39 protein-coding genes and 1 riboswitch (1 of these 40 running past the window's edge) are annotated in these 42,727 nt (G+C 31.0%); of the genes, 23 read left to right on the top strand and 16 right to left on the bottom strand.

What is annotated here, in order from left to right; genetic code table 11:
- Nucleotides 1-112: 112 nt before the first annotated feature.
- Nucleotides 113-715: a flavin reductase family protein gene (locus KPL55_RS10410; RefSeq protein WP_216306645.1), complete on the bottom strand. Its 603-nt coding sequence runs from the start codon at nt 713-715 to the stop codon at nt 113-115.
- A 173-nt stretch (nt 716-888) separates the two neighbouring features.
- Between KPL55_RS10410 and KPL55_RS10405 the strand changes: the two genes are divergently transcribed.
- Nucleotides 889-1,251 carry a hypothetical protein gene (locus KPL55_RS10405; RefSeq protein WP_216306644.1) on the top strand — a complete coding sequence of 121 codons (363 nt, stop codon included), beginning with the start codon at nt 889-891 and terminating at the stop codon, nt 1,249-1,251.
- 266 nt (nt 1,252-1,517) lie between these two features.
- Nucleotides 1,518-2,450, top strand: coding sequence for an alpha/beta hydrolase (locus KPL55_RS10400; RefSeq protein WP_216306643.1), 933 nt, complete (start codon nt 1,518-1,520; stop codon nt 2,448-2,450).
- A 489-nt stretch (nt 2,451-2,939) separates the two neighbouring features.
- On the opposite strand, the gene KPL55_RS10395 is transcribed toward KPL55_RS10400, so the two are convergent.
- The 3 genes from KPL55_RS10395 to KPL55_RS10385 form a co-directional block, all read right to left on the bottom strand.
- A complete protein-coding gene (locus tag KPL55_RS10395; RefSeq protein WP_216306642.1) occupies nt 2,940-4,706 on the bottom strand; it encodes an NADH-dependent [FeFe] hydrogenase, group A6 in 1,767 nt (588 codons plus the stop codon).
- A 21-nt stretch (nt 4,707-4,727) separates the two neighbouring features.
- Nucleotides 4,728-6,623 carry an NADH-quinone oxidoreductase subunit NuoF gene (gene nuoF, locus KPL55_RS10390; protein WP_216306641.1) on the bottom strand — a complete coding sequence of 632 codons (1,896 nt, stop codon included), beginning with the start codon at nt 6,621-6,623 and terminating at the stop codon, nt 4,728-4,730.
- 67 nt (nt 6,624-6,690) lie between these two features.
- On the bottom strand, nt 6,691-7,170 hold the full coding sequence (locus KPL55_RS10385) for an NADH-quinone oxidoreductase subunit NuoE family protein (RefSeq protein WP_216306640.1): 480 nt from the start codon (nt 7,168-7,170) through the stop codon (nt 6,691-6,693).
- Between the two features lie 317 nt (nt 7,171-7,487).
- On the opposite strand from KPL55_RS10385, the gene pepF reads away from it, so the two are divergent.
- The 10 genes from pepF (at nt 7,488) to nagB (ending at nt 19,062) form a co-directional block, all read left to right on the top strand.
- Nucleotides 7,488-9,296: an oligoendopeptidase F gene (gene pepF / locus KPL55_RS10380; protein ID WP_216306639.1), complete on the top strand. Its 1,809-nt coding sequence runs from the start codon at nt 7,488-7,490 to the stop codon at nt 9,294-9,296.
- 252 nt (nt 9,297-9,548) lie between these two features.
- Nucleotides 9,549-9,761 carry a DNA-directed RNA polymerase subunit alpha C-terminal domain-containing protein gene (locus tag KPL55_RS10375; RefSeq protein WP_216306638.1) on the top strand — a complete coding sequence of 71 codons (213 nt, stop codon included), beginning with the start codon at nt 9,549-9,551 and terminating at the stop codon, nt 9,759-9,761.
- 507 nt (nt 9,762-10,268) lie between these two features.
- Nucleotides 10,269-10,655 (top strand): glycine cleavage system protein GcvH, encoded by a 387-nt coding sequence (gcvH, locus tag KPL55_RS10370; protein WP_216306637.1) that lies wholly within the window; start codon nt 10,269-10,271, stop codon nt 10,653-10,655.
- Between the two features lie 122 nt (nt 10,656-10,777).
- Nucleotides 10,778-11,539, top strand: coding sequence for a 5'/3'-nucleotidase SurE (gene surE / locus KPL55_RS10365; protein ID WP_216306636.1), 762 nt, complete (start codon nt 10,778-10,780; stop codon nt 11,537-11,539).
- Between the two features lie 24 nt (nt 11,540-11,563).
- Entirely contained in the window at nt 11,564-13,330 is a 1,767-nt protein-coding gene (locus KPL55_RS10360) for a bifunctional homocysteine S-methyltransferase/methylenetetrahydrofolate reductase (protein ID WP_216306635.1), read from the top strand.
- A gap of 236 nt (nt 13,331-13,566) precedes the next feature.
- Complete coding sequence (locus KPL55_RS10355) at nt 13,567-13,929, top strand: ArsR/SmtB family transcription factor (protein ID WP_216306634.1); 363 nt, start codon at nt 13,567-13,569, stop codon at nt 13,927-13,929.
- Nucleotides 13,930-13,996: 67 nt separating this feature from the next.
- The gene (locus tag KPL55_RS10350; protein ID WP_216306633.1) at nt 13,997-16,186 is read left to right on the top strand and encodes a heavy metal translocating P-type ATPase; all 2,190 of its coding nucleotides are present in this window, start codon (nt 13,997-13,999) and stop codon (nt 16,184-16,186) included.
- A gap of 187 nt (nt 16,187-16,373) precedes the next feature.
- Complete coding sequence (locus tag KPL55_RS10345) at nt 16,374-17,105, top strand: GntR family transcriptional regulator (RefSeq protein ID WP_216306632.1); 732 nt, start codon at nt 16,374-16,376, stop codon at nt 17,103-17,105.
- A 24-nt stretch (nt 17,106-17,129) separates the two neighbouring features.
- On the top strand, nt 17,130-18,305 hold the full coding sequence (gene nagA / locus KPL55_RS10340) for an N-acetylglucosamine-6-phosphate deacetylase (RefSeq protein ID WP_216306654.1): 1,176 nt from the start codon (nt 17,130-17,132) through the stop codon (nt 18,303-18,305).
- Between the two features lie 31 nt (nt 18,306-18,336).
- Nucleotides 18,337-19,062 (top strand): glucosamine-6-phosphate deaminase, encoded by a 726-nt coding sequence (gene nagB, locus KPL55_RS10335; RefSeq protein ID WP_216306631.1) that lies wholly within the window; start codon nt 18,337-18,339, stop codon nt 19,060-19,062.
- An 88-nt stretch (nt 19,063-19,150) separates the two neighbouring features.
- Here nagB and KPL55_RS10330 read toward each other — a convergent pair whose 3' ends face one another.
- Both KPL55_RS10330 and KPL55_RS10325 read right to left on the bottom strand, forming a co-directional pair.
- Nucleotides 19,151-19,579 carry a CBS domain-containing protein gene (locus KPL55_RS10330; RefSeq protein ID WP_216306630.1) on the bottom strand — a complete coding sequence of 143 codons (429 nt, stop codon included), beginning with the start codon at nt 19,577-19,579 and terminating at the stop codon, nt 19,151-19,153.
- 126 nt (nt 19,580-19,705) lie between these two features.
- Nucleotides 19,706-21,049: an MATE family efflux transporter gene (locus KPL55_RS10325; protein ID WP_216306629.1), complete on the bottom strand. Its 1,344-nt coding sequence runs from the start codon at nt 21,047-21,049 to the stop codon at nt 19,706-19,708.
- A gap of 167 nt (nt 21,050-21,216) precedes the next feature.
- On the opposite strand from KPL55_RS10325, the gene KPL55_RS10320 reads away from it, so the two are divergent.
- A complete protein-coding gene (locus KPL55_RS10320; RefSeq protein WP_216306628.1) occupies nt 21,217-23,133 on the top strand; it encodes a BMP family ABC transporter substrate-binding protein in 1,917 nt (638 codons plus the stop codon).
- 20 nt (nt 23,134-23,153) lie between these two features.
- Nucleotides 23,154-23,750, top strand: a complete 597-nt coding sequence (locus KPL55_RS10315) for a metallophosphoesterase family protein (RefSeq protein ID WP_216306627.1) — start codon at nt 23,154-23,156, stop codon at nt 23,748-23,750.
- A 68-nt stretch (nt 23,751-23,818) separates the two neighbouring features.
- Here KPL55_RS10315 and KPL55_RS10310 read toward each other — a convergent pair whose 3' ends face one another.
- Nucleotides 23,819-24,886 carry an HD-GYP domain-containing protein gene (locus KPL55_RS10310; protein ID WP_216306626.1) on the bottom strand — a complete coding sequence of 356 codons (1,068 nt, stop codon included), beginning with the start codon at nt 24,884-24,886 and terminating at the stop codon, nt 23,819-23,821.
- A 296-nt stretch (nt 24,887-25,182) separates the two neighbouring features.
- Here KPL55_RS10310 and KPL55_RS10305 point away from each other — a divergent pair, with 296 nt between their 5' ends.
- Together KPL55_RS10305 and thiI are read left to right on the top strand one after the other, a co-directional pair.
- The gene (locus KPL55_RS10305; protein ID WP_216306625.1) at nt 25,183-26,325 is read left to right on the top strand and encodes a cysteine desulfurase family protein; all 1,143 of its coding nucleotides are present in this window, start codon (nt 25,183-25,185) and stop codon (nt 26,323-26,325) included.
- A gap of 65 nt (nt 26,326-26,390) precedes the next feature.
- Complete coding sequence (gene thiI, locus KPL55_RS10300; RefSeq protein WP_216306624.1) at nt 26,391-27,533, top strand: tRNA uracil 4-sulfurtransferase ThiI; 1,143 nt, start codon at nt 26,391-26,393, stop codon at nt 27,531-27,533.
- Nucleotides 27,534-27,583: 50 nt separating this feature from the next.
- Here thiI and KPL55_RS10295 read toward each other — a convergent pair whose 3' ends face one another.
- The gene (locus KPL55_RS10295) at nt 27,584-28,162 is read right to left on the bottom strand and encodes a phosphatase PAP2 family protein (protein WP_216306623.1); all 579 of its coding nucleotides are present in this window, start codon (nt 28,160-28,162) and stop codon (nt 27,584-27,586) included.
- Between the two features lie 373 nt (nt 28,163-28,535).
- Here KPL55_RS10295 and KPL55_RS10290 point away from each other — a divergent pair, with 373 nt between their 5' ends.
- Together KPL55_RS10290 and KPL55_RS10285 are read left to right on the top strand one after the other, a co-directional pair.
- Nucleotides 28,536-30,071 (top strand): DUF4153 domain-containing protein, encoded by a 1,536-nt coding sequence (locus tag KPL55_RS10290; protein WP_216306622.1) that lies wholly within the window; start codon nt 28,536-28,538, stop codon nt 30,069-30,071.
- Between the two features lie 41 nt (nt 30,072-30,112).
- The gene (locus KPL55_RS10285; RefSeq protein WP_246599387.1) at nt 30,113-30,508 is read left to right on the top strand and encodes a hypothetical protein; all 396 of its coding nucleotides are present in this window, start codon (nt 30,113-30,115) and stop codon (nt 30,506-30,508) included.
- Nucleotides 30,509-30,582: 74 nt separating this feature from the next.
- On the opposite strand, the gene KPL55_RS10280 is transcribed toward KPL55_RS10285, so the two are convergent.
- The 4 genes from KPL55_RS10280 to KPL55_RS10265 all read right to left on the bottom strand — a co-directional run bounded on the left by KPL55_RS10280 (nt 30,583) and on the right by KPL55_RS10265 (nt 34,602).
- Nucleotides 30,583-31,782, bottom strand: coding sequence for a site-2 protease family protein (locus tag KPL55_RS10280; protein WP_216306621.1), 1,200 nt, complete (start codon nt 31,780-31,782; stop codon nt 30,583-30,585).
- 217 nt (nt 31,783-31,999) lie between these two features.
- Complete coding sequence (locus tag KPL55_RS10275) at nt 32,000-32,776, bottom strand: amino acid ABC transporter ATP-binding protein (protein WP_216306620.1); 777 nt, start codon at nt 32,774-32,776, stop codon at nt 32,000-32,002.
- 256 nt (nt 32,777-33,032) lie between these two features.
- A complete protein-coding gene (locus KPL55_RS10270; RefSeq protein ID WP_216306619.1) occupies nt 33,033-33,674 on the bottom strand; it encodes an amino acid ABC transporter permease in 642 nt (213 codons plus the stop codon).
- A gap of 124 nt (nt 33,675-33,798) precedes the next feature.
- Nucleotides 33,799-34,602 carry an amino acid ABC transporter substrate-binding protein gene (locus KPL55_RS10265; protein WP_216306618.1) on the bottom strand — a complete coding sequence of 268 codons (804 nt, stop codon included), beginning with the start codon at nt 34,600-34,602 and terminating at the stop codon, nt 33,799-33,801.
- Between the two features lie 175 nt (nt 34,603-34,777).
- A riboswitch (FMN riboswitch) is annotated at nt 34,778-34,891 on the top strand.
- 255 nt (nt 34,892-35,146) lie between these two features.
- Here KPL55_RS10265 and ribD point away from each other — a divergent pair.
- From ribD to KPL55_RS10240, 5 genes are all read left to right on the top strand, one after another.
- Complete coding sequence (ribD, locus tag KPL55_RS10260) at nt 35,147-36,244, top strand: bifunctional diaminohydroxyphosphoribosylaminopyrimidine deaminase/5-amino-6-(5-phosphoribosylamino)uracil reductase RibD (RefSeq protein ID WP_216306617.1); 1,098 nt, start codon at nt 35,147-35,149, stop codon at nt 36,242-36,244.
- A gap of 43 nt (nt 36,245-36,287) precedes the next feature.
- The gene (ribE, locus tag KPL55_RS10255; protein ID WP_216306616.1) at nt 36,288-36,935 is read left to right on the top strand and encodes a riboflavin synthase; all 648 of its coding nucleotides are present in this window, start codon (nt 36,288-36,290) and stop codon (nt 36,933-36,935) included.
- Nucleotides 36,936-37,043: 108 nt separating this feature from the next.
- Entirely contained in the window at nt 37,044-38,246 is a 1,203-nt protein-coding gene (locus tag KPL55_RS10250; protein ID WP_216306615.1) for a bifunctional 3,4-dihydroxy-2-butanone-4-phosphate synthase/GTP cyclohydrolase II, read from the top strand.
- A gap of 54 nt (nt 38,247-38,300) precedes the next feature.
- Nucleotides 38,301-38,762: a 6,7-dimethyl-8-ribityllumazine synthase gene (gene ribH, locus KPL55_RS10245; protein WP_216306614.1), complete on the top strand. Its 462-nt coding sequence runs from the start codon at nt 38,301-38,303 to the stop codon at nt 38,760-38,762.
- A gap of 390 nt (nt 38,763-39,152) precedes the next feature.
- Nucleotides 39,153-39,458 (top strand): hypothetical protein, encoded by a 306-nt coding sequence (locus tag KPL55_RS10240; protein WP_216306613.1) that lies wholly within the window; start codon nt 39,153-39,155, stop codon nt 39,456-39,458.
- Between the two features lie 46 nt (nt 39,459-39,504).
- Here the strand turns inward: KPL55_RS10240 and KPL55_RS10235 are convergent, their stop codons facing one another.
- From KPL55_RS10235 to KPL55_RS10220, 4 genes are all read right to left on the bottom strand, one after another.
- A complete protein-coding gene (locus KPL55_RS10235) occupies nt 39,505-40,233 on the bottom strand; it encodes an HAD-IB family hydrolase (protein ID WP_216306612.1) in 729 nt (242 codons plus the stop codon).
- Between the two features lie 95 nt (nt 40,234-40,328).
- A complete protein-coding gene (locus KPL55_RS10230) occupies nt 40,329-40,910 on the bottom strand; it encodes a 5-formyltetrahydrofolate cyclo-ligase (protein ID WP_216306611.1) in 582 nt (193 codons plus the stop codon).
- Nucleotides 40,911-41,115: 205 nt separating this feature from the next.
- Nucleotides 41,116-42,093, bottom strand: a complete 978-nt coding sequence (locus KPL55_RS10225) for an ABC transporter ATP-binding protein (RefSeq protein ID WP_216306610.1) — start codon at nt 42,091-42,093, stop codon at nt 41,116-41,118.
- Nucleotide 42,094: 1 nt separating this feature from the next.
- Nucleotides 42,095-42,727: the 3' portion of an ABC transporter ATP-binding protein gene (locus tag KPL55_RS10220; RefSeq protein ID WP_216306609.1), read on the bottom strand. 420 nt of this gene lie beyond the right edge of the window; the window shows 633 of its 1,053 coding nt (coding positions 421-1,053); the start codon falls outside the window, past its right edge — the gene reads right to left on this strand; it ends in the stop codon at nt 42,095-42,097.

Raw genomic sequence — 42,727 nt, 5'->3', positions numbered from 1 at the left:
TATAGATACCAGTGGAACCTGAAAAAGATGACTCCTGTGCAATACAGAAATCACCTTTTAGCATCTTAGTACTCTTTTTTATATTGTCCTTGACATAGGTACCAGTTTAAAATCAGGTTTTCTTTTTATTTTTTGATTTTAATTTATTATTTTTCTTCTGAACTGAATAACCAAATTTACCGAGAGCACTTGAATTTACACTAAAATACTCGCCATGAGAGTAGGTAATAAGATCTGCTTTTTCAAAGTGAATTTTCCCAGCATCATCTATTAGATTATTATTTACATGGGTGTTTACTATTTCAGCTAAAAATAAATCATGTGTACCTAGAGGTGTAATGCTTATAACTTTGCATTCTAAAGCTACGGGGCATTCAGAAATTATAGGTGCCGTAACATCTTTGCTACTTTCAACAGTGAAATTCATTTCTTTAATTTTATCTATTTGTTTACCAGAGCGTACTCCGCAATAATCAACTTCGCGAACTAGTTTAGAATTAGGTAAATTGACTACAAAGTCACCACTTTCTTTTATGTATTCATAAGATAGCCTTTCTGGCCTTATGGCTACTGTTATCATTGGTGGTTTAGTACAAGCCATGCCTATCCAACCCACAGTGAAAACATTTATTTTACCTTCTTTATTTTTTGAAGTAATTAATACTACAGGAACGGGATTTAGCATTGCACTGCCTTTAAATATAGTCTTTGTCATATATGTTCACTCCTATATCTTTAACATTATGTATATGGTATGTCTTATTTACTCTATAACATTCTCCATTATACAATATCTTAAAAGAATTATACAAGTGAAGATTTAATACGTAATAATTTTTCAATAATATGGTATAATAAGTTTATATTAATATGGGTATGGTGATAATTATGACGATAGTAGGAAAAATAATATATGGTGCTGGAAAAGTAGTTGGAAATACCGCTGGGTATGGTATCGAGTTAACTGGAAACGTTATATCTTCTATAGCTAAAATTTCAGGTAAAGATAAATTTGCACTAAACACTAGAAAATATAGTAAGGCAGTTTCTAGTTTGACTTTAAAAACTACAAAAATAACAGCAGCGGTAGCTGCGGTTATAGCAGATACAACTATTGAGGCGACTATAAAAACTGCAAAATATATTGCTGAAAATGCTGTAGAAACAAATGTACGAATATATGGTGAATCAGAGAAGTTTTATGATAAAGACAAATATATAGACGTTGAATATAAAGTAATGGAGAAATAGGACAATAAAAGTAAAAAAATGTTAAAATATATACTTTAATGTAATAATATTTTTTAAATTACTATATATTACTATCCAAATATATATTTTAGTGATATAATTTAAACAAGAGTAAATATGAAATATGAAATATTGTTAAAGAAATGAGATCCACACTAGCAGGTCTATTTAAAGATAGACTTATTCAGTGTGGTTTTTTTATTTTAGTAATTTAAATTTAAAACTACATTAAATAAGATTAGAAAATATAAATAGGGGATGGGATTATGATTTCAGAAAGTTTTACTTTTAGAGGTAAAGGTGATTTAGGGATATTTGTATATAAATGGTTGCCTGATAAAGGCAAAGAAGTAAAAGGAATAGTACAGATAGCTCATGGTATGGCAGAAACAGCAGCTAGGTATGAGAACTTTGCAGGTGAATTAACAAAGGATGGATTTATTGTTTATGCTAATGATCATAGAGGTCACGGAAAAACAGCAGGAGAAATTGAAAAACTAGGAGAACTAGGTGAAGATGGCTTTAATTCAATGGTTGAAGATATGCATAGTCTAAATGACATAATTAATGAAGAATATTGTAACTTACCTGTATTTTTATTTGGACATAGTATGGGGTCTTTTTTAACACAAAGATATATTTGCTTATATGGGAGGCAGTTAAAGGGCGTTATTATCACAGGAACATGTGGAGCTCAGGGCGTTATTATAGAAATAGGTAGGGTAATAGCAAAAATGGAGATTAAGAAGATTGGAAGAAGAGGAAAAAGTGATAAATTATATAAATTAATTTTTGGAAGTTATAATAATTCTTTTAAGCCAATTAGAACAGCTTTTGATTGGTTAAGTAGGGATAATAAAGAGGTAGATAAATATATAGCCGACCCATTCTGTGGGAATGCCATGACGGCAGGATTTTTCAACGATTTTTTAGCCGGTCTTAAAAATATAGAAAATAAAGCTCAAATTAAAAATGTGCCAATTGATTTACCAATTTATATTCTCGCAGGAGATAAAGATCCCGTTGGAAAGAATGGTAAGGGTGCTTTAAAATTGGTTAAGGCTTACAAAAAAAATGGAATCAAGGATCTAACTTATAAGTTTTATGTTGGTGGACGTCACGAGATGCTTAATGAAATTAATAAAGAAGAAGTAATTGGGGATGTAGTAAAATGGCTTAATAGACATTTAACCTCATAATATAATCTAAGTACTTTTTCATAGATTATGCTATAACGAAAAGTATATATTGTTAGGAATACTTTCACTTCACCAACCAATTCTAAAATTTATTTTATTTACATATGCTAAAAATCACAAACTCGCTTTCGCTCAAACATGTGATTTTCTTTACGCATCTGAAATCAAAACAAATTAAGAATTGCTAAGGTTTGTTCAAACGTATTCTACACAAGATATACTTTTGGTAGCATAATATATGAAAAAAGGTCTTAGTTCAAAATAATGTGGATAACTTTCTTTATTCGTCATACGTCTTAGTGTATGCATAATAATATGAACTTTCTCCGGAAGTGACTTCCAATAAGAAGAGTAGAAACAATTGAAATTTTATATTCGAAAAGACTAGATTTTCTTAATTTATTTCACGTTTTAATTTCTTATTGCAAGTCACGCAGGAGAAAGTTCATAAGGAATACATCTGATATGGATGCATCCCTTATGTTTTTATTATCTAGGTTCATATTTGTTCATCTTTTGATATTTTCGATCCTTATAATGAGTATGAAGTAGTTCATGAGCTTTTTCACTATAAGGTGCGCCTAAAAATTCACTATATAGTTTTTGAATAGAAGGGTTCTCATGAGATTTTCGTATTACTTTATTATCATCTTCTTTGTAGATGGCCTCTATTCTCTTTTTAAGTATATCGATATTACCATAGATATAGGGTTGACCACCACCTCCGATACAACCACCTGGGCATGCCATGATTTCTATTATATGGTAGGTAGATTCACCGCTTTTTATAGATTCGAGTAGTTTCCTTGCGTTTCCTAGACCGCTGGTTACTGCTACATTTACATCCATATCGTTTATTTTTACAGTTGCTTTTTTAGAGCCCTCAAGTCCACGAATGGAGTGAAATTCTAATGCTGGACCAGTTTCACCAGTAATCCACTCATAGGCAGTACGGACTGCGGCTTCTAGAACTCCACCGGAAGCTCCAAATATAACGCCAGCTCCAGACGATTCTCCCATTGGATCATCGAAATCATCGTCGTCTAAAGAAGCGAAATCAATACCAGCTTCCTTAATCATTTTTGCAAGTTCCCGAGTGGTTATTACAATATCTACATCTCTTAAATCATCATGTTTTAGTTCATCTCTTGCAGCTTCATATTTCTTGGCAAGACAAGGCATAATAGATACTACTACCATTTTTTTAGGATCTATATTCATTTTCTCTGCAAAATATGTTTTAGCTATAACACCAAACATTTGATGTGGTGATTTACAAGTAGATGGAATATCTAACATATCGGGATAATCGTGCTCTAACATGTTTATCCAAGCAGGGCAACAGCTTGTGAGTATAGGTAATTTACCACCATGTTCTAATCTATGTACAAATTCACTAGCTTCCTCCATTATAGTTAAGTCAGCTGCAAAGTCTGTATCAAAAACATAATCAAATCCGAGGGCACGTAGAGCGGATACCATTTTTCCAGTTACTACAGTGCCAGGCTTTAGGCCGAATTCTTCTCCAAGAGCAGCTCTTATGGCGGGTGCAGTTTGTACTACCACTATTTTGTCATTTGTATTTATAGCATCCCATACGTTTGTGGTGAAATTTACTTCGGTTAAAGCTGCAGTTGGGCACACGGCAACACACTGACCGCAGAAAGTACAGTTTGTTTCTGCTAGAGGTGCATTAAAAGCAGGAGCTACATTGGTTGAAAACCCTCTGTTTATTCCAGACAAGACCCTACAGGTTTGAACCTCGTTACACATAGTTTCACACCTTCTACACAAAATACATTTATCTAGGTTTCTTATAATGGAATAACTTGAATTGTCTGTTGGGTAATGAGACATTTTGCCTTCATACCTAATTTCTCGAATATCCAGTTCTGCAGCTAAAGATTGAAGCTCACACTTACGGTTTTTCTCACATAACAAACATTCTTTAGGATGATTAGAAAGCAAAAGCTCCACTACTGTTCTACGTGCTTTTATTGCCCTAATAGAATTTGTTTTTATAATCATGCCATCGCTTACATTAGTTGAACAGGCAGGGGCTAAATTTCTACGTCCATCTACTTCTACTACACATACTCTGCAAGAACCTGGATCATTTATAGTACTGCCATCATGAAGCTTAAAGTAACATAAAGTTGGTATATGAATATTAAGGCTTTTGGCAGCGTTTAGAATAGAAGTACCTTCATTTACTTCTATTTTTCTATTATTTATTGTTAAAGTTACTGAATTCAAATTAATCACCTCTCTTAAATATTACTTTCGTATTATGGCATCCACTGGGCATGCCTCAAAACATGAACCACATTTAATACATCTATTCTGGTCAATAACGTGTAGCTCTTTAACTTTTCCTTTTATACAGGTGACGGGACAAATTTTAGCACAACGAGTGCATCCTATACATTTATCTGTAATTTCATACATTAATAAGTCTTTACATACTCCAGCAGGACAGTGTTTATCTTTTATATGAGCATTGAATTCGTCTTCAAAATACCTTAAATTACTTAGAATAGGATTTGGAGATGTTTGTCCTAGACCACAAAGAGAAGTATCTTTAATAATTTGACCTAGTTCTTTTAAATTAACTATATCTTGCTCTGTGGCCTTACCTTTTGTTATCTTATCTACTATCTCATACAACCGAGTATTTCCTATTCTACACGGAGTACATTTACCACAAGATTCTTCTAAAGTGAATTGAAGGTAGAATTTTGCAATATCAACCATGCAGTTATCCTCATCCATTACAATCATTCCACCAGAGCCCATCATTGATCCTATTGAATTTAAAGATTCATAGTCTATTGGGGTATCCAAAAGAGAAGCAGGAATGCATCCTCCAGAAGGGCCACCGGTTTGAACTGCTTTGAATTCACGCCCATCTTTAATTCCACCACCGATATCAAAAATTATTTCTCTTAAAGTAGTCCCCATTGGAACTTCGACTAAACCAACATTATTGATTTTGCCTGCGAGAGCAAAAACTTTAGTTCCTTTAGAGGTTTTTGTTCCTATAGAACTGAACCACAAGGCACCTTTATTTATAATGGCAGGGATTAAAGCGAAGGTTTCTACATTATTAACACTAGTAGGTTTATCCCAAAGACCACTTTGGGCAGGGAATGGGGGCTTATTTACAGGTTCACCACGATAACCCTCAATGGAGTTTATAAGAGCGGTTTCTTCTCCACAAACAAAGGCACCAGCACCATACTTTAGGTGTACATCAAAACTAAAGTTAGTTCCTAAAATATCCTTACCCAAAAGACCACACTCGCGGGCCTGATTAATAGCTATTTTAAGTCTATCAATGGCTAGTGGATATTCAGCTCTTATATATATAAAACCTGTGGACGCACCAATAGCATAACCAGCAATAGCCATAGCCTCAAGAACACTATGAGGATCCCCTTCTAATATGGAACGATCCATAAAAGCACCAGGATCTCCTTCGTCTGCATTACATATAATATATTTTTGGTCAGCCTGATATTTCTTAGCAAAAGACCATTTTGTACCTGTAGGGAAACCACCGCCACCACGGCCTCGAAGCCCGGAGTCGGAAATAAGTTTAATAATATCTTCTTGGGACATTGTAGTAATAACTTTTCCGAGAGCCATGTAACCTTCCTCAGCTATTGATTCCCTTATATCCTCAGGATTTATAAGGCCACAGTTTCTAAGTGCAATTCTGTACTGCTTTTTATAAAAAGACATCTCATCTTGTCTTTTAACCTTTTGTTTCAAAGTTGGTTCTTCATATAACAAGCGTTCAATTACATTACCTTTAAGCAAATGTTCTTGTACTATTTCCTCGACATCTTCTGGTTTTACTTGGACATAAAAGACATTATCAGGATCTATTTTTACTATAGGCCCTTTTTCACAAAAACCAAAACAACCTGTTATATGTGCTTTTACTTCATTAGATAGGCCGGCCTCATTTATATTTGAGTTTAGCTTATCAATAATTAATGCACTATCAGCAGAGTGGCAACCGGTTCCACTACAAACTAATATTTCACGGTTGCACCTAGTATGTTCTACACCTAACTCTTGCTCATGAGAGAATTTCCTAAGCTTTAGTAATTGAGCAAAATCCTCGTGAGATTTTGTAAGGTCATTAAAAGAATTTATTTTATTCAAGGTTAAATCCTCCTCGCTATTTCTTGAGTAGATAACATTAATTAATTGATTAATTAATATCTATCTACTATTCTGAGTATTCTTCTAAAATTTTAATTACATCATTGGTTTTGAAATGACCATAAACTTTACCGTTAACAGTAACAACTGGGGCAAGTCCGCAGGCACCTATACATCTAAGGGATTCGATAGTATATTTTTTATCGGGTGTCGTTTCTCCAATAGATATGTTGAGTCTTCTTTCAAATTCACCTAAAATATCTGAAGATCCTCTCACAAAGCAAGCAGTTCCAGTACATATATTTATTACATATTTACCTCTAGGAACTGTAGTGAAATATGAGTAAAAGGTTACAACACCATATACTGAAGCGGTAGGAACGTGTAATTTTTCTCCAACAAAATCTTGAACCGCGTCTGGGAGATAGCCAAATATTTGTTGCGCCTTATGTAAGACTTCAATTAAAGAACTACGGTCATTGGGTACTGTTTTAATAAAATCTTCTAGTTTTATATATTTTTCATTGGACAAACTTTCTAAGCACACTATATAAACCTCCTTGATATTTTCATAGGTTTTAAAATAAATATCAATAAAAATATAATTTAAACAAATATCAACTATTAGTATTTCCAATTTATAAGAGAATATCCTATTAAGCTTTATCAAAATAAAATATGGTGGAATATAAACTAGCAAATGGTTGTATACTAGACATATCATTGTTTAGATATAAATGTTGGTGTATAGAGAAAATATTTGTAATAACGGATCGTTAAATATATGGTAATATAGGTATAATATATTGGCTTGAAATCTGCTTTATGAGATTTTAAATTTATAAATGAAAGAGGGGAATTTTAGTGAGTGAAGTTAAAAAACTTAAAACAAGAGATGAAATTGATAGTGCTTATAAATGGAATGTTAAAAAATTGTACGAAAATACGGCGCAGTGGGAAAAAGAATTTGAAATATTAAAAACTAAAGCTCCGAAAATTCAAGAGTTTTCAGGAAAACTAAGTAATGCGCAGGATTTATTATTATTCTTAGAGTGCAGTGTAGACATTGAAAGACTATTAGACAAATTACTTGTATATGGGCATTTAAGAGGGGATGAGAATACCGGTAATGCTGAGTTTCAAATCCTTAAAAATAAGATTGATGCATATGGAGCAGAAGTTTCTAGTTTTACAGCATTTTTTGTTCCTGAACTATTATTATTACCAGAGGGAGCTGTAGATGAGGCAATTAATAAGATTCCAAAACTTAAAGTTTATGAATTTTATTTGAGGGATATATTAGATCAGAAGGCTCACACTTTAAGTGCAGAGGGAGAAAAACTTTTGGCATCTGTTAGCGATTGTTTAAATGCACCGGGAAATATATTTGGAATGCTTACAAATGCAGATATGACATTTCCATGTATAAAAGATGAAAAAGGTAATGAGGTTGAATTAAATGAAGGAAACTATAGTAATTTTATAAAATCAAAAGACAGAAGGGTTAGAAAAGACGCCTTTGAAACATTATTTAAGACATACAAAGGATTTAGCAACACTTTGACAACAACTTTAACATCTTCAATAAAGAACTTTATATTTAATGCAAAAACAAGGCATTATTCATCGGCTTTAGAAAGTTCTTTAAAACCTAACAATATTCCAATGGAGGTTTATCAAACTGTAGTTGATACAATAAATAATAATTTACCATCGCTTCATAAGTATGTAAGTATTAAAAAGAAGTTATTAGGTCTTGACGAAATTCATATGTATGATCTATATGTTCCAATAGTTGAAGCTGATGAAGAGCATATTGAGTATGAAGACGCTGTTAAAATAGCATTAGATGGTATTAAGCCATTAGGTGAGGAGTATTTAAATATATTTAAAGAAGGAATTAATGAAGGCTGGGTAGATGTATTTCAAAATAAGGGTAAACGTTCGGGGGCATATTCTTGGGGATGCTTTGATAGTATGCCGTACGTACTCTTAAATTATAATTACAAGTTAAACGATGTATCAACGCTAGCTCATGAAATGGGTCACTCTATACATTCGTATTATTCAAGGAAAACTCAACCATATATATATTCAGGTTATGAGTTATTTTGCGCGGAAGTGGCATCTATAACTAATGAGTGCTTATTAATAGATCATTTAATTAAAAATGAGAGTGATAAGAAGAAAAGATTATTCTTAATAAATCAGCAACTAGAAGGAATTAGAACTACAGTGTTTAGGCAATGCATGTTTGCAGAGTTTGAAAAAATAACACATGAAAAAATTGAACAGGGAAATCCATTATCTCCAGAGGATTTATGTAAAATATATCATGAATTAAACCAAAAATATTTCGGGTCTGAAATGGTAATAGATGAGGGCATTGATATGGAATGGTCAAGAATACCTCATTTTTATAATGATTTCTATGTATATCAATATACTACAGGTTTTGCAGCTGCTAATTCTTTCAGTAAAATGATAGTTGAAGAAGGCGCGAGTGCGGTAGAAAGATATGTAGGGTTCCTAAAGAGTGGCGGAAGTGATTATCCAATAAATATACTTAAAAAAGCAGGGGTAGATATGTCGTCACCAAAACCTTTAGAAGATACTATAAAAAGGTTTGACGAATTATTAGAGATGCTAGAGAAAGAAATATACCTTTCCTAATGTAATAATTGATTTAATATCTTGAGTCCATAACTTATATAGTAATATAAGTTATGGGCTAATTTGATTTGCTATATTTGTATAGAAATACATATTATAATTAAATAAGTTATAAATATATCATATTAGGATGTTATATTATGAAAGCACAACAAGTTAAAACAAAAGATAAAAAAGTTAACTTACTTTGAACAATATTGAGGGGATTAATAAAAAATTATATATAAATCAGTTTATATAAAGGAGAAAATCATGAAAAATGAACATATACTAAGCAGTATTTTAATAAATTCAGATAAAATTAGTCAACCTGCTCTAAGAGTGTTACAAAGAGCAGGGATTGAAACATTGGAACAGTTAACTCTGTATAAAGAAGAGGAACTAATTGCTTTTCATGGATTTGGAACTAGAGCACTTACAATACTAAAAAAGAAACTTATGGAACATGGTCTTTCTTTCAAATAGTCAAAATAATTACTAATACCGAACTCCAGCTTTAGTAAATTCATTATCGGTGGGATGCCACCTATAATTCCTATCATTGGTACTATCGGGTAAAAGGGTACTTTATAAGGTCTAACCAATAATGAGAATTTATTATTTAATTACAAGTGTAATATCCAAGCTAAATTTAGTCAACAAAATTCTGTTGAAAATGTCTTGAAACATACAATCTAAAATATCTCCTGTAATGGCATTGAAAAAATAATCATAGTTTTTAGTTTTTTTATCTCTTTTTTCATATCACTCTGCATATATTTTACAAAAATGCATGGGGGGAGTTTGTTGGGTAATTTAAAATAACGCCTTTATACAATGCCTATAAAATATACGGCGGTAAAATAGATGCCACTGGATTTGTGAAAAATTTAGTGATAAATGGTATATCAGTACTTAGAAATAATCAAATTTGTATACTTAATGTGTTATGAAAATGGACGAAATAAAAAATAAAGACTAGGAGGATTTTAAATGAAAACATTAAAAGAGTTATTTTATAGTAAAGATCATGAATGGGTAATGATTCAAGGTAGTAAGGCATATGTGGGTATTTCTGATTTTGCTCAAAATGCATTAGGAAATATTCTATTTGTTGAGATTCCAGAGATAGATGAAGAATATACAATTGGGGATGTATTTGGAGTCGTTGAGTCTGTTATAGCAACTTCTAATTTGTACATTCCAATTAGTGGGAAGATATTAGAGAATAATCAGGCTATAGTAGACAATCCAGTATTAGTAAATGAAGAATGTTATGAAAGTTGGATGATTCTTGTAGAAATCAGAAACAGGGGAGAATTAGAGGGTCTTATGAATGAAGAACAATATAAAGAATATTGTAGTAAGGAGAAAATATGATAAAAATAGGTGAAATAAATATAAAAATCAATATTCATTTGCCCATAGATATCTATAGTTATAATATATATAATGAAGTATAATAATTATTATCTATATAGTGAATGATTGGAGGAACGAAGATGAGATTGCTTCTTACGAACGACGATGGTATAAATGCAAAAGGAATATATGCGCTAGCAAAAGAACTTGAAAAAGAGCATGAAGTAATTATTGTGGCACCAGATAAGGAAAGAAGTGCTTGTGGTCATTCAATAACTCTTACAAGACCACTTATTGTAAAAGATACTAACCTTATTGGATTAAAATCAAAAGCTTTTAGTGTAGATGGAACACCTGCGGATTGTGTGAAAATTGCAATTAATAAGCTTATTGACAATAAAATAGATATGGTAGTATCAGGAATTAACAAGGGGTTAAATTTAGGTACAGATGTATTATACTCGGGAACAGTTTCAGCAGCTATTGAGGCAACTATTTACAAAATTCCGGCTATAGCGATTTCTATGGAAATTCAGCAAAATGCTAAAAGTGATGAAACTTATGAAATTGCAGCAAAATACGCTAGAGAAATATTGTTAAAGGCTAAAGAGAATAACCTTGCAAATGATATTGTATTAAATGTAAATATTCCTATGTTAAAAGAGGATGAAATAAAGGGAATTAAAGTATGTAAAATTGGTAGTCGATTGTATAGTAATACTTATATAGAATCAAATGGAGAAAATAATGAAACTCAGTATAAGATTAAAGGCGTTGTAGAAGACATTCATGAGGAAGATTCTGACACAATATATCTTAAAGATGGTTATGTTACAGTTACTCCACTTCATTATGACTTAACTAATTTTAAAATATTAAAGGATGTATGTGAGTGGTTTTAGGATGCTTAAGGAAGGAGGGGAAATATGAATATTAAATACAAACCATTAATTTTTGATGGCGCAATGGGCACATATTATGCAAGTGTTTGTGAAAATCCATTAGCTAAATGTGAATTCGCAAATATTTATGATAGAAATACAATATTAAATATTCACAAAGAGTATATAAATGCAGGTTCCAAGGCGATTAGAACCAATACATTTGGAGCAAATAAAATTAGCCTTGAATGTGAATTTGAAATAGTTAAAGAAGTTATAGTAAAAGGGTATGAAATAGCTAAGGAAGCAACAATTGGAACTGATGTTTTAGTTTTTGCTGATATTGGACCAATCCCATTTTTAGAAATGCTAGATTTATGGGAGTCATACAAAGAGATAGTAGATTTATATTTAGAAATAGGGGCAACACACTTTATATTTGAAACATTTAGTAGTGACGATTATTTGCCTGAGATTTCTAAGTATATTAAAGAGAAAAACCCGAATGCATATATTTTAATTGAATTCGCTGTTTCCCCAGAAGGTGTTACAAGGATGGGTAAATCGGGTGAAAAATTTATAGAAAAAATATCAGGAATATCAACTATAGATGCATGTGGATTTAACTGTTTTTCTGGCCCATATCACTTGCTAAAATACATAAGAACTCTGAATATAGAGAATAAAACTATTTCTATTATGCCAAACTCAGGGTATCCAACAATAATAAATAATCGTACATTTTTCAACAATACCAAAGAATATTTTGCACTACAAATGTTAGCAATAGCAAAAGAAGGTGTAGCTATTTTAGGTGGGTGTTGCGGTACAACTCCAGAATACATTAGAGAAACTGTTGCAAAGATAAAAGAACTATCTCCACTTGAAATTATTCCAAGGGTTCAAATCACCAAAATTCACAATGAGAGACCTATTATTAAAAACCTTTTATTAGAAAAAATAAGGATTGGCAAAAAAATCATTGCTGTAGAATTAGATCCACCACTTGATACTGGAATAGATTTTTTTATGAATAGTGCTAAAAGTCTTAAAGAGCAGGGGGTAGATGCAATAACAATTGCGGATTGTCCAATTGCAAGAGTAAGGGTGGATAGCAGTCTACTAGCTTGCAAGCTAAAAAGAGAACTTGATATAACAACTATCCCTCACATGACTTGTCGCGATAGAAACATTAATGCTACTAAAGCGCTTCTTTTAGGATTGAGTATCGAAGGAGTAAATAACGTTCTAGTGGTAACTGGTGATCCTATACCATCAGCCGAGCGTGATGAGGTTAAGGCAATGTTTAGTTTTAATTCTGCAATACTTGCAGGGTACATTACTGATTTAAATGATACAACATTTTCATCACCATTTAATATCTGTGCTGCTTTAAATTTAAATGCTATTAATTTTGATAGTCAATTATTGCATGCAAAAAAGAAAATTGAGAATGGGGTTACTATGTTTTTAACACAGCCAATTTTAACTAAGCAGGCAGTTGAAAATTTAAAACTAGCACGGACTCAATTACCAGTTAAAATTTTAGGGGGAATTATTCCGATTGTAAGTTATAGGAATGCTTGCTTTATGAATAATGAAATTTCAGGTATAAATGTTTCCGATGAAATTATGGAGTTATACAAAGATATATCAAAAGAAGAAGCCGGTATTCTTGCAGTAAAAATATCTACTGATATTGCAGAAGAAATTTACCCTTATGTAGATGGATATTATCTCATGACACCATTTAAAAGGATTGATATTATCTCTGAGATAGTTAAGAATATAAATAAAATAAATAGAGATTAGAATCATGAATAAATCCATGATACGAGTTTCTAGTTTTTGATTGGTTATTTTGTTACTTAGTTCTTAACCGTCCCCAATAGGATTACCCAATATTTCAACCCAATATTTCTAGATGAAAAGTTGTTAACTGTCCCTAATATTTTTATTGACAAAAATATATTGCCCGCATATAATAAACATATGAACAACAATTCATATGAACATATAAGAGTATGTATATAAATGGAGGGTAATAGATGGAGAAAAATATAGAGTTTTGTAATTGCCAAACTATTCATGAAGATGTAGTAGAAAAAGTAAGAAAACTAATACCACCAGCAAAAACATTATCTGATTTAGCAGAGCTTTTTAAAGTTTTTGGAGATAGCACAAGAATTAAGATTCTTTGTGTATTATTTGAAACAGAGATGTGTGTGTGTGATATAGCAGCTCTTCTTAATATGACTCAATCAGCAATTTCACATCAGCTTCGTGTACTTAAAAATGCTAGACTTGTTAAACATAGACGAGAAGGCAAGGTAGTGTATTATTCTTTAGATGATCAACATGTTAAACAAATTTTTGATCAAGGACTTATTCACATAAAAGAGCTTAGGTAATATCCTATTACATAAACAAAAATTCATAATATATAGAAGATAAGAAACTTTGAAAGTGGGGGAGAATATGAGCGCTATAATAAAAAAAGAATTCATTTTAGAAGGTTTATGTTGTGCTAATTGTGCAAATAAAATTGAAGCTCAATGTAAAAAAATAGATGGAGTAATAGATGCGAATATAAATTTTATAAGTAAAGGGTTAGTAATTCAATTTCAAAGTGAAGAAAAAATACCTGGCATTATAGAAGAGGCAGCGAAAATAGTTAACAGAATAGAGCCTGGTACTAAAGTTATACCAAAAGATGTTAAAACATTTAATAATGTAGAGAAAGATCATAATCATAATCATAGCCATGGACATGATCATAGCCACGGACATGATCATGGACACGGTCATTCAGATGATGAAGGAAATAATAAGGTTAAAATTATACGTTTTACACTAGGTGTGGCTATCTTCTTAATAGGAATTATATTTAAATTTGATTATTTTATTGAATTTGCACTATTTTTCATAAGTTATTTGTTAATTGGAGGAGATATCCTATTAATCGCTGTAAAAAATATATTAAGAGGTCAAGTGTTTGATGAGAACTTCTTAATGGCACTTGCTACAGTGGGAGCATTTTCTATTGGACAATTTTCAGAAGGTGTTGGGGTTATGCTCTTTTACCAAGTAGGAGAATTTTTCCAAGATATAGCTGTTAATAAATCAAGAAAATCTATATCAGCGCTAATGGATATAAGGCCAGATTATGCTAATAAAAAAGTTAAAGATGAAATTATAAAAGTAGATCCAGATGAAGTGCACATTGGAGACATTATAATAGTAAAACCAGGAGAAAAAGTGCCTTTAGATGGGGTTGTTATAGAAGGCAAATCATTAATAGATTCATCTGCTTTAACCGGTGAATCAGTACCAAGAGATGTTAAAACTGGGGATGAAATCTTAGCTGGGTGTATAAATAAAAATGGGTTGTTAACTATAGAGGTAAAAAAAGAATTTGGAGAATCCACTCTTGCGAAAATTTTAGATTTAGTGCAAAACGCTAGCAGTAAAAAAGCACCAACTGAAAATTTTGTGAGTAAGTTTGCAAGGTATTACACGCCAGTTGTAGTTATAGGCGCAACTCTTCTTGCAATTATTCCACCTCTTGTAGTGCCTGGGGCTACTTTCTCCCAGTGGATATATAGGGCATTAGTATTTTTAGTTGTATCTTGTCCTTGTGCTTTAATAATATCTATTCCACTTGGATTCTTCGGGGGAATAGGTGGTGCATCTAAAAATGGTATTTTAGTTAAAGGTGGAAACTACCTGGAGGCACTAAATAGCGTTGAAATGGTAGTTTTTGATAAGACAGGAACACTAACTAAAGGAGTATTTAAGGTTACTCAAATGAATGCAGAGGGTAATCTAAGTCAAGATGAGTTACTCGAGTATGCAGCTCATGTGGAGAGCTATTCTAGTCATCCTATTGCTACATCAATTTTAAAAGCTTATGCTAAAGATGTACGCAGGGAAGATATTGAAGATGTGCATGAGATAGCAGGAAAAGGAATTAGCGCTAAGGTAAAAGGAAAATCTGTCCTAGCTGGTAATTCTAAATTAATGGATAGTGAAAAGATTTCATACAATAAGGCTGGACATGCTGGAACGGTAATATATTTAGCAATAGATAAGAAATATGTCGGTAGTATTATTATTTCAGATGAGATAAAAGAAGACTCTATTTACGCAATAAGAGATTTAAAGTCTATGGGCGTGAAGAAAATAGTAATGCTTACTGGTGACAATAAGGATATAGCATCAGAAATAGGGAAAGTTTTAGGTGTAGATGAAGTTTACTCAGAACTACTTCCACATGAGAAGGTTGAGAAGTTAGAACTACTTCAAAAGGAAAAATCAGCTAAAGGAAAGATAGTATTTGTAGGAGATGGCATTAATGATGCACCAGTGCTAGCAAGGGCAGATATAGGAATTGCAATGGGTGGTATAGGATCTGACGCAGCAATAGAAGCTGCTGATATAGTAATAATGACAGACGAACCATCAAAAATTGCTTTAGCTTTAAAAATTGCTAAAAAGACAAAAACAATTGTTTTGCAAAATATTTTCTTTGCATTAGGGGTAAAAGCAGTTATTTTGATACTTGCAGTTTTTGGAATTTCAACTATGTGGGAAGCAGTTTTTGGTGATGTTGGAGTTGCTTTAATAGCAGTTTTAAATTCAATGAGAGCAATGAAGGTTAATAACTAAAAATAGCAAAAGAGTTAAGAAGAATGGAAAATTATTCTTAACTCTTTTTTTTTAATATCTTTAATTAAATAAGTTGTAAAAGATATAAACTTGTAGTACAATTGGTATATACAACATGTCAACATGATAACATATAAACTAAATTAATTTATATAAAAAATTTATTGCTGTTTAAGGAGGATAAGTTTTGAAAAAAGTATCAAAGGATAATCCAATTCCACTTCATTATCAAATAAAAGAAATTTTACAAGAGATGATAGAAAATGAAGTTTTAAAGCCAGGGCAATCAATTCCAACAGAAAGAGAGCTTTGCATAATTCAAGGAGTTAGCAGAATGACTGTAAATAAGGCTATTATGTCTTTAGTAAATGAGGGACTTATTTATAGGGAGCAGGGAAAAGGAACTTTCGTGGCTTATCCAAAAGTTAATCGTGAAATATCGCCACTCAAAAGTTTTAGTGAGCAAATGGAACGAAATGGAGTTATATCTAGAAGTGAGATATTATCTTTTAAAGTAATAAAAGCGACGAAGAAAATAAAAATCGAATTAAATATTCCAGAAAATGAAACTAAAATCATTGAGATTAAAAGGGTAAGATTTAGTGATGAGCAGCCAGTGGCAATTGAAACGGCATTGCTTCCGCACTATTTATTTGATGGGATGACTAGAGAGATGATTGAGGATAAATCACTATATGAAATCTTTAGAAAACATTATGGATATAAGCTAGATAAAGCAAAACAAACAATTGAGCCAACTCAACTTAATGATTATGAAAGTAAACTTTTAAATCAAGAAGATTCTGCTTTGGCATTAATATTTAGCCAAACTACCTATTTAGAAAATGGAATCCCAATTGAGTACACTAAGGCAACATTTAGAAGTGATAAGTATAAATATCAAATTACATTGAAATGATAAATATATAAGGTGGTGATTAATATTAAAGCTATAATTAATGGAAAACTTATTAGGAGTGATAGAATAATTAATGACAGCGTAATAATTTTTAATTCTAAAATTGTTGATATTATAGATAAAGATACCTTTACTTTATATAAAAAAGAATATAAAGAAATATATAAGCAAGAAATAATAGAGATAGACGCTAAAGGAAAATATGTATCCCCTGGATTTATTGATATTCATATTCATGGCTCAGGTGGTTATGATACTATGGATGCAACAAAAGAAGCCATAGACACTATAAGTAATACAATATGTAAAAATGGAGTAACGGCTTATCTACCAACTACAATGACTATGGATATGGAGCTTGTATATAAAGCGCTAGATGTTATAAAAGACGTTATGAATTTAGAAACAATGGGAGCAAAAATATTAGGTGTACATATGGAGGGACCTTTTATAAATGAAAAGTATAAAGGTGCTCAAAAGGCAGATAATATTATTAAACCTAATTATGATAGTATAAAAAATTATTTAGATATTATTAAAATAATAACACTTGCACCGGAAAAGGATGATAATCATAGTTTTATAAAAAAAGTTAAACAAACTTCTGAAATTACATTGTCAATGGGACATTCAGATGCAAGTTATGAAGAGGCAATGCTAGCAATTGATGATGGAATAACACATGCAACTCATACATTCAATGCTATGACCCCATTAAATCATAGAAAACCAGGTATTGTAGGTGCAATATTTGCAAGTGATATAACCTGCGAGTTGATAGCAGATTTAATACATGTTCATCCTGCAATTTTTAATATACTTATAAATGTAGTTCATAAAGATAAAATGGTACTTATAACAGACTCTATGAGAGCTGGATGCATGAAAGCCGGAGATTATGATCTTGGTGGACAGAAAGTAATAGTTAAGGAGGGGTCCGCAAGACTTCAAGATGGTACACTAGCAGGAAGCGTTTTAACTTTAAATAAGGCAGTACTCAACATGCTTAATAACAGTGATCTTGAAATTTATGATGTAGTTGCGATGGCTTCACTTAATCCAGCAAAGGTAATTAAGATGGAAAATAAAAAAGGAAGTTTAGAGGTTGGTTGTGACGCTGATATAGCTATTTTCAATGATGATATAGAAGTGCAACTTACAATAGTAGAAGGCAAAATAGTGTACGAAGCTCAAGAGTAAATTTTGAGTATTATTATGAGGTGGTGTTATTATGAGAATAATAGTAGTAGAAAATTATGATGAAATGAGTAAAAAAGCGGCTTTAATGATTGCAAGTCAGGTTATGTTAAAACCTGATAGTGTGTTAGGACTTGCAACTGGAGATACTCCATCTGGCATGTATAAGGAATTAATTAATCTGTACGGCAAAAAAGAAGTGGATTTTAAAGAGGTTAGAACATTTAATTTGGATGAGTATTATGGTCTTGATCGTGAAAATTCTCAAAGCTATTATAAATATATGATGACTAATTTATTTGATAATATAAATATAAATACAGAAAACATTAATATGCCTGATGGTATGGCAAAGGATGTAAATGCCTTTTGTGATCTCTACGAAAATAAAATAAAGACACTTGGTGGTATTGATATGCAAGTGCTTGGAATAGGTGGAAATGGTCATATCGGCTTTAATGAACCTAATGTAAACTTTGAGGCGCAAACACATTTAGTTGAGCTTGATGAACAAACTATAGAAGCTAATTCAAGGTTTTTTGAATCAATAGAAGATGTGCCAGTAAAAGCTATAAGTATGGGAATTAAAACAATAATGAATTCTAAGAAAATCATTTTACTTGCTAATGGGTTAAATAAGGCTGATGCTATAGAAAGAGCTGTTAAAGGTAAAATAAATCCAAGCATTCCTGCTTCAATTTTACAACTACATAATGATGTAACTATAATTATAGATAAAGACGCAGCTAGCAAATTATAAAAAAAACACCTATATTAGCTTAATTAGCTAATATAGGTGTTTTGATTTTAAAATATATATTTATATTTTAATGTTAATTATGCTGAAATTAAATCGAAGTCTTTAATTCATCATTTCCGTATAATAAATTATAACAATAAGTTATTATGTCACTTCTTTTAATTATGCCTATAAAAACACCATTATCATCTACAACAGGTACAAAGTTTTGATACTTTGATAGCGATATTAAGCTCTCAATATCTGCACTAATTGATACTGCTTTGTTAGAAATATGTCTAGGAATATCTTTAATTATAATTTTATTTGTATCATTAAAACTTAAATTTGGAGTATTCTTTAATTTCCATAATAAGTCACCTTCAGTTAATGTGCCTACATAAATACCGCTTTCATCCACTAAGGGTACAGACGTATACCTATGGTATTCCATTCGTTCTAGTGCTTGCCTCATTGTAGAATTTGGTTTTTCATAAACAACTTCATTTTTAGGTGTAAGGAAAAAAGCTATGTTCATATTTTACCCATCCTTTAGAGATTTTTATTTTAGCATGCCTGCTATCGTACAATATCATTATAACATGTCTATTAGAGTTAGTGATGAATATTATATTAAATATAGCAATTTTTTTCCAAAATTAGGTTAAGAGCTAGTTGTCATTTTAATTACTGTTTTCTGCTTCCATTTACCTTTTTTGAAACGTATAAGGTAAAGTGAACCACGAACAACCCAGTCAACAATCATGCCCATCCATACACCTATTAGACCGAAATTTAAAACAATCCCTAGAAGATAACCTAATGTAATTCTAAAAAGCCACATTCCTATAATTGATGTTATAAGTGTATATTTAACATCGCCTGCACCTTTTAGCCCTGCTGGTAGAACAAAGGATATTGACCATAAGGGAATACATGCAGAATTAACTATAAGTACTATGGAAGCTAAGTGGATTATTTCCTGATTAGTAGTAAATAGAGATGTTATCCATTGTGAAAAAGGTATAAAGATTAAGGCTATAGCAATTAAAGCAATAGTTGAAAGTTTTGTAATATAAGATAGTGCACTTTCGGCTTCTCTACTTTCGCCTCTTCCCATATGCCTCCCAACAAGAGCAGTTGCTGCAATACATAGTGAATTACCTGGTACATTAAGCATGGTTGCAACTGAGCCAGCAATGGCGTTAGATGCAATTGCGATAGTTCCCATATCAACTATATAAATTTGTGTGATTAATTTTCCGCCAGTGAAAAGCAGTGACTCTACACTTGCAGGAACACCAATGCCAAAAATAAGTTTTAATAATGATTTATCAAATTTAAATTTCTTAATCTTTGTAAGTTTCAAAATTTTTGAACCTCTTATAAGAACAGTTAAGATAATAATGCCTCCACTAATACGGGCAACGGCAATTCCAAGTGCTGCTCCCATTATTCCCAAATGCATTATATTTATAAAAGTATATGTTAAGCACACATTTATAACATTCATAAATATACTTATTTTCATAGGAGTTTTGGTATCACCGGCTCCTCGCAAAAGCCCATTAGCAATTAGGTCAATAGTAATTAGTGGATAAGTAAGTAAAGTTATACCTAAATATGTATGTGCATTACTTATTACAAGTTGTTCTGCATTGCCAAATAACATCCCAATTAAAGGACCTTGGAATAAAAACATTAATATAGTTATTATGACAGTTATTATGAGCCCTGAAAATAGTGCTTGTTGCATAGTAGCATTAGCTTTTTTTATATTTCCTTGTCCAACAAATTGGGCTACAACAACCATACCTCCAATTGCAAGCGCAGAAAAAAATGCTATAAATATATTGTTTACTGAATCTACCATCCCAATAGCAGAAACTGCTTCTTTTCCTATATGACCAGCCATCATAGTATTTATCATACCTAAAGATATAACAAATAATTGCTCAGTCATTATTGGTATTGCTAAATTAAATACATCTTTGCGTATCCATTTCATGTAGGTCGCCTCTAATCCATTTTATTATATATATAGTATAACATTATATTAGATTATAAAATGTTGGTAAAATAAACTTTGGTATATTATAATAGATATAAGAATATTCACAATAATAGGTTATTGTGGTAAAAGTTATTAATAGCTAAAAACTGAGGAGTGAGTGTATGAATGATTTTTCAGCTGTTGAAGAATATAAGAAGGCTAGTAAGTTAGGTAAAGCTAGATATTTAGCGGACACATCAAAAGGGGCAAGCGGCCATATATCATCCTTAGATAGTATTTTAAAGAAAATAGACATCGTAGCAGAATTGCCAATGGGAACTAAAGGCATTCCATTAAAAAAAATAAAAGGAACTTATTTTTATACAAGAAGTAGAGATTTTGCAATGAACTTTCTCCCAATAGCCAGCGATGACAGTGAATTTGCATTGAAATGGCAAGCAGTCTATGCTCATCATATTATTGATGGGATAACTGACCCTATTAAAATTTATGAGTATATGAATGAATTTTATGTTATGGAGGGAAATAAGCGGGTAAGTGTACTAAAATATGTAGATGCTTATGCAATAGATGGAGAAGTTACTAGGCTGGTTCCTAAAAAGGATGATAACGATTTAAAAAACATAATTTATTATGAATTTTTAAGTTTTAACAGTAAGACAAGTATAAATGAGATTTGGTTTTCGAAGGAAGGTAGCTTCGCGCGACTAGATAAGTATTTAGATGGATATAATCCAAAACTTTACTGGTTTGCAAACAAATATGTGCATTTTATAAAAAATGTGTATACACCATTTAGAAATGTATTCTATGAACTTGGTGGAGATAAATTAGATATTACCACTGGTGATGCTTTTCTACAATATATAGAAATTTATGGTATATCAGATGAATTTGATGAAACAAAAAGAAAATCTAGAGTCAACAAGTTTTTAGTAGAACTTCGTATACTTTCTAAAAATAATGCAGTAGATATTCAAACTCAGCCATTTGATGTTCATAAGAAAAATGTTATAACATCATTTACAAATTTAGTAGCTCCACCTAAAAAGATAAAAGTGGCTTTTATTTTTGAAAAGACTATAGATACATCAGGATGGAGTTATGTTCAAAATCTAGGTAGGTTGTATGCACAGCAAGAATTAAGTAGTGAAATTGAAACATTCGTTATGGATAATTTTCAAAGTGATAGTGATGACAGTTATGAAAGGTTAAGTGAATTTTGCAACCAGGGTTATGATATAATTTTTACTACATCTCCATCTTATCTTAATGTAACTTTGAGAGCAGCTTTAAAGTACGAAAATATTAAGTTTTTTAATTGCTCTCCAGTAAAGGCGTTTAGAAACGTAAGTACCTATTTTGGACGCTCTCATGAACCAAGATTTCTACTTGGGCTTATTGCTGGAGCTATTACAAAATCAGGAGTTATAGGTTATATAGATGTTTATAATGAGACGGAGATTATAACAGGAATTAATGCTTTTGCATTAGGGGTTAAAACTGTGAATCCTAATGCAAAAGTTGTGATTTCATGGCTGAATGAAGCTGGTGATATTAATCATTCAAAAGAATTAATTCAAGAACTTCAAAGGAGTGGCGCAGATCTTATAATGCAAAACGACTTAATAGCTTTAGGTAAGGGATCAAGAGACTTTGGTCTATATTCTTTAGGATACAATGAAAAAGAGAAAAAATGGATACCTGAAGTGAATTATGGTTTAATTACATGGGATTGGGGACAGTTTTACGAGAAAATACTTAGAAATATTGTAAATGGTAGCTTTAAAGGTATATTTAGTACTGAATCTAAACGTGTAAGCTTTTGGTGGGGGATGGACTCGGGCCTTGTGGATATTATATATTCTAAACATAATGTTCCAATTCAAACTCAAAAATTAGTAGACATAATGCGAGAATTAATTATTGAAAATAGATTTCATACTTTTGTTGGTCCGATATATGATACCGAGGGTCAACTTATGATAAAGGATGGCGATATCGCAAACTATGAAGATATGTTATATATGGATTGGTTTGTAGATAATGTGGTAGGAAAACTTCCGGTCATAGAATAAAATATGCTAATGAAAAGTAGGTGGTTCACGTTAAAGTTTTACTAGTTTCAGATGTTGAAGATGATTATATTTGGGAACATTTTGATTGTGAAAGATTTAAAGATATTGAGCTTGTGATTTCATGTGGAGACTTAAAAGCTGATTATTTAGAATATCTAGCTGACATGATTAAAGCACCCGTAATATACGTTAATGGTAATCATGACGGAGCGTATTTAGAAAAACCTCCAGGTGGATGTATACCTATTGATGATAAAATTATAGTTTATAAGAATATAAGGATATTAGGGCTTGGGGGGTCTGTTGATTATAGTAAAGGTACTTTTCAATATTCCCAAAGAGGTATGAAAAAAAGAGTTAATAAACTAAGATTTAGTTTATGGAGAAATAAAGGAATAGATATATTAGTTACACACTCACCAGCAAAGGGTATGGGGGATGGAGAAGATCGTTGCCATAAGGGATTTGATGTGTTTATAGATATTTTAAATAAATATTCTCCAAAATATTTTTTTTATGGTCACCAGCATTTACAATATGGAAAAGGCGAAAGAACGATGACGTATAACTCAACTACCCTTATAAATGCTTTCAAATATCATATTATTGAAATATAAAGAACCTTCCGGTTCGGTTCTTTATATTTTTTTGATTTTCAAGAAATAACAGTTAGCATCTGTTTTTACTAAGCTTTAAGATCAAGGATATATATATCCTTTTCAGTGTTTAAATCTACAAAGGTTGAGTCGATAGATACAAGAGGGCTTGAAATATTATTTATATCTATTTTTATTATTGTACCGAATTTTCCATTACTTAGTTTTACTATTTCTCCAGTGTAGTAATTCGCCATTTTATCTATAAAAAGACTAAGATAATGATAATCAAATAAAGCCATATAATCACGTTGCATAATCTCCAGCACCTTCAAGGGGCATTGTTTTTTTCTATACACTTTGTCAGATGTCATAGCATCAAACGTATCAGTAATTCCTATTATTTTTGCAAAAGCACTAATTTTATCTTCCTTTAAATGTAGAGGATAACCTGAACCATCTAGTCGTTCGTGATGCATAAGAACACCCGAACTAACAGACTCATCCAAATAGGGGATAGTTCGCACAAGTTCATATGAGTAGACTGAATGTTTTTTTATTTCTTCAAATTCTGATTTTGTAAGTTTTGCAGGCTTATTTAATATCTTTGGGTTAATCATAGTTTTACCAATGTCATGGAGAAAGGCTGCATATGTCAAAAGTGTTAAATCTTTGTTAGAAAGATTAAGCCACTTGCCTAGCATAGAACTAAGAAAAGCGACATTAACGCAATGTCGTACAAGATATTCATCTATAGTTCTGGATTTAGTTATGCTCTTTAAAAGTGAACCATAATCATTTTGATTATCTAAAAGGTCTTTAGACATAGTTCTTATAGCTGTTAGATTTAGCTTAGAATTTTTATCAATGTTATCTAAAAAATTGCTTATTTGTTTAGAAAAATAATTGAGTAAATTTTCAGTTTGTATTAAACTATGTACGTTCAAATTTTGTGAGGTAGGCAGTAACGTTTCCTCTTCACTTGCATATATATATAAATTGTCATTTGGGTAGAATTCTAATATTTTTTTAATCATTGATTCATTTAGTGAAATTTCTTTTGCTACTAAGGTTATACTATTTATTATTAAGTCTTTCGCTAAAATCATGTTTGGTTTTAGCTCATAAACGCTTACATTCTTAATGTTTTTTTTCATGGATTCAGCCCCCTTATAAATAATTCTTAAATTTAGTAAAATTATAATAATATGAATGGATATAAACCATATTATTCATTAAATTTATTTTACCATAAAAGCAAGTATTAACCTAAATTATATATAATAGTGTATAGTATGCATAGTTTTGACATTATAAAAGAAGTTATAAATACTTTCTTTTTAATTGATTGACATTGATTTGTAACATATTTATAATTAAATAATGTAGAGTAAAATACTAAGAATTAATCTAGGTATTTTAGTGGATTTTTAACGAGGAGAGATATAAAAACATGGAAATATATTTAGATAACAGTGCAACTACAAAGCCTTATGAGGAAGTTATTGAGGCTACGAGTAGTGCTATGAGGGATTATTATGCTAATCCGTCGTCAGCTCATGGGTTAGGGTTTAAAGCAGAGAAGAAAATTAGAAGCGCGAGAGTAAATATTGCTAAAAGTATAAATGCTAGTAGTGAGGAAATAATATTTACATCAGGAGGCAGTGAAAGTAATAATTTTCTTATAAAGGGATTCGCAAAAATTGGTTCAGATATAATAACTACTACAATAGAACATCCAAGTGTATTAAATACATTTAAGGCCTTAGAAGAATTAGGAGTAAAGGTTACTTATATTGATGTAGATAACTGTGGCAGAATAGACGTCGAAAGGCTTATTAATAGTATAACTCGTGATACTCAAATTGTTAGCGTAATGCACGTTAATAATGAAATTGGTGTAGTTCAGGATATCCAGCTTATAGGAAAATTAATTAAAGAGAAAAGTAGTAGGGTTAAATTCCATGTAGACGCGGTGCAAAGTTATGGAAAACTTCCTATAGATGTACAAAAGTGTAATATTGATTTATTATCTACTAGTGGACACAAAATACATGGACCTCGTGGAATTGGATTTGCATACATAAGGAAAGGACTTATACCTAAATGTTTAATAAGTGGCGGAGGTCAAGAAAGAAACTTAAGATCGGGCACAGAGAATCTTCCATGTATAGTTGGATTTGAAACTGCGGCTGAAATTGTATGTAAAAACAGTTTAGAAAATTATAATAAAGTCCTAGATGTAAAAAAATATTTTATAGAGGGTCTCTCTAAAGTAGAAGATGTAATAGTTAATAGTAAACTTGGTGATAATTTTACACCATATATTTTGAGTGTATCGTTTAAAGGAGTAAAAGGAGAAGTGCTGCTCCATTCTTTAGAAGATAAAGGGATATATGTTTCCACAGGTTCTGCATGTTCCTCTAAAAGCCATAAAAGTAGTGAAATACTAAGTGCGATTGGAAGAACAATAGAAGAGCAAAGTGGAACTGTACGTTTTAGTTTTTCCGAATATAATAATAAGGATGAGGTAGACTATGTTATAATCGAATTGAATAAAATATTAAAATTTTTGAGAAAGCTAAATAAAAGGTAATACATAACTACCAAGGATGTAGATTATAGATTATATATTATAAGATAGCGGAGGAGTACGAGAATATGAAAAAATTGATACTTGTAAAATTTGCCCCGGAAATATTTTTAAAAGGGCTCAACAGAGGTAAATTTGAGAAAAAACTTAAAGACAATATAAAAAATTCTATCAAAGACTTGGATTATGAGTTTGTTGAAGATCAAGGAAGATGGTTTATATCCTCAGACGTGATGGACAAAATTATAGATAAAGTTAAAAATGTTTTTGGAGTAATGGAGCTTTGTGAAGTTACTCAGGTTGAGGCAACGTTAGAAAATATTGAAAATCAGGCACTTTTAGAGCTTGACGGAAATCCTGCTAAAACTTTTAAAGTTGAAACTAACAGGGCGAACAAAAACTTTACACCGGGTTCAATGGATGTAAGTAGAAAAGTAGGGGGACATATATTACGAAACAATGATAGTATTACTGTAGATGTACATAACCCAGAGTGTGTTATAAATATTGAAATAAGAAATATGGCGTATATCTATTCTAAAAGAATACCAGCAGTTCGAGGATTACCATATGGAATGAATGGAAGCACTATGCTTATGTTATCAGGAGGTATAGATTCACCTGTTGCAGGTTATATGATGGCAAGACGTGGAGTAGAACTGCATGCAGTTTATTATCATAGCCATCCGTATACTAGTGAGCGTGCAAAAGATAAGGTTAAGCAATTAACAAACATATTAAAAGAATATACCGGAAAATTAACATTATACGTAGTACCTTTCACTGAAATTCAAATGCAAATTATAGAAAAGTGTAGAGAAGATGAATTAACAATAATTATGAGAAGATTTATGATGAGACTTGCTTGTGCACTAGCTGAAAAATATGGTATCAATTCAGTAACTACTGGGGAAAGCATTGGTCAAGTAGCTAGCCAAACTATGGAAGGTCTTGTAGTAAGTGATGATGTTTCTGATAGACCAGTGTTTAGACCACTTATTGCTATGGATAAGGTAGATATTATCGATGTTTCAAGGAAAATAGATACTTATGAAACCTCTATTTTACCTTATGAGGATTGTTGTACTATTTTTGTACCTAAACATCCCAAAACAAAACCAAGGTTAGTTGAGATAATTAAGTCTGAATCAGTTTTAGATATTGATAAATTAGTTGAAAAGGCTATTGAAGATATGGAAATTTATAGATAAAGATATAACCTAATTAATAATATAAAAAAGACATCAGATAAGTAATTTACTTATCTGATGTCTTTTTTAAATATATTAAGTTTGATTGTAAAATATTTATCCAAAAATTTATCTACACCTTTTCGAATACAAAGTTTGTATAAAACAATGGAAATATAAGACCATACTGCAGCAATAAACCAACCACCAAAGACATCTGTTGGATAGTGAGCACCAACATAAACCCTACTAATTCCTACAAGAACTAGATACGTAATTATTAGTCCACTTAGCAAATATGCAATTTTTTTATTCTTTATTCTCTTAATTATAAAATAAATAAGGACAATGCCAATAGCTGTTGAAATAGAGGAATGTCCGCTAGGAAAACCGTAGCCATGAGCTTCCATTAATCTTGGTTCTAGTGGTCTATATCTTTTTACTGTATTTTTAAGAATTAAGTTAGTAAGCCCGGTAAACCCAATATTAAATACTGAGCAAATTGCTTCCAATTTATTATTCAAAAGATATAATATAACAAATACAAATAAGGTTATTAAAATTTGATAAGTAGGGTCTGATGATATCGATAAAGTAATAAAGAATTTATCCCATCCCCAATTCATAGAAGTTGCTAAATAATTAAGCATTATAATCTAATCATCCTTTCTAAATAACATTTAAAACTCTCACAAATATTTACTAAATACAAATATACAAAAAATAATTAATTCATAAGATCATATCTTTTAATATTATATCAAAATGCCTTATTAAAAGATACATTTATATTGTTTAATAGCATCAATGTAAGTAATTATGTTAAATATTAAATATATTGTAAAAATATAATTTCGCTGATGATAATGTATATTGGTAATAAGTAAATATATATTGATAAACAATAAAAAAGTATTGATAAATGGACAATATAGTAGTATTGTATATATTATAGAAAATATTACTGCAGAAATATAAGAATATTAAAATTTTGGAGGGTTATTAAAAATGGAGGAAAATTATATGAAAGAGATAAATGAAAATGGTAATGTTGGAAAAAATAATATAAGACTACCATATGAGGAACGAATAAAAGAAATTAAAGAAATAGATTCTAAAATTAGCATGAATGAAAAAATCTACACAATAGGTATAGCATTTATATTAGCAATAATTTATGATCAATTTTTTACTGATAAGCAAATGGGGATCTCAATTCCTATTTTTTATTTAATGTTTATGGGGCTTTTCTTATGGAGTATTAGGAGAAATGTTAGGTCTATTAATAATATTAGGTTCATTATGATGATTGCCACATTAGTGATAGCAATTAATTTTTCTATTCACTCTAACATTATTTTAAATTATTTTAATGGAGTTATGTTGTTGATACTCACGATTGTAACTTGCGTATTAAGTAGGTATAACGAGAGAAAATGGGAATATAAAGAATTGATGAAAAAGGTATTTAGTAGAGTTATAATAGCAATTCCAGAGAATATTTTGAAACCATTTGCCATTATTAAAGATCGTATAAGATTAAAGACTAAAAAAGAAAATAACTCAATAAATAAAAATATTTTAAGAGGAGTAATTATTTCTATACCATTATTAATTCTAATTTTATTTTTATTGACATCATCAGATATGGTATTTAAGTACTACTTGGTAAATATATCAAGCGGGTTAAAGTTTATAAATATTGAGGAAAATTTAAGTCACATGTTAATAATTATCATAATGTTCTTTGTTATATTTTCATTTATTTGGAGCTTTAAATATGATTGTAAAAAAGGTGCAACAACTGATAAGATTTGGCAGTGGGAGCCAATTAGTTTGCTAACAATTATTTTTATGATTAATGTAGTATATCTTTTGTTTTCAATAGTACAGTTTACTTATCTTTATGGAGGTAGTAATCATCTTCCTAGTGGATTCACTTACTCAGAATATGCGAGAAAAGGATTTTTTGAACTCTTTATAGTAACAATAATTAATTTCACAATAGTGCTCTGCAGCATGAAATTTATTAAGAAGGATAATAAGACAATAATCGCTGTAGCAAATATATTTTTAACGTTACTTGTGGTATTTACTATTAATATGCTATTTTCAGCTCACTATAAAATGTCATTGTACGAACAAACTTATGGGTTTACTTATTTAAGGATTTTTGTGCATATATTTATGTTTATGTTATTTCTGTTATTTGCAATAACATTAGTTGGGATATGGTACAGAAGGATGCCGATAAATAAAGTTTTATTAATAACTATTTTGATTATGTATATAGTATTAAATTACATTAATGTAGATAAAATAATTGCTCAAAAAAACATAGATAGATATTATAAAACTCAGAAAATTGATATGTTATATCTCGAGAGCTTATCTTATGACGCTACAGTAGACATCATGAAGCTAAAAAATGATTCTAATATAGAAATTTCTAATGCGGTTAATAGATATATAGAAGTTACAAAAAAAGAGTTATCAGAGGAGACATCATGGTATGAATTTAATTATTCTAAATATAAGGCTAGAAGGATAATGCAGTAATATAATGATCGAATATCTTTTTTAAGGGGAGGTAAAGTACATTGAAAAAAATAAATATGAATTTATTAGGAATTTATGACATGATGTTAGCAGTTGGAGCTATTTATATGGGAGGAGTTATGATAAGTGGGATGTTTACTGAATATCCAAAAGAATGGATATCCAAAATTCCTTTTCATAGCTGGTTTATCCCGGGCATTATTGCAATTTTATTATTTGGAATAGGCAATATTGTAGCATCTATATTTAGCTTGAAAAAAGGAAATAAAAGGTATTGGGTTGCATCGGCTATAATGGGAGCTTTATTGCTTGTTAGCCTTATTGTTCAAGTAATAGTTCTGGGCGAATGGTACATGGCAACGGTGGAATTTTTGCTTTTAAGTATAGGTCAGTTATATCTTTGCAGAGGTGGGTTTGCTAGTTCTAATAAAAACTAATGTGCCCATTGCAACATAGTAATGTGTTGCAACGGAAACCTATTAAATAACTATGGAATTAATAATAAAGAATGCTAAACAATAATATCATCTAAATTTTCTTTAATCCAATCTACAAGCATTAGCTCCATATCAGCTTCACCTTTTACTGGATAGCTTTTAGCCAACTGTTTTGTTTCTTCATAATATTTCAAAGCCTTAATTTTATCTTTATTATAAAAACCCTCATAAGCCATAAGAAGTCTTTTCTTGCCAATCATAAATTTTGCTGCCTTTATATATTTTTTAAGATTTTTATCATACAAATCATCAATAAAAGTTTTATCGCAATTATTAGTAATCTCTAAAAAAATTCGTTCACAATTGATTTCAAATTTAAATATTGACACAACTTTGTCAATGTAGGGTACAAAGGAGTCAATACATTGTTTTGCTCTATAAAAGTCCATATTGTCTAAATACCAAGTATATTCCATTAGTCTAATAGATGTATTAAGTGGATTACAAAGATCAACATTTTCTTTTAACTTGAAAATTTCAAGGGGCATGTCCTTAATTCTGGTGCCTTGGCTTTGTAGTCCATTGACTTTAAGCTGGAGATAAAATGCGTTTCTAGAGTCTTCACTTTTTAGCAATGATAGTACATTATACGCATCATTAGGAACTCGAAGAATTCTAATTGGAACCCCATTAGTGATGGCTATAAGTATTCCTGCTGCACCAAATATAACTAATATGGCATCTATTGGGTATGTAATCCCTTTTGCAAAAATTGCAATTAATATAGCGGCTATAGCTGTTATTAGATTCATTATAACTCCACCTAAATTATATATAACTAAGGGGAAATTCCCATCGTCTAAATCTGGAGGCATCATAAGACATTGTCCTGCTGTTCCTGGTATGTTGAATTTCTTAAGTTTCCACTTTTTATTTTCTTTAATAAAAGTAAGGGAACCAATTCTAAAGGATACAAAAGAATAACCAGTCATAAGTCCGAAAATAAGGTGACCGGCTTCGTGAATAACAATATGTGTTACAAATCCTAAACCGAATATAATGAAAATCATATAAAAATTAAGTAACTCCAGAAACATATTGTCACTTTTAACATGTTGATTCATAAAACCTTCTAAATACGTATTTGAGGACCTACCTGCTATAATTCCAACTACAAATGTTACCACTACAAAAACAAGAAAAATTATAATTTCAGGTGAAAGCTTATGTTTATTTTTTTGACTTATGTTCATAGCGCTTTTTCTTTTTATCACTAGACCACTCCTTTTTAGTATATGTACAATATTCTAACATAAAATGGTAGTATATTTATACAGCTAAAGACAAATTCTTATGTAGAATAAAAAATTAGATACTCGTATAGTATGGTAAAGAGCATATTTCCCGGGAATTAAAGTTATAATAGTATTTATTAGCAAAAAAGCCAGTAAGCCTTATTAATCAGACCTACTGGTTTTTGATAATACTATTTTATGACAAACTAAGAAATTGTTTTATTCTTTCATGTTCAGGATTTGAAAATAATAATTCAGGAGTGGAATTTTCTAAAATTTCTCCATTTTCCATAAAAATAATTCTATCTGAAATTTCCCTAGCAAATTGCATCTCGTGGGTAACAACAATTAGGGATATTTTTTCAATGGCAAGAGCCCTAATTACCTTCAATACTTCACCAACTAATCTAGGATCTAATGCAGAAGTTGGTTCATCAAATAGAATTAACTCTGGGTTCATAGCAAGGCACCTAGCTATAGCAATTCTTTGCTTTTGCCCACCAGAAAGGGTACAAGGATAAGAATTAATTTTATCTAGTAAATCTACTTTTATAAGTAGTTTTTCTGCAATGGCGATAGCATCTTTTTTAGATATCTTATTTACTAGAATAGGAGCTTCAATTATATTCTCCAGAACGGTTTTATGAGGGAATAAATTAAAGTTTTGAAAAACCATTCCTATTTTTTTAGAAGCATTAACGGCTTCTATTTTATTAATTACTTTAACATTTTTATTAACTACTTTAACATCTGTTTTATTTTTAGCTTCTTCAATAGTAATACCATTAAATTCAATCATGCCACTATCCATATGTTCAAGGCCACTTATGCACCTAAGAAGAGTGCTTTTTCCAGAGCCAGAAGGACCAATAATTGATATTACCTCTCCCTTTTTTAGACTTAAGGAGACATTCTTTAAAACTTGATTTTCATCAAAACTTTTAGTTACTTCGGAAATCTTAAGTAAATCCATTGTAGAACACCATCCTTCAATTCCATTTAAAATTCTTATTTGCTAACAAATATTTTCAATCGCAAAAAAAGTATATATTACGTATAATGCATTTGAATAAGCTCTAGAACTTCTTATTATATTTTAATTAGGCTACGTTAAGAAAAACATATGTTTGAGCGACAGCGAGTTTATGGTTTTTAGTAGCTTAATTAAAATATAATTAGTAGTTCTTAGTGAAATGAAAGTATTACTAGTAATATATACTTTTTTCTTTTTATTCATAAATTGAATATTTTTTTTCAAGCTTTCTAAAGGCCATTACAATTAGAGATGTAAATAGTAAATATATAATTGCGGCAATAAAAAAAGGAGTTATTGTAAAATCTCTAGTTACAATTTCTCTAGCAGCTCTTAGTAAATCTTGTAACCCAATTGCAGCTACTAAGGCAGTATCTTTAACTAAAGTAATAGCTTCATTGCATGTTGGAGGGATTATTCGTTTAAAGGCTTGTGGAAGGATTATCTTAGTCATAGTTTGTCTATAATTCATTCCTAAAACTTTTGCAGCTTCATATTGACCTTTATCTATAGACTGAATACCAGACCGGAATATTTCTGTAAAATAAGCTCCGTAATTCAGAGAAAAGGTAAGGGCTGCTGCAGTAAAAGGAGAGAATCTAATACCTATAATAGGTAGTCCAAAATACGTGAAAAAAAGTTGAAGAAGCAAAGGAGTTCCACGGAACAACCAGGTATAAAAGTCCACAACTTTGCCAAGTATTTTTAAATTTGAGACTTTAATTAGTGCACCTAGTATTCCAAGAGGTAAACAAAAAACTATTGTTGCTAAATACAATTCAATTGTAAATATGCTCCCCTTTAAAATGTATGTTGTAACGTCTATATAATTAGCCAAATATAACACTCCTTTAGAAAAATTCCATGATTATAATTATTGCACATTCTTTATTAATACTCAAATATTAATACTAAAACATTAATACTCAAACATTACATAAAGGTAATGTTTGAGTATTATATTATTCTTTGAAAGTTATGTCTTTGCCAAACCATTTTTGGGATATAGTATTTGATGTGCCATCTTTTTTCATTTCTTCTAAAAGTTTATCTATTTCAGAAGTAAGGCTTGTATCATTTTTTCTAATACCTACGCCATAATCCTCAACGCCAAGATTATCATCAAGAACTTTATAGTCATTTGGTTTTTTACTAACATAATATCTTCCAACTACCTCATCAACTACTACAGCGTCAATTCGTTTTGCATTTAGATCTAATAGTGCTTCTGTGTTGTTTGAATATTTTTTAACCTCTTTTAATGAATCAGTAAGAGAGGAATCCTTAGCGAGGGCAGTTTCACTACTGCTTCCCAATTGAAGTCCTACTTTTGTATCTTTTAAGTTGGTTTTATTTTTTATAGTTGAATCGCTCCTCACAACAATTATCTGCTTATTTTGAAGGTATACTTTAGAAAAAGCAATTTGCTCTTTTCTCTTATCTGTTATTGTGAGCCCATTCCATATAACGTCGATGTCTTTATTATTTAAACTCAATATAATTCCGTCCCACTCTACAGGCTTAAATGTTACTTTAACTCCGAGTCTCTTACCTACTTCTTTTGCCATATCAATATCGAACCCTACAATTTCACCTTTATCATCTCTAAAACCCATTGGTGGGAAATTATCATCAAGACCAATTATAAGTTCTTTTTTTTCTTTTAAATCAGCTAAAGAATTATCGGTAGTTGGCTTGCTGCTGCAGCCAGCTAAAATAGCAGTTGAAAGTATTGCCACAATTAATAACTTTAATTTAAATTTCATATTAAACACTCCTTCATAAATCCTATTAACCTTATTTTACTTTATCACGTTAACTTTGTAAAGCATAAAATTGAAATAAATATTATACATAATATTCTGATTAATTAATTATAATATAAAATAAATTTACTTGACACAAAAATAACAAAGTGTTACTCTTAAGTTGAAAATTGAATAGATCCTTCAGGGTAGGTGTAATTCCTAACCGGCGGTATAGCCCGCGAGCCGAAAGGTAGATCTGGTATAAATTCCAGAGCCGACAGTAAAGTCTGGATGAGAGAAGGAGAAGAATGATGATAAATATAGCAGATTTTCATTTATTAACAATGAATTATAGTTAATAAATGCTTTTGTATTTTGAGTTCACATGTAGTTAGCAGTACCTAGGTGCTTATAACTAAATGAGTAATTAGCTTATTAAGCCCTGAAAACATTGTTTTCAGGGCTTTTATTGATTTAATGTTTTATTTTATTAAAACAATACATACTAAGAAAAGAGACTAAAGAAGATTAGCACCACAATTTAATAATTAGGGGTGATAAATTGGACAATTATTATATGGCAAGGGCACTTGAATTATCAAAAAAAGGAATGGGACTAGTAAACCCTAATCCAATGGTTGGTGCTGTTATTGTAAAAGATAACAAGATAATAGGTGAAGGATATCATGAATATTTTGGTGGACCTCACGCGGAAGTAAATGCTTTTAAGAATGCCACAGGGGACGTAGAAGGTGCGACAATATATGTAACTTTGGAGCCTTGCGCACATTATGGTAAAACGCCACCTTGCGCTGAAGCTATAGTAAAGAATAAAATATCTAAGGTTGTAGTTGGAATGGTAGATCCTAATCCATTAGTTGCAGGTAGGGGCATAGATATTTTAAAAAATAATGGGATAGAAGTTATTAAAGGCATAATGGAAAAGGAAATAGAAAAGACTAATGAGATATTTATAAAATACATAACTAAGAAAAAGCCGTTTTGTATTATGAAAACTGCTATGACATTAGATGGTAAAATATCCACTTCAACTGAGGATTCAAAGTGGATAAGTAATGAAAAATCTAGAGCATATGTGCATGAGTTAAGGCATATGGTAACTGGGATTATGGTGGGAATTGGAACAGTACTCGCAGATGATCCAGAACTTACGACTAGAAGAGAAGGTAAAATAAGCAAAAACCCTATAAGAATAATTATAGATAGTACAGCCAAGGTGCCGTTAGATTCAAAGGTGCTTATATGTGATGACAAGGTAAAAACAATTATAGTCACAACAAAATTTGCAGATAGTACTAAAATTGAGGCTATTAAGAAAAAAGGGGCACAAGTTATAGTGACTCCAAGTGAAAATAAATGGGTGAATTTAAATTACTTAATGGGATCACTCGGCGATATGGGAATAGACAGTATCCTACTTGAAGGTGGAAGCACATTAAATTATTCAGCACTCAATGAAGGCATTGTTGATAAAGTAATTTCATTTATATCTCCAAAAATATTTGGTGGAACTTCTGGAAAAACTCCAGTGGGCGGCGTAGGAATTAAATATGTCAAAGATTCTATTTTACTTACTGATACGTTGGTATCTAGATTTAACGAAGACATTATGATAGAGGGATACATAAAGAAATCATAATAATTATATTAAAATTAAAGTTAAAGTTAAAGGAGGTGATAACATGTTTACAGGGTTAATTGAGGAAATCGGTGAGATAAAGTCTATTGTAAAAGGTGCTAAGTCTGCAAGAATTACTATAAAAGGTGAAAAAATAATGAGTGGCTTAAAGATTGGTGATAGCATCAGCACCAATGGTGTGTGTCTTACAGTAACGGAGTTCAACAATAATAGCTTTAGTGTAGATGTAATGGCAGAGACTATAAGAAACAGTAATTTAGGGAAATTAAAGTCTGGTTTCTATGTTAATTTGGAAAGAGCATTAATGGCTAGCGATAGGATAGGTGGACATATAGTAAGTGGTCATATTGATGGAATAGGGACTGTTATAGATCTTACCAATGAGGAAAATGCCACTTGGGTGTCTGTAGAAACCTCAAAGGATATATTAAAATATATTGTACAAAGGGGTTCAGTAGCAATTGATGGTATTAGTTTAACTGTAGCATATGTTAATGAAGATATTTTCAAAGTATCAATTATACCTCATACAAAAGGCGAAACTACTTTATTAATAAAGAAGATAGGTGATGTAGTTAACCTTGAATGCGATATGATGGCAAAGTATATTGAAAAGCTGCTTAAATATGGAGATACTCCAAAAGAAAAGAAGTCTATCAATATGAATTTCCTTGAGGAAAATGGATTTTAATAAATATGTATATGTGAGGCAAATAATAGTACAAGATAATAAAGCATTGAAAATGATAAAGCATTGAAAATGATAAAGCATTGAAAATGATAACTAAGGGGTGGCAAAATGTATAAATTTAATACTATAGAAGAAGCTTTGGAAGACATTAAAAACGGTAAAATGGTTGTTGTAGTGGATGACGAAGATAGGGAAAATGAAGGTGATTTAATTATAGCTGCCGAGATGGCGACTCAAGAAAATATAAATTTTATGGCAAAATATGCTCGTGGACTTATATGCATGCCTATAGTTAAGGAAAGATTAGATAAGTTAAATATAAATTCCATGGTTGTAAACAATACAGATGTACATGGAACAGCATTTTCTGTGTCTATTGATGCAGTAGGTACTACTACAGGTATATCTGCCGCAGAAAGAGCAACTACAATATTAAAGGTTTTGGACCCGGAATCTTCAGCAAAGGATTTTAATAGACCAGGGCATGTATTTCCATTAGCTGCAAGAGATGGCGGAGTATTAAATAGAAATGGTCACACAGAAGCAGCTGTAGATTTAGCAAGGATCGCTGGATTATACCCTGCAGGTGTTATTTGTGAAATTATGAATGAAGATGGATCAATGGCTAGGGTACCAGAGCTTATGGATTATGTGGAAAAACACGATTTAAAGATAATCACTATTGTAGATTTAATTGCATATCGAAGAAGAACTGAATGCCTTGTAGAAATGGTTACTCAGGCTAAAATGCCAACTAGATATGGCGAATTTACTATTTATGGATTTGTGAATAAGGTAAATGGAGAACATCATGTAGCACTTGTAAAAGGCGATGTAAGAAAAACTGAATCTGTACTTGTAAGGGTACATTCTGAGTGTCTTACTGGTGATGCACTGGGATCTAGAAGATGCGATTGTGGAGAACAATATGATGCGGCAATGAAAGCTATAGCAAAAGAAGAAAATGGTATTTTGCTTTATATGAGACAAGAAGGCCGTGGAATAGGGCTAATTAATAAGTTAAAAGCATATAGTCTTCAAGATGAGGGAATGGATACTGCAGAAGCGAATTTGGCTTTAGGTTTCCCAGTAGATATGAGGGATTATGGAATTGGAGCTCAAATATTAGAACTCTTAGGTGCTACAAAGGTAAGACTAATGACTAATAATCCTAAAAAAATAACAGGAATTTCAGGTTATGGAATTGAAATAGTTGAAAGAGTAGCTATAGAGATGAATCATAACGAAAAAGACAGATTTTATTTGCAGACTAAAAAGGAAAAAATGGGCCATTTATTAGATTTAAAATAGAAAAAGTACAATTATTTAATATATTATAATAAAAAATTAATAGGAGGATTTAACATGAAAGTATATGAAGGTAAATTAATAGCAGAAGGTTTGAAATTTGGAATTATAGTAGCAAGGTTTAACGAATTTATAGGAGGAAAATTATTATCAGGAGCACTGGACGGATTAAAACGTCATGGTGTTGAAGAAGAAAGTGTTGAAATTGCATGGGTACCTGGTGCTTTTGAGATACCATTAATTGCAAAAAAGATGGCTCAGTCTGGTAAGTATGATGGTGTAATTTGTTTAGGAGCAGTAATAAGGGGCACTACATCTCATTACGAGCTTGTATCTGGTGAAGTTACTAAAGGAATTGCATCTGTATCACTTGAAACAGGAGTTCCTGTTATCTTTGGAGTAATTACTACTGAAAATATTGAGCAGGCGATTGAAAGAGCAGGAACTAAGGCAGGTAATAAAGGATATGATGCTGCAGTATCAGCAATAGAGATGGCAAATTTAATAAAGGGCATGTAATTTCTCCTACGGCCTTGCATACCTAGCTCGAAACTTGAAATTATATTAAGAAATTCTAGTCTTTTGAAAATATAAAATCCCTATCGCTCACACTCGACGTCCTGTCTCGGGTTCGCTAGACTGCCTTCCTGGCAGTCTTACGGGAATTTTATATTTTCAAAAGAAGAATTACTAAATTTAATTTCAATAGTTTTTTCGCTTCGTAATGCAAGTCCTTCGGAGAAATATCACGCTTACTTCTAGCTGATTTTAAGTACAGTTAGAATATTCAAGCTAGGGAGCATAACAATTAATAATTGTTATGTTCCCTAGATTTTTTTGTCTTCAGGTATATTTATGATATACTTACCTCAATGTAGTGAATTTAAGAATTAGAAGGGGAGGGTTCGTATGGGACTGGGTGATGGTGTGTTTACTATTATGTTTATTATGATGGGTGCTGCGGCTGTTGTTTCTGGGCTTAATTTTGAGAAGAAGCAGGGTAAGAATTATAAGGGTGATCATTATGATGAATATATAAAACTAAATAAGCTTGTTTTAATTTCTATGGGAGGAATAATCTTAATTGGTACTTTTCTTGAACAGGGGATACCATCTTCACAAGGTATTATAACTAATGTAACTATTGGGTGTTTGCTTATAATATGGATTGTTTATTCAGTAATATCAAAAAAAATATTCAAAGCGAAAAAATAAAGGTTATAGTAGTTAATAAACTTCTATAACCTTTATTTTTCAATAATTATATTTTAATATCTTCTGGACGTAAACTATAAACTACGTCTTTTCTTTCAAGCATTATACTTATTTTTTCTTTTAATTCAGGATCATCTAGGATTTTTAGTAAGAGTTCTTTAGTGGGATTTACAGCTGTTGGGTTACTAATTAATTTTAGCATATTAAAATCACCTGAAGTATCTCCATATGCATAACTTTGATCTAAATCAATATTATATTTTTCTACGAAATATGCTATAGCAGTTTGCTTGCTTATACTATCCCACATAGGGATAATATCGCCAGTATAAATATTATGTTCATTGAGTGTATATTTAGTTCCTACATAATCATCAAAACCGTATTTTATAGACATCTCACGTACAAGTTCTATAGGACTACCGGATATTGTAATTATTATATGTCCTTGGCTTTTATGCCATTTAATTATATCGCGGGTAAAGGTATATACTCTATCTCCCTTTTGCTTTACAATTTGCTTAGCAATAAATTCAATTTGAGACCTATGAAGTCCGATTATAGCTTCAGAATAAATATCAGCCATTTTAAGTAGGTAATTATCATAGTTTCCAATTCTTTTATCCCATTTCACGAAAAAAGGTTTTACATCTTTGTACCATCTATCATTTTCTATTAGTTCGCTTTTTATCAGTTTTTTAAAGACTTCTGTAATTAAAGCTTCTCTATAAAGAGTACCATCAATATCAAAGAAAGCAGCTATTCGTTTTTCCAAAGGTACACCTCCAATATAAGTATAATTAAGTATTCTAACATATTATAATCTGTTTTATTATAATATGTTTTATTATAATGAATGTTGATAGTTAGTTATTTAGGATATATTATTCTATTTTCAGTGATAACGCAATTAAGTGGTACATCATAAACATCTGTGGGAATTTCATCAATTATTTGATAGTCGTAGGCTATACCAATAGTTAAAGCGTTTTTCGATTTTCGAGGTAAAAATCTATCATAATAACCAGCACCAAAACCTATCCTATTGCAATTATTATCGAAAACTACGCCAGGAACTATTATTAAATCAATATCATTTATATTTGATTCCTCCAATAAATCGTGTTTTGGCTCCATGATGCCAAAAGTTGATTTATTAAGATCTGTTGTAAGGTTATTTATTTTAAAAGGCATTATCTTTTTCTCTTGCTGCACGCAATATGGTACAATTACTGTTTTACCATTATTCAAACACCAAGTAACAAGAGGGGTTGTATCAACTTCATTATTAAAGCTAAGATATAACATGATATTCTTGCAACTTATGAATTCTGGTAATCCCATTATCGTATTTATAATTTTATTACTAAAAGTACTTACATCATTAACTTTCATGATTTTTCTTTTATTCAACATATTTTTTCTTAAAGTATCTTTAGTATCATTTTTCATAAGTACCTCCTAGAAATTAGTATAATTATTTAGTTTGTTTTATTAAATAGAATTTTCATACCATTAAAGTAATTATATATCACAAATCATATTAAGACTAGTAAAGTAGGATAAAAGATCATATGTTAAGAGATGAAGATAAGACTAAGTAGTTAACAGACAAAAAAACTGATGAAATCTAATTCCATCAGTTTTTTTGTCCTTACTATTTTTTATCATATAAATGGCATGCAACAAAATGTTCTGGTTCTATCTCTACCATCTGAGGCCTATTCTCACGACATATGTCCATAGCCTTATTACACCTATCAACAAATTTACATCCATTAGGAGGGTTTATTGGGCTAGGAACATCACCTTCAAGCATTATTCTTTGTCTTGTTTTTTCAATCAATGGATCTGGTCTTGGGATTGAAGACAGTAGAGCTTGAGTATAAGGATGAAGTGGTTTATTATATAATGTATCACTTTTAGCAAGCTCTGCAAGTGACCCAAGATACATTACACATACTCTATCTGATATATACCTAACCATTGATAAATCATGTGCAATAAACAAGAATGTCAAACCATATGTTGTTTGTAGCTCCTGAAGTAAATTTACTACCTGAGCTTGAACAGAAACATCTAATGCTGAAATAGGTTCATCACATACAATGAAAGACGGATCTACTGCAAGAGCACGAGCTATGCCTATTCTCTGTCTTTGTCCACCACTAAATTCGTGTGGAAATCTGTTTGCATGTTCTTTATTAAGGCCAACTAATTCCAAAAGCTCGTCAATTCTTTTTTTTCTCTCTTTTCCATAACTTAGTTTATGAATATCAATGCCTTCTGCAACAATATCTGAAACTAGCATCCTAGGATTTAAAGAAGCATAAGGATCTTGGAAAATCATTTGTGCTTTTTTATTATAATCCTTTAGATCTTTTCCTTTTAGGGTATGTACTGATTTACCTTCAAACTCAACTGTACCTTCTGTAGCATTGTAAATCCTTAAAATAGTTCGTCCACAAGTTGATTTTCCGCAACCTGATTCGCCTACAAGTCCTAGTGTTTCACCTTTATAAATATCGAAACTTACATCATCAACAGCTTTTAAATATTGATCTTTCCCAACATAAAAATATTTTTTTAGGTTTTTAACACTAAGAAGTATTTCTTTTTTATCTAAATCAGCCATTTTAATTTTCACCTCTATTTTCAGTAGATTGGTTTGATCCTATAAAGAGACTTGGTGAGGCTACATTTGGAGCATCAGGATGACTTAACCAACAAGCTGACCCATGTCCTTCACTAATAATGAAATCTGGAGGCATCTTATCCCTGCAAATTTTCATTGAATATTCACATCTATCTGCAAATGGACATCCAGTAGGAGGCGCGAATAAATCAGGTGGTGTACCTTCTATTGATGATAATTTATTTCCTGTCTTAACAATATCTACTCTTGGTACTGAACTTAAAAGTCCCCAAGTGTAAGGATGTTTTGGATTATAATATAATTCATTTGTATCGGCATATTCTACAATCTTTCCACCATACATAACTACTACTCTTTGAGATATATTAGCAACAACTCCCAAATCGTGAGTAATCATTATAATAGAAGTATTTATTGTTTTTTGTAAATCTTTCATAAGCTCTAGTATTTGAGCTTGAATTGTTACATCTAAAGCAGTTGTGGGTTCGTCAGCAATAAGTAGCTGAGGATTACATACTAGTGCAATAGCAATCATAGCACGCTGGCGCATTCCACCAGAGAACTGATGAGGATATTCGTTTATTCGTTCTTCAGCATTTGGTATTTGAACAAG

Source organism: Clostridium lacusfryxellense, assembly GCF_018861735.1.
GTDB classification, from domain to species: domain Bacteria; phylum Bacillota; class Clostridia; order Clostridiales; family Clostridiaceae; genus Clostridium_AD; species Clostridium_AD lacusfryxellense.
This window is presented reverse-complemented; position numbering and strand designations above follow the sequence as displayed.

Bases quoted from the DNA above. Each gene is read 5' to 3' on its own strand.
- KPL55_RS10310 (WP_216306626.1), bottom strand. From the start codon at position 24,886: ATGAAAAAAAACATTAAGAATGTAAGCGTTTATGAGCTAAAACCAAAC.
- KPL55_RS10325 (WP_216306629.1), bottom strand. From the start codon at position 21,049: ATGAAATGGATACGCAAAGATGTATTTAATTTAGCAATACCAATAATG.
- KPL55_RS10290 (WP_216306622.1), top strand. From the start codon at position 28,536: ATGAAAGAGATAAATGAAAATGGTAATGTTGGAAAAAATAATATAAGA.
- ribE (WP_216306616.1), top strand. From the start codon at position 36,288: ATGTTTACAGGGTTAATTGAGGAAATCGGTGAGATAAAGTCTATTGTA.
- KPL55_RS10410 (WP_216306645.1), bottom strand. From the start codon at position 715: ATGACAAAGACTATATTTAAAGGCAGTGCAATGCTAAATCCCGTTCCT.
- KPL55_RS10265 (WP_216306618.1), bottom strand. From the start codon at position 34,602: ATGAAATTTAAATTAAAGTTATTAATTGTGGCAATACTTTCAACTGCT.
- KPL55_RS10230 (WP_216306611.1), bottom strand. From the start codon at position 40,910: ATGAAAAATGATACTAAAGATACTTTAAGAAAAAATATGTTGAATAAA.
- ribH (WP_216306614.1), top strand. From the start codon at position 38,301: ATGAAAGTATATGAAGGTAAATTAATAGCAGAAGGTTTGAAATTTGGA.
- gcvH (WP_216306637.1), top strand. From the start codon at position 10,269: ATGAAAACATTAAAAGAGTTATTTTATAGTAAAGATCATGAATGGGTA.
- KPL55_RS10350 (WP_216306633.1), top strand. From the start codon at position 13,997: ATGAGCGCTATAATAAAAAAAGAATTCATTTTAGAAGGTTTATGTTGT.
- KPL55_RS10320 (WP_216306628.1), top strand. From the start codon at position 21,217: ATGAATGATTTTTCAGCTGTTGAAGAATATAAGAAGGCTAGTAAGTTA.
- thiI (WP_216306624.1), top strand. From the start codon at position 26,391: ATGAAAAAATTGATACTTGTAAAATTTGCCCCGGAAATATTTTTAAAA.
- KPL55_RS10295 (WP_216306623.1), bottom strand. From the start codon at position 28,162: ATGCTTAATTATTTAGCAACTTCTATGAATTGGGGATGGGATAAATTC.
- surE (WP_216306636.1), top strand. From the start codon at position 10,778: ATGAGATTGCTTCTTACGAACGACGATGGTATAAATGCAAAAGGAATA.
- KPL55_RS10405 (WP_216306644.1), top strand. From the start codon at position 889: ATGACGATAGTAGGAAAAATAATATATGGTGCTGGAAAAGTAGTTGGA.
- KPL55_RS10250 (WP_216306615.1), top strand. From the start codon at position 37,044: ATGTATAAATTTAATACTATAGAAGAAGCTTTGGAAGACATTAAAAAC.
- KPL55_RS10225 (WP_216306610.1), bottom strand. From the start codon at position 42,093: ATGGCTGATTTAGATAAAAAAGAAATACTTCTTAGTGTTAAAAACCTA.
- KPL55_RS10400 (WP_216306643.1), top strand. From the start codon at position 1,518: ATGATTTCAGAAAGTTTTACTTTTAGAGGTAAAGGTGATTTAGGGATA.
- KPL55_RS10330 (WP_216306630.1), bottom strand. From the start codon at position 19,579: ATGAACATAGCTTTTTTCCTTACACCTAAAAATGAAGTTGTTTATGAA.
- KPL55_RS10355 (WP_216306634.1), top strand. From the start codon at position 13,567: ATGGAGAAAAATATAGAGTTTTGTAATTGCCAAACTATTCATGAAGAT.
- nagB (WP_216306631.1), top strand. From the start codon at position 18,337: ATGAGAATAATAGTAGTAGAAAATTATGATGAAATGAGTAAAAAAGCG.
- KPL55_RS10360 (WP_216306635.1), top strand. From the start codon at position 11,564: ATGAATATTAAATACAAACCATTAATTTTTGATGGCGCAATGGGCACA.
- KPL55_RS10275 (WP_216306620.1), bottom strand. From the start codon at position 32,776: ATGGATTTACTTAAGATTTCCGAAGTAACTAAAAGTTTTGATGAAAAT.
- KPL55_RS10305 (WP_216306625.1), top strand. From the start codon at position 25,183: ATGGAAATATATTTAGATAACAGTGCAACTACAAAGCCTTATGAGGAA.
- KPL55_RS10375 (WP_216306638.1), top strand. From the start codon at position 9,549: ATGAAAAATGAACATATACTAAGCAGTATTTTAATAAATTCAGATAAA.
- KPL55_RS10240 (WP_216306613.1), top strand. From the start codon at position 39,153: ATGGGACTGGGTGATGGTGTGTTTACTATTATGTTTATTATGATGGGT.